The 57,671-nt window shown below is 74.0% G+C and carries 40 protein-coding genes and 1 pseudogene; 19 read left to right on the top strand and 22 right to left on the bottom strand.

Going from position 1 to position 57,671, the window contains the following annotated elements; genetic code table 11:
* Positions 1 to 662: 662 nt before the first annotated feature.
* Genes ACZ5CZ_RS32065 through xylB form a run of 3 tightly spaced genes read right to left on the bottom strand, consistent with a single transcriptional unit; the run spans position 663 to position 3,887 of the window.
* Complete coding sequence (locus ACZ5CZ_RS32065; protein WP_468947842.1) at positions 663 to 1,154, bottom strand: NUDIX hydrolase; 492 nt, start codon at positions 1,152 to 1,154, stop codon at positions 663 to 665.
* A gap of 38 nt (positions 1,155 to 1,192) precedes the next feature.
* Complete coding sequence (locus tag ACZ5CZ_RS32060; RefSeq protein WP_385842290.1) at positions 1,193 to 2,398, bottom strand: ROK family protein; 1,206 nt, start codon at positions 2,396 to 2,398, stop codon at positions 1,193 to 1,195.
* A 7-nt stretch (positions 2,399 to 2,405) separates the two neighbouring features.
* On the bottom strand, positions 2,406 to 3,887 hold the full coding sequence (gene xylB / locus ACZ5CZ_RS32055) for a xylulokinase (protein ID WP_468947840.1): 1,482 nt from the start codon (positions 3,885 to 3,887) through the stop codon (positions 2,406 to 2,408).
* Between the two features lie 124 nt (positions 3,888 to 4,011).
* Between xylB and xylA the strand changes: the two genes are divergently transcribed.
* Entirely contained in the window at positions 4,012 to 5,178 is a 1,167-nt protein-coding gene (gene xylA, locus ACZ5CZ_RS32050; RefSeq protein ID WP_468947839.1) for a xylose isomerase, read from the top strand.
* A 182-nt stretch (positions 5,179 to 5,360) separates the two neighbouring features.
* Here the strand turns inward: xylA and ACZ5CZ_RS32045 are convergent, their stop codons facing one another.
* Both ACZ5CZ_RS32045 and ACZ5CZ_RS32040 read right to left on the bottom strand, forming a co-directional pair.
* Positions 5,361 to 6,644 (bottom strand): SWF or SNF family helicase, encoded by a 1,284-nt coding sequence (locus ACZ5CZ_RS32045; protein ID WP_468947837.1) that lies wholly within the window; start codon positions 6,642 to 6,644, stop codon positions 5,361 to 5,363.
* Complete coding sequence (locus ACZ5CZ_RS32040) at positions 6,641 to 9,505, bottom strand: SNF2-related protein (RefSeq protein WP_468947835.1); 2,865 nt, start codon at positions 9,503 to 9,505, stop codon at positions 6,641 to 6,643. Before ACZ5CZ_RS32040 ends, ACZ5CZ_RS32045 begins: the two co-directional genes overlap by 4 nt.
* 210 nt (positions 9,506 to 9,715) lie before the next feature.
* On the opposite strand from ACZ5CZ_RS32040, the gene ACZ5CZ_RS32035 reads away from it, so the two are divergent.
* A complete protein-coding gene (locus ACZ5CZ_RS32035; RefSeq protein ID WP_385842295.1) occupies positions 9,716 to 9,898 on the top strand; it encodes a hypothetical protein in 183 nt (60 codons plus the stop codon).
* 46 nt (positions 9,899 to 9,944) lie between these two features.
* On the opposite strand, the gene ACZ5CZ_RS32030 is transcribed toward ACZ5CZ_RS32035, so the two are convergent.
* Positions 9,945 to 10,790, bottom strand: a complete 846-nt coding sequence (locus ACZ5CZ_RS32030) for a hypothetical protein (RefSeq protein WP_385842296.1) — start codon at positions 10,788 to 10,790, stop codon at positions 9,945 to 9,947.
* A 275-nt stretch (positions 10,791 to 11,065) separates the two neighbouring features.
* Positions 11,066 to 11,599: a PadR family transcriptional regulator gene (locus ACZ5CZ_RS32025; RefSeq protein ID WP_467541131.1), complete on the bottom strand. Its 534-nt coding sequence runs from the start codon at positions 11,597 to 11,599 to the stop codon at positions 11,066 to 11,068.
* A gap of 112 nt (positions 11,600 to 11,711) precedes the next feature.
* Between ACZ5CZ_RS32025 and ACZ5CZ_RS32020 the strand changes: the two genes are divergently transcribed.
* A complete protein-coding gene (locus tag ACZ5CZ_RS32020; protein WP_468947834.1) occupies positions 11,712 to 12,467 on the top strand; it encodes an alpha/beta fold hydrolase in 756 nt (251 codons plus the stop codon).
* 7 nt (positions 12,468 to 12,474) lie between these two features.
* Here the strand turns inward: ACZ5CZ_RS32020 and ACZ5CZ_RS32015 are convergent, their stop codons facing one another.
* Positions 12,475 to 13,074: a class I SAM-dependent methyltransferase gene (locus ACZ5CZ_RS32015; protein ID WP_468947832.1), complete on the bottom strand. Its 600-nt coding sequence runs from the start codon at positions 13,072 to 13,074 to the stop codon at positions 12,475 to 12,477.
* Between the two features lie 151 nt (positions 13,075 to 13,225).
* Here ACZ5CZ_RS32015 and ACZ5CZ_RS32010 point away from each other — a divergent pair, with 151 nt between their 5' ends.
* The 7 genes from ACZ5CZ_RS32010 to ACZ5CZ_RS31980 all read left to right on the top strand — a co-directional run bounded on the left by ACZ5CZ_RS32010 (position 13,226) and on the right by ACZ5CZ_RS31980 (position 19,977).
* Positions 13,226 to 13,999: an MHYT domain-containing protein gene (locus ACZ5CZ_RS32010; RefSeq protein WP_385842299.1), complete on the top strand. Its 774-nt coding sequence runs from the start codon at positions 13,226 to 13,228 to the stop codon at positions 13,997 to 13,999.
* A gap of 42 nt (positions 14,000 to 14,041) precedes the next feature.
* Entirely contained in the window at positions 14,042 to 16,621 is a 2,580-nt protein-coding gene (locus ACZ5CZ_RS32005; protein ID WP_468947831.1) for a sensor histidine kinase, read from the top strand.
* Positions 16,618 to 17,055 (top strand): roadblock/LC7 domain-containing protein, encoded by a 438-nt coding sequence (locus ACZ5CZ_RS32000; protein WP_450786796.1) that lies wholly within the window; start codon positions 16,618 to 16,620, stop codon positions 17,053 to 17,055. Before ACZ5CZ_RS32005 ends, ACZ5CZ_RS32000 begins: the two co-directional genes overlap by 4 nt.
* 18 nt (positions 17,056 to 17,073) lie before the next feature.
* A complete protein-coding gene (locus tag ACZ5CZ_RS31995; protein WP_385842302.1) occupies positions 17,074 to 17,487 on the top strand; it encodes a DUF742 domain-containing protein in 414 nt (137 codons plus the stop codon).
* A gap of 45 nt (positions 17,488 to 17,532) precedes the next feature.
* Positions 17,533 to 18,135 carry a GTP-binding protein gene (locus ACZ5CZ_RS31990; protein WP_385842303.1) on the top strand — a complete coding sequence of 201 codons (603 nt, stop codon included), beginning with the start codon at positions 17,533 to 17,535 and terminating at the stop codon, positions 18,133 to 18,135.
* A 335-nt stretch (positions 18,136 to 18,470) separates the two neighbouring features.
* Positions 18,471 to 18,884 (top strand): roadblock/LC7 domain-containing protein, encoded by a 414-nt coding sequence (locus ACZ5CZ_RS31985; protein WP_468947828.1) that lies wholly within the window; start codon positions 18,471 to 18,473, stop codon positions 18,882 to 18,884.
* A 127-nt stretch (positions 18,885 to 19,011) separates the two neighbouring features.
* A complete protein-coding gene (locus tag ACZ5CZ_RS31980; protein WP_468947826.1) occupies positions 19,012 to 19,977 on the top strand; it encodes a DUF6397 family protein in 966 nt (321 codons plus the stop codon).
* A gap of 64 nt (positions 19,978 to 20,041) precedes the next feature.
* On the opposite strand, the gene ACZ5CZ_RS31975 is transcribed toward ACZ5CZ_RS31980, so the two are convergent.
* Entirely contained in the window at positions 20,042 to 20,908 is an 867-nt protein-coding gene (locus tag ACZ5CZ_RS31975; RefSeq protein ID WP_385842306.1) for an acyl-CoA thioesterase, read from the bottom strand.
* Between the two features lie 19 nt (positions 20,909 to 20,927).
* Positions 20,928 to 23,441 carry a DEAD/DEAH box helicase gene (locus ACZ5CZ_RS31970; protein ID WP_468947825.1) on the bottom strand — a complete coding sequence of 838 codons (2,514 nt, stop codon included), beginning with the start codon at positions 23,439 to 23,441 and terminating at the stop codon, positions 20,928 to 20,930.
* A 145-nt stretch (positions 23,442 to 23,586) separates the two neighbouring features.
* Between ACZ5CZ_RS31970 and ACZ5CZ_RS31965 the strand changes: the two genes are divergently transcribed.
* On the top strand, positions 23,587 to 24,381 hold the full coding sequence (locus ACZ5CZ_RS31965; RefSeq protein ID WP_385842308.1) for a metal-dependent hydrolase: 795 nt from the start codon (positions 23,587 to 23,589) through the stop codon (positions 24,379 to 24,381).
* Between the two features lie 113 nt (positions 24,382 to 24,494).
* Here the strand turns inward: ACZ5CZ_RS31965 and ACZ5CZ_RS31960 are convergent, their stop codons facing one another.
* The 3 genes from ACZ5CZ_RS31960 to ACZ5CZ_RS31950 all read right to left on the bottom strand — a co-directional run bounded on the left by ACZ5CZ_RS31960 (position 24,495) and on the right by ACZ5CZ_RS31950 (position 28,930).
* Positions 24,495 to 24,962, bottom strand: coding sequence for a DUF5709 domain-containing protein (locus tag ACZ5CZ_RS31960; RefSeq protein ID WP_385842309.1), 468 nt, complete (start codon positions 24,960 to 24,962; stop codon positions 24,495 to 24,497).
* Between the two features lie 384 nt (positions 24,963 to 25,346).
* Positions 25,347 to 27,128: an ABC transporter ATP-binding protein gene (locus ACZ5CZ_RS31955; protein ID WP_385842310.1), complete on the bottom strand. Its 1,782-nt coding sequence runs from the start codon at positions 27,126 to 27,128 to the stop codon at positions 25,347 to 25,349.
* Positions 27,125 to 28,930, bottom strand: a complete 1,806-nt coding sequence (locus tag ACZ5CZ_RS31950; RefSeq protein WP_385842311.1) for an ABC transporter transmembrane domain-containing protein — start codon at positions 28,928 to 28,930, stop codon at positions 27,125 to 27,127. Before ACZ5CZ_RS31950 ends, ACZ5CZ_RS31955 begins: the two co-directional genes overlap by 4 nt.
* 288 nt (positions 28,931 to 29,218) lie before the next feature.
* Between ACZ5CZ_RS31950 and ACZ5CZ_RS31945 the strand changes: the two genes are divergently transcribed.
* Both ACZ5CZ_RS31945 and ACZ5CZ_RS31940 read left to right on the top strand, forming a co-directional pair.
* A complete protein-coding gene (locus ACZ5CZ_RS31945; RefSeq protein ID WP_385842474.1) occupies positions 29,219 to 29,953 on the top strand; it encodes a L,D-transpeptidase family protein in 735 nt (244 codons plus the stop codon).
* Positions 29,954 to 30,046: 93 nt separating this feature from the next.
* Positions 30,047 to 31,657, top strand: coding sequence for a peptide-N4-asparagine amidase (locus ACZ5CZ_RS31940; protein WP_468947823.1), 1,611 nt, complete (start codon positions 30,047 to 30,049; stop codon positions 31,655 to 31,657).
* Positions 31,658 to 31,727: 70 nt separating this feature from the next.
* Here ACZ5CZ_RS31940 and ACZ5CZ_RS31935 read toward each other — a convergent pair whose 3' ends face one another.
* Positions 31,728 to 32,177, bottom strand: a complete 450-nt coding sequence (locus tag ACZ5CZ_RS31935; RefSeq protein WP_385842313.1) for a MarR family winged helix-turn-helix transcriptional regulator — start codon at positions 32,175 to 32,177, stop codon at positions 31,728 to 31,730.
* Positions 32,178 to 32,292: 115 nt separating this feature from the next.
* On the opposite strand from ACZ5CZ_RS31935, the gene ACZ5CZ_RS31930 reads away from it, so the two are divergent.
* Positions 32,293 to 34,101 carry an ABC transporter ATP-binding protein gene (locus ACZ5CZ_RS31930; RefSeq protein ID WP_468947821.1) on the top strand — a complete coding sequence of 603 codons (1,809 nt, stop codon included), beginning with the start codon at positions 32,293 to 32,295 and terminating at the stop codon, positions 34,099 to 34,101.
* A gap of 96 nt (positions 34,102 to 34,197) precedes the next feature.
* Complete coding sequence (gene mltG / locus ACZ5CZ_RS31925) at positions 34,198 to 35,094, top strand: endolytic transglycosylase MltG (protein WP_385842315.1); 897 nt, start codon at positions 34,198 to 34,200, stop codon at positions 35,092 to 35,094.
* 12 nt (positions 35,095 to 35,106) lie between these two features.
* Here mltG and ACZ5CZ_RS31920 read toward each other — a convergent pair whose 3' ends face one another.
* Positions 35,107 to 36,186, bottom strand: coding sequence for an FAD-dependent oxidoreductase (locus ACZ5CZ_RS31920; protein WP_468947819.1), 1,080 nt, complete (start codon positions 36,184 to 36,186; stop codon positions 35,107 to 35,109).
* 75 nt (positions 36,187 to 36,261) lie between these two features.
* On the opposite strand from ACZ5CZ_RS31920, the pseudogene ACZ5CZ_RS31915 reads away from it, so the two are divergent.
* From ACZ5CZ_RS31915 to ACZ5CZ_RS31900, 4 genes and pseudogenes are all read left to right on the top strand, one after another.
* Positions 36,262 to 36,456, top strand: a pseudogene (locus ACZ5CZ_RS31915) (hypothetical protein); the annotation flags it as partial.
* Positions 36,453 to 36,860, top strand: a complete 408-nt coding sequence (locus ACZ5CZ_RS31910; protein ID WP_468947817.1) for a (2Fe-2S) ferredoxin domain-containing protein — start codon at positions 36,453 to 36,455, stop codon at positions 36,858 to 36,860. The pseudogene ACZ5CZ_RS31915 and the gene ACZ5CZ_RS31910, both read left to right, overlap by 4 nt.
* A gap of 211 nt (positions 36,861 to 37,071) precedes the next feature.
* Entirely contained in the window at positions 37,072 to 37,806 is a 735-nt protein-coding gene (locus tag ACZ5CZ_RS31905; RefSeq protein WP_468947853.1) for a dienelactone hydrolase family protein, read from the top strand.
* 287 nt (positions 37,807 to 38,093) lie between these two features.
* Positions 38,094 to 38,516, top strand: a complete 423-nt coding sequence (locus tag ACZ5CZ_RS31900; protein ID WP_385842318.1) for a secondary thiamine-phosphate synthase enzyme YjbQ — start codon at positions 38,094 to 38,096, stop codon at positions 38,514 to 38,516.
* Between the two features lie 34 nt (positions 38,517 to 38,550).
* Here ACZ5CZ_RS31900 and ACZ5CZ_RS31895 read toward each other — a convergent pair whose 3' ends face one another.
* From ACZ5CZ_RS31895 to ACZ5CZ_RS31865, 7 genes are all read right to left on the bottom strand, one after another.
* A complete protein-coding gene (locus tag ACZ5CZ_RS31895; RefSeq protein ID WP_468947815.1) occupies positions 38,551 to 43,947 on the bottom strand; it encodes a sacsin N-terminal ATP-binding-like domain-containing protein in 5,397 nt (1,798 codons plus the stop codon).
* A 163-nt stretch (positions 43,948 to 44,110) separates the two neighbouring features.
* Positions 44,111 to 45,883: a hypothetical protein gene (locus ACZ5CZ_RS31890; protein ID WP_468947813.1), complete on the bottom strand. Its 1,773-nt coding sequence runs from the start codon at positions 45,881 to 45,883 to the stop codon at positions 44,111 to 44,113.
* Positions 45,880 to 49,659: a DUF5682 family protein gene (locus ACZ5CZ_RS31885; protein WP_468947811.1), complete on the bottom strand. Its 3,780-nt coding sequence runs from the start codon at positions 49,657 to 49,659 to the stop codon at positions 45,880 to 45,882. Before ACZ5CZ_RS31885 ends, ACZ5CZ_RS31890 begins: the two co-directional genes overlap by 4 nt.
* A gap of 135 nt (positions 49,660 to 49,794) precedes the next feature.
* The gene (locus ACZ5CZ_RS31880; RefSeq protein ID WP_385842322.1) at positions 49,795 to 50,985 is read right to left on the bottom strand and encodes an ATP-binding protein; all 1,191 of its coding nucleotides are present in this window, start codon (positions 50,983 to 50,985) and stop codon (positions 49,795 to 49,797) included.
* A gap of 184 nt (positions 50,986 to 51,169) precedes the next feature.
* Positions 51,170 to 56,158, bottom strand: coding sequence for a hypothetical protein (locus ACZ5CZ_RS31875; RefSeq protein ID WP_468947810.1), 4,989 nt, complete (start codon positions 56,156 to 56,158; stop codon positions 51,170 to 51,172).
* Complete coding sequence (locus ACZ5CZ_RS31870; protein ID WP_385842324.1) at positions 56,155 to 57,009, bottom strand: DUF4132 domain-containing protein; 855 nt, start codon at positions 57,007 to 57,009, stop codon at positions 56,155 to 56,157. Before ACZ5CZ_RS31870 ends, ACZ5CZ_RS31875 begins: the two co-directional genes overlap by 4 nt.
* A 150-nt stretch (positions 57,010 to 57,159) precedes the next feature.
* Positions 57,160 to 57,555: a DUF5997 family protein gene (locus ACZ5CZ_RS31865; RefSeq protein WP_385842325.1), complete on the bottom strand. Its 396-nt coding sequence runs from the start codon at positions 57,553 to 57,555 to the stop codon at positions 57,160 to 57,162.
* Positions 57,556 to 57,671 lie beyond the last annotated feature (116 nt).

Raw genomic sequence — 57,671 nt, 5'->3', positions numbered from 1 at the left:
ACCCGGTGCGTTCCGGCGCGCTCGCTCGGGCACACCGGGGTACGCGTCCGGCGCGGTCGGCCGCTCCTCGCCGAGCGTGGCCAGGCACGTGTCGTTCCCGTCGCACGCGCTGGCCAACGGTGACGGGCCCGCCGGGGTTGCGCATCGGTACGCGTCCGGCTCACAGATCCCGCGCTGGTGCACCGGCCACCGCACGGGGTCCGGCAGCGGTATTCGCCATGCGCCCGTGCGATTCTGGGATCGCAATGAGGCCGTGCGGTTCCGGGCTCGGAACAGGGCCCTGGTCGTCTCCCCGTGCATGTGTCCCCCGATGCCTGTGAGGCCGCTGCCGTCCGGCGCGTGCGCGTTCCCTGATCCGAGAGGCGGCCGACGGATCTGACGGCCCGGCAGTTCCGCCTCGTGCCCTCACGGTACGGCGCGGGCGGAGCGGGCAGAAGGGTCCGCCGCGGTTCCGTGGACAGGCCCCTCCTTGTGGACAACTCGGCCACCCGTTCGGGTGAGTTCAGTGGTCCACGCCGGGAGGAGGGGCATCCGTCCAGCGGCCTGTCAGGCCCGCGTCATCGCCCGCCGAGGCCCCGGCCAGGCGGACTGTCCCGCCTCCCGCCGAGGCCCCGGCCGGCCGGGCCGCCCGGCCGCCCTCCCGGGCCGCCGCGCCGGCACGGTCACACCGGCACACCCTCGCTCAGGTACACCACGCCCCCGCTCAGCGCGGCCGCATACAGGGCCAGCAGCGTGGACCGCCGTGTCACAAGCGGCAGTTCCTCCAGCTCGGACGGTGCGAACAGTCCGTGCCGGTCGTGTTCCGTGCTCAGCCGGATGCGGGTGCCCTCGGCCAGCGTGCCGCCGTGGAAGAAGGAGTCGAGGACCGGACCGGTGCCGAGCACGTCCACCCGGTGGTCGATCCCGAGCAGCTGCGGCGCCGGCCCCAGCTCGACACCGGTCTCCTCGCGCATCTCGCGGCGCGCCGCGGTCCAGGGATCCTCGCCGTGGTCCAGCATGCCGCCGGGCAGCCACCACCGGCCCGCGTTCGGGTGGCCCGGACCGTAGCGCAGCAGCAGGACGCGAGACTGCCCGTCCAGCATCAGCACGCACGAGGCGAGCAGAGCCTGTGGCTGGGTTTTGACCCATTCCGCCCGCGGCACCCAGCCCGTCATCAGGCCCCCCTCTCCGACGAGCCCCAGCGTGCCAGGCGTCAGGACCGTTCCGCCACCGTCGCCGGATCGTCCAGCACGGCCCGGACGACCGAGTGCGCCGCGCCGAGCAGCGGCCCCTGCGGACCCAGCCGGGACACCGACACCGGGCAGGCCGGGCCCGCCGTACGGCCCGTCAGCTCCGCCTCCAGCGAGGGCAGCAACCAGGGCGAGAGTCCGGCCAGGGCGCCGCCCAGCACCACGGTCTCGGGGTCCAGCAGGTTCACCGCTCCGGTCAGGGCGATGCCGAGCGCCGTACCGGCATCCCGCAGCGCCGCCCGTACCCCCTCGTCGCCCTGCTCCGCCCGTTCGGCGAGCAGGCCCACCAGGTCCTCCCGCGGTTCGAGTCCGGCCGCGCGCAGCACCGCTTCCTCGCCCGCGTACTGCTCCAGACAGCCCCGGCCGCCGCACGGGCACGGGGGACCGTCCGGCCGGACGGGCACATGGCCCAGCTCGCCTGCGAATCCCCGGGTGCCACGCAGCAGTCCGCCGTCCACTACGACCGCGGCGCCGATGCCGATCTCGGCCGACACATGCAGGAAGTCGCCCGGGGTGGCCTCCCCGAGCCACAGCTCGGCCAGCGCACCGAAGTTGGCCTCGTTGTCCACGGTCAGCGGCAGGCCTGCGGGCAGCAGAGCGCCGAGGTCCGTGTCGCACCAGTCCAGGTTGGGGGCGCGTACGACCGTCCGCCCGTCCCGCGCCACCAGGCCGGGCACGGCCACCGCGAGACCGGCGGGCCAGAGTTCCGCCTCCTCCGCCTCGGTGACGACCCGGCGGATCAGCCCGGTCAGCTCCTCGATCACCGGCCCGGGCGCCCGTCCCCGGTTGGCGCCGTGCCGTACCGCTTGCGCGCGGACCGTGCCCCGCAGATCCACCGCGCACACCGCGAGGTGATCGACGCCGATCTCGGCGCCGATCCCGGCGGGCCCGCGGCCGCTCACCGCGAGCGCCGACCCCGGGCGGCCCACCCGGCCGGGCCGCTCCGGGCCCAGTTCCTCCAGCAGTCCCCAGCGGATCAGCTCGTCCACCAGGGTCGACACCGCCGCCCGCGTCAGCCCGATGTGCGAGGCGACCGCGGCCCGCGACAGCGGCCCCTCGGCGCTCACGGCGTGCATCACCCGGGCCAGATTGCGCCGGCGCATGCCCTGCTGGGTGTCCGGCAGGGCACGGCCGGCACCCGGGCGGGCCTCGTGCAGCGGTGCGGTCATGCCTCCGTCAATCCTTGTCCTGTGCCGCCGGGCTCTGCGCGGGCGGCTGGGTGTGGGTCCCCCGCTCCAGCAGCGGGGCCGCGTCGGAGAGTACCCCGCTGATCCTGGCCAGCGTCTCCCGGTCCGGTTCCACGGCCTCCAGCACCGGGCCCGCGGCCGTGTTCCAGCGGCGGGCCACCGCCGCGGGGTCCTCGCCGGTCAGCAGCCCGGCCGCCTGCGCCGCGGCGCCCAGGGCGACCAGTTCTTGTGCCTGGGGCACCTGGACGGGCCGTCCCGACAGGCGCCGTACCGTCTGCTGCCAGGCGGTGCCCCGGGCGCCGCCGCCGATCAGCAGCAGCGGGGTACTGCGGTCCGCGTCCTCGTCGAGGACCAGGTCGAGCGCGCCGAGCAGCGCGTGCACCGCGCCGTCGTACGCGGCTTGCAGCAACTGGCCCGGGGTCGTGTCGTGACGCAGTCCGTGCAGCAGGCCGGAGGCGCTCGGCAGGTTCGGGGTGCGCTCGCCGTCCAGATACGGCAGCAGGGTCACCGTGCCCCCGGGCTCGACGGCCTCGCGGTCCAGGCCGAGCAGCGTGGCGACCCGGTCCACGGCCAGCGTGCAGTTCAGGGTGCAGGCCAGCGGCAGCCAGTCGCCGCGCGCGTCCGCGAACCCCGCCACCGTGCCGGTCGGGTCGGCCGGGCGGTGCCGGGAGACGGCGTACACCGTGCCGGACGTGCCGAGGCTCAGCACCGGGGTGCCGGGCCGCAGGCCGAGCCCCAGCGCCGCCGCCGCGTTGTCGCCGGTGCCGGGGGCCACCAGCGTGCCCTTGGAGAACGGCAGGTCATGGCTGTCGCGCACGGTACCGGCCACCTCGCCCGGCCCCAGCACCCGGGGCAGCAGTGCCGGGTCGAGACCGATATGAGCGAGGACCTCCTCGTCGTAGCCCTCCGTCCCCGACGCCCACCAGCCGGTCCCCGAGGCATCGCCGCGGTCGGTGGTGCCCTGCCCGGTCAGGCGCTCGGTGAGGTAGTCGTGGGGCAGCCGCACCGCTCTGGTCGCCCGCACGGCCTCCGGCTCGTGCTCGGCCAGCCAGGCCCACTTCGTGGCCGTGAACGACGCCCCGGGCACGCTCCCGGTGCGCTCCGCCCAGGCCTTGGGCCCGCCCAGCTCCTCCACCAGCCGGCGGGCCTGGGGCGCTGAGCGGACGTCGTTCCACAGCAGCGCCGGACGCACCGGCTCGCCCCGCTCGTCCAGGGTCACCAGGCCGTGCTGCTGGCCGCCGATCGACACCGCGGCCGCCTCGTGCGCCGCGTCGCCGCACTGACGCAGCGCCGCGCACAGGGCGTCCCACCACTGGCGAGGATCACTCTCCCGGCCCACTCCGGAGGACACGGTGTGCGGCGCCTGGCCGCTCGCCACCACCTGCCCGGTGGCCGCGTCGACGACGAGCGCCTTCGTGGACTGCGTGGATGTGTCCACGCCGACGACGAGCGGACCCTCGGCTGCTGACATCGGGCTCTCCCTCTTCCGCGGCTCAGCGGGATGCGTACTGGCTGTTCTCTTCCCACAGGTGCGTCCGCATACTAATTTGTAAACGGCCATGACGAAATAGTCGTACGCAGCAAGGAGCCGCGGCATGAACTACCAGCCCACCCCCGAGGACAGGTTCACCTTCGGCCTGTGGACCGTCGGCTGGCAGGGAAGGGACCCGTTCGGCGACGCCACCCGCCGTGCCCTCGACCCGGTCGAGACGGTGCAGCGCCTGGCCGAGCTGGGCGCCTACGGAGTGACCTTCCACGACGACGACCTGATCCCCTTCGGCTCCTCGGACACCGAACGCGAGTCGCACATCAAGCGCTTCCGCCAGGCGCTGGACGCCACCGGCCTGACCGTGCCGATGGCCACCACCAACCTCTTCACGCACCCCGTCTTCAAGGACGGAGCGTTCACCGCCAACGACCGTGACGTGCGCCGTTACGCGCTGCGCAAGACGATCCGCAACATCGACCTGGCGGTCGAGCTGGGCGCGAAGACGTATGTCGCCTGGGGCGGCCGGGAGGGCGCCGAGTCCGGCGCCGCCAAGGACGTGCGCGTTGCTCTGGACCGCATGAAGGAGGCCTTCGACCTGCTCGGCGAGTACGTCACCGCCCAGGGCTACGACCTGCGCTTCGCCATCGAGCCCAAGCCGAACGAGCCGCGCGGCGACATCCTGCTGCCCACGGTCGGCCACGCGCTGGCCTTCATCGAGCGCCTGGAGCGCCCCGAGCTGTACGGCGTGAACCCTGAGGTCGGGCACGAGCAGATGGCCGGTCTGAACTTCCCGCACGGCATCGCCCAGGCCCTGTGGGCGGGCAAGCTCTTCCACATCGACCTCAACGGCCAGTCCGGCATCAAGTACGACCAGGACCTGCGCTTCGGCGCCGGCGACCTGCGCGCCGCCTTCTGGCTGGTCGACCTGCTGGAGAGCGCCGGCTACACCGGCCCCCGGCACTTCGACTTCAAGCCGCCGCGCACCGAGGACCTCGACGGCGTGTGGGCCTCGGCGGCCGGCTGCATGCGCAACTACCTCGTCCTGAAGGAGCGTGCCGCCGCCTTCCGCGCCGACCCGGAGGTGCAGGAGGCACTGCGCGCCGCGCGCCTGGACCAGCTCGCCCAGCCGACCGCGGCCGACGGCCTCCAGGCGCTGCTCGCCGACCGCACGGCCTTCGAGGACTTCGACGTGGAGAGCGCGGCCGCGCGCGGCATGGCCTTCGAACGGCTCGACCAGCTGGCCATGGACCACCTGCTGGCGGCCCGCGGCTGAGCACCCACGCGCGTAGGCCGTCGCCCACGCGCGCGGGCAGACGCGAAGAGCCGGGGAGGCGGCATGGGCACGTGCCCCTCCCCGGCCCGCCGGGAGGCCCGCGTCACAGCCCCTCGGGCAGCCGCACGTACACCGCGGTCGTCCTGACGCCGCTGTCGACCGTTCGTCGCTTTGACGGAGCGTCAGTCCGCCCATTCCGCGGCGCATCGCGCCGCGGCCAGTGCCGTGGCCGGATCGCGGTCCGCGCCGTCCGCAGGGACCCAGTGGCCGTCCTCGTCGTGGTACGGCCACCAGCGGCCGTCCCGTCCGAGCCGCAGCTGGACCGTGCCGTCCGGGAGGGTCCACCGGTTGCCGCTGTGCCGGAACACCGGCCGCTCGTCCTCCCCCCAGGCCGACTCCAGCGCTGCACGCGCGCGTGCCAGCGCCGCGCCCGCCACCTGCCACTCCTCCTCGAACACGGCCAGGGCCGCCGGACCTCCCACGCGCCAGGCCCGGACCGCCGCGGCCAGTTCCGCGCCGCCCCGCCCCGCCCCCTCGGCGAGCCGCCGGGCCACCGCGCCGGGCACCGGTCCGCAGGCCAGCCGTACCGCGTCCTGCGCCGTCGTGAGCCCCTCCGCGGGTGCATCCCCGGACCGGAACCGCGCCAGCATCCGGTACGCCTCCACGGCGGTACGGCCCGCCAGATGCTCCAGTGCGACGGTATCGACCCCGGGTGCCGGCGCCGTTCCGGCGTCCAGGGACGGCGATGTGCCGGGCTCGTCGGGGAGTCCGGGCAGAGCGGGCAGCGGGGGCAGGGCGTCCGCCGCCGCCCAGGCATGCGCCGCATCCAGGCCCGCGCCCACGTCCGCGGGCCCGGCGTCGGCAGGCTCCGCCCGGGGCGTGGTGCTCCGTACGTGCAGCTCGGACAGGAAGGTCCCCCTCCGCCGCCCGCGCAGCAGCAGGAGCAGAAACGGATCCTCGTCCAGCAGCCTCGCCACCTGGTGACACAGCGCGGCGGTGTGCCCGCAGTGGTCCCAAGCGCCGCAGTCGCACTCGGGGTCCAGCTCGCCCAGGCCCGGCAGCAGATCGACCCCGCGCGAGGCCGCGTCCTCGACCAGGTGCGGCGGCAACTCCCGGTCCAGCAACGCGGCCAGATGCCCGGCCTGTTCCACGGCCAGGTCCAGCAGCCGGCCCCACGCCGTGTCGGACAGCTCCGGCACCAGGACGTCGGCCCGATGGGCCGCCCCGCCCGGATCGCGTACGACGGCCGTGACCCGGCCCGGCCGTACGGTCACCGCGCCCACCGCACCCGCGCGCGCGAGCCGGCGCCCCGCCTTGACCGCCGTGGCGTCCAGAGCGGCGTCCTCCAGCGCCCGCAGCCAGGCCCGCCCCCACCAGCTCCGGGCGAACCCACGGCCCCGCACCGGCGGCAGCGCCGCCAACGTGCGCCCAGCGTCACGGTCCCGCTCGTCGTCGTCACGGCTCATCGCGCCTCCCCGCGCAGTTCCACCAGTGCGGCCAGGTCCGCGTCCGTCAGCTCCGTCAGCGCGGCCTCGCCGGAGCCGAGCACCGCGTCGGCCAGCTCCCGCTTGCGGCCCAGCAGCTCCGCGATGCGGTCCTCCAGAGTCCCCTCGGCGATCAGCCGGTGCACCTGCACCGGCTGATCCTGCCCGATCCGGTACGCGCGGTCGGTGGCCTGCGCCTCGACCGCCGGATTCCACCACCGGTCGTAGTGCACGACATGCTCCGCGCGGGTGAGGTTCAGACCGGTGCCGGCCGCCTTCAGCGACAGCAGGAACACCGGTGCCTCACCGTCCTGGAAACGCCGGACCAGCTCCTCGCGGGCCGCCACGGGAGTGCCCCCGTGCAGCAGCAGCGACGCCACCCCGCGCGCCGCCAGATGCCGTTCGAGCAGACGCGCCATGCGGACGTACTGCGTGAACACCAGCACCCCCGAGCCCCCGGCGAGGACGGTGTCGAGGAGTTCGTCCAGCAGCTCCAGCTTCCCCGAGCGCCCGGCAAGCCGTGGCTCGTCCTCCTTGAGGAACTGCGCGGGGTGATTGCAGATCTGCTTCAGACCGGTCAGCAGCTGCACGATCAGACCCCGGCGCGCCATGCCGTCGGCGGCCGCGATCCGTTGCATCGTCTCGCGGACCAACGCCTCGTACAGTCCTGCCTGTTCCGGGGTGAGCGTGACGGGACGGTCGGTCTCCGTCTTCGGCGGCAGCTCGGGTGCGATGCCGGGGTCCGACTTGCGGCGCCGCAGCAGGAACGGCCGCACAAGCCGCGCCAGCCGCTCGGCGGCAGGGTCCCGGCCGGTCTCGACCGGCTGCGCGTACCGCGCGCGGAAGGTGCCGAGGCTGCCGAGCAGGCCCGGTGTCGTCCAGTCGAGGATCGCCCAGAGTTCGGTGAGGTTGTTCTCCACCGGGGTGCCGGTGAGCGCCACGCGTGCGCGTGCGTCGATGGACCGCAGCGCCCGCGCGGTCGCCGAGTACGGGTTCTTCACATGCTGGGCCTCGTCGGCCACGACCAGCCCCCACGGCACAGCGGCCAGCCCGGCGGCGTCCAGGCGCATCGTCCCGTAGGTGGTCAGCACGAACTCCCCGCGCGCGACGGCACCGAGATCACGCCCGGCGCCATGGAACCTGCGCACCGGCACCCCGGGAGCGAACCGCTCGATCTCGCGCTGCCAGTTGCCGAGCAGCGACGCCGGACAGACCACCAGCGTCGGACCGGTGGTCGAGGCCTCCCGCTGCCGGTGCAGATGCAGCGCGATCAGCGTGACGGTCTTGCCGAGGCCCATGTCGTCGGCCAGGCAGCAGCCCAGGCCGAGAGCCGTGGTGCGGGCCAGCCAGTCGAGGCCGCGCAGCTGGTAGTCCCGCAGGGTGGCGGCCAGACCGGGCGGCGGTCCGGTGGCTGGCGCGGGCTCAGCCCCGGCGAGCCGTTCCCGGAGCCGGGCGAGCCATCCCGTGGGCCGTACGTCGACCAGCCGGCCGTCGACCTGTGCCGAGCCCGTCAGCGCGGCGGCCAGGGCCTCCACGGGCGAGAGGGCCCGCTCCTTGCGGCTTCGGGCGCGCTGCGCCTCGCGCGGGTCGACCAGAACCCAGCCGTCGTGCAGCCGGACCAGCGGGCGCTTGGCCTCCGCGAGCCGGTCCAGCTCCTCCCCGCACAGCTCCCGCCCGCCCAGCGCGAACCGCCAGCGGAACGCGACCGCGCCGGCTCCTGGGAGGAACGCGGACGGGCCCGCCGGTGCACCGCTCGTCTCCGTTCCGTCGTCCGGCGGGCCGACGGCCGCGTGCGCGGTGAGGCCGCGCACGGCCTCCTTCGGCCAGTGCACCTCGACTCCGGCCGCGGCCAGCGCTCGGCCGTCCTCGCCCAGGAGTTCGGTGATCTCTTCGTCGGCGAGGTCCACGGTGTCGGGCACGGCGGCCGAGAGCAGGGGCGTCAGCGGCGGCCAGACGCGGGCCGCGCGGCGCAGCGTCAGCAACGCGTCCGCACGCGCGCGTGGGCCGAACGCACCCCGCACGTCCGCCGCCCCGGTCCACAGGCCCGCGGCATCCATGACGTCCGCCGCGCCGCTCGGCCCATGCACCTGGAGCACGGCGCGGAAGCGGACGGCAGCCTCCTCCTGCGGCGCCTCGCCGAGTCCGGGCATCTCCACCCGCAGCGACAGCCGTACGCCCGCGTCATGGGCGGTGGCGATGTCGTCGGCCCACGCCCGCAGGGCGGGCAGCCGCTGCGGCTCGGCCACGGCGTACGGAGGGCCGCCGGTCACCAGGGGCGCGGCGGGGGAGCGGGGCAGGGTGTCGGCGACCGCGTCCAGGAAGGCGCGCAGCAGCCGCTCCGGAGCGGGCAGCTGGGGTGGCCCCGACGGCGCGAGCGGCACGGCGTGCGCCTCCGGGGGCATGGCGGCGGCGCATTCACGGATCAGCTCCGTGTCCCGCGCGGACAGCGGTCCGATCCGCCAGGCGTCGTGCTCGCCCGGTGAGAGCCCCGGCAGCAGCAGCCCACGGGCCAGGAAGTGCAGGGCCAGGGCGTATGCCGACCCCCAGAAGGCACCGGCCCGGTGCACTTCGGGGAGTCCACGCACGCGCGTGAGCAGCGGCAGAGCCGCGCCCGTCGACAGCGCGAGGACCGGGCGCCGGACCCGCTCGACGCCGCCGTCCGCCGCCGGCGCGACGACGTCCAGCTCATCGGGGTATCCGTCGACGCCGCCGGGCGGAGGCGCGCCGTCCGGACGCCAGAAGGCGAACCGGCCGGCCCGGGCGGGATCGGACGGCAGGAACACGACGCCGCAGCGGGCCAGTTCGGACAGTTCGGAGGGTGGTGCGCATTGTTTGCCCTGCACGCTCTGCCGCACTCCTCAAATTTGACTACTCGGGTTGGGGTCGCCGAGGGTACAGCACGCGGAGGGTGAACGGGACATGCCGACGCCGTCGCGACGGGCGACCCTTAGGGGGCGGCCTCCGGGATGTCTCCGGGACAGGGCCGGAACAGCGGGAAGCGGGCGGCCGTTCTCAGTGCAGAAGCGGCAGCGGCCGTGAAGGAGGCGACGCTCATGTCCAAGAAGCTGATGATCGCCGTGGGAGGTGTGGCGATCGGGCTGATCCTGTTGGCCTGGCTGCCCTGGTGGGTGGTGTTCCTCGTCGTGGTCGGAGTTCCGGTCGCCGCCTATCTGGCGCTGGACCCCTCCCAGCGGCGCAGGCTCCGCCGTGTCACCCGCAAGGAACTCGGCCGCTGAGCGGCCGGGGACCCGACGGCGCGGTGGGCCGGAGGGCGAGCGCGGCTCACAGGGGTCGTACGGCCAGCTTGTCGAGCGCCTCCAGCAGGCCCGGCAGCTCGGGACCCCGGCCCACCGGCAACACCTCGCCGGGTTCCTCGTCCAGCAGCACGAACGCGATGTCGTCGGTCCGCGCCACTATCGACCAGCCGGGGCCGTCGGCGCGCAGCGTACGGGCGTCCCCGGTGGCGAAGGAGGAACGCACCCGGCCGAGCGGCGGCGGCGTGTCGAGATAGGCGCGCGCCTCCGCGAGCACTCGCCTGACGCCCTGATGGCCGCCCTGCGGCACGCTCGCTCCGCCCTCCGCGCGGGGCTCGGCAGACGCCCCCTGCGGCTCGCCGGCAGGGAGGAACTTGTCGTCGCTGATCTGCTCCCGCCACATCGCCCACTGGAGGGCGATCTCATCGGCGCCGAGGCGCCGCTGCGCAGGGCCCCACGAGCTGGTGTCCGGCGGACTCAGCGGCGCCTGGTCGCCCGCCTCCACCGCAGGGTCGTGCGGCGCGGGTACGCCCGGGGCGGCGACGGCCACCGCCAGCGGCCAGCCCGGCAGCGCGGTGACGACGGCGCGCTCGTCCGGGGACAGCTCGTACTCCATGCCGCAGTCCCAGGACGCGATCGCCACAGCGACCAGCGAGACGTCGTCGATGACGACCGTCCACCGCGCACCGTCGCCGTCCTGGCCCAGCACCAGGCCGTATCCGTCGGCCCGGGGTGGCAGGCCCAGAGCCGCACAGGCCTCCGGGTAGTCGTCGCCCAGCACGCTCGGGAACTGCGCCGGCGTCAGCAGTACCGCTGTGAGTACATACAGCGCGTCGTCTGCGGCGGCGACGGCCTTCTCGTCCGTCCCGGCCATCTCTGCCTCCCCAGTGGTTCTTCCATCGGCGCGCACCCTAATGCGGGCGGAAGGCGGTTGTCACGACTCCGCACACCACCCGGACCTGCCGGTTTCCACCTGGACGGGGCGAAACGGCCACGGTCTCCACAGGACTTCCCCAGACCGCCACTCGTCCCGGAGGGGCCACGGCTCCGGTCCGTGGGGCTGTCATTCTCGGCCGCTCCTCCGCCGCTCGGCGACGTATGCGGCACCCGTCCCGTCCCCGGCCTGCACGGCCGGCCCACCTGGACACCTCAGCGGCCGGCACCCTCGAGTGACGCGAGTGTGTCGCGCAGCCAGCCGAGTTCGGCCCGGCTCGTGGCCCGCGCGATGGTGAGAACGCCGCGCCGGAACGGATCGTCCAGCTCCTCGGCGCGCAGCGGCCGGTCGCCGTCGTAGAAGAAGCTCGCCGGCTCCTCCAGGAAGGCCAGCCGGCGGCGCAGCACGGCGGCCTGGGCGGCGGGGTCCTCCAGGTGCCGCAGGAACGCGAGCAGCGTGAACCAGTGGTTCTCGTCCGTGATCTCACGCTGCGCGGGCTCGGCGAGCCGCCGCCGCAGCTCACGTCCGCCCTCCTCGGTCAGCCGCAGCACATGGCGGGGCGCGGCCACCGCGCCGGGCTCGGTCGCCCGCGCCAGCAGACCGGCCTTCTCCAGCCGTTTGATCGCCGGGTACAGGGTGCTCTCGGCGACGGGCCGCACATGGCCGGTGAGCGCCGCGATATGCCGGCGCAGGACGTATCCGTGCAGCGGGGCGTCGTAGAGGAATCCGAGGATGGCGAGTTCCAGCATGACGGCATTCTGCGGCATGACGGTGTACATCGCCCCCTCCATACCACCTTGACGCAATACATCGGCACCGATGTATTGTCGCGGGACAGCACAGTCGGCGGGGAGAGGTGCCATGCGGCAGGCCGTATTCGACAGCGAGGGAAGCTGCGTCCGCTGGACGGAGGCGCCCGGTGCGGAACCCGCCCGGGTGTACCTCCACGGGCTCGGATCGATGTCCTCCGTCTATCACGCGCACATCGCGGCCCGGCCCGAACTGGCGGGCCGGCGCAGCCTCTTCGTCGACCTGCCCGGGCACGGAGTGAGCGACCGGCCCCAGCACTTCGGGTACACCCTGGCGGAGCACGCCGACGCGGTCGCGGCGGCCCTGGACACTGCCCAGGTCGCCGGCGCCGAGCTGATCGCGCACAGCATGGGCGGCGCCGTCGCCATCGTGCTCGCGCACCGGCGCCCCGACCTGGTGTCCCGGCTGGTGCTCACGGAGGCCAACCTGGACCCCTTCCCGCCGCCGACCGCCGGCAGCAGCGGAATCGCCGCCTATACGGAGGACGAGTTCGCCGAGCGGGAGTACGCGCGCGTGCTGGACCGCGTCGGGCCGCTGTGGGCGGCCACCATGCGGCTCGCCGATCCGCGCGCCCTGCACCGCAGCGCCGTCGGCCTGCGCCAGGGCTCCGATCCGGTGATGCGGACGATCCTGGAGGGGCTGCCCGTGGACCGCGTCTACCTGCAGGGCGAGCACAGCGGCGACCTCGCGGGCAGCGCGGACCTGGAGGCCGCCGGGGTGCGGGTGGTGACCGTGCCGGGCGCCGGCCACAACGTCATGTTCGACAACCCCGACGCCTTCGCGGCGGTCGTCGGCGGGGCGGGCTGACCCCGGGTCAGCCCTCGCGGACGGCGACCGCGAGGAAGCGGGTGTCCTCGTCGGCGTACGAGGTCATACGCCAGCCCGAACGAGCCAGGCGCGGCCGGAGGTTGGGTTCTGCCCGAAGGTCGTCGGGGGTGATCCGGCGGCCGTGGCGCGCCGCCAGCGCGGCCCGGCCGATGGGGTGGAACAGCGCGAGCGTGCCGCCCGGCCGTACCACCCTCGCCAGTTCCCGCAGGTTGTCCTCCGGCTGCGGCAGATGCGCGATCAGCCCCGCCGCGAACACGGCGTCCAGGCACCCGGAGCCCAGCGGGAGTGCGGCGACGTCGGCGAGCAGCAGCCGGCCGTCCCGGTCCCGGCCCGACCGTACGGCGGCCTCGAGCATCGCCGGCGTCAGATCGGCGCCGAGCACCACCCCGGAAGGCCCCACGGCGGCGCGCAGCGGAGGCAGTGCGCGCCCTGTGCCGCAGCCCGCGTCCAGGACCCGGTCACCCCGACGCAGCCCGAGATCCGCGACGGCGGCCGCGTAGGCGGGGCCGTCGTCGGGGAACCTGCTGTCCCAGTCGGCCGCCCGCGCGGTGAAGAACTCCCGGACATGTATGTGGTCGTCGCTCATGCTCCGCATGATCCCTCACCAACACGAGGGATGCCCCTGTGCGCATGTTCGAGCTGGACGCGATCGTTCCAGCGCATCTCAGTGTCATATTCCAACACCTTTCGAAATGCGCCCCCTTTGTGCACCCGTGCACCCCTAGCGTCCCTGGGCCATGGGACACCTGGACCACGCCGCCTTCGGCTGGCTGACCCCCGTGCTGTCATACGTGATGGCCTGCACCGGCGCCGCTCTCGGACTGCGCTGCACCGTCCGCGCGCTCGCCACCACCGGCCGCGCGCGCCGCAACTGGCAAGTCACCGCCGCCTCCGCGATCGGTACGGGCATCTGGACCATGCACTTCGTGGCCATGCTCGGCTTCCGCGTCAGTGGGACCGACATCCGTTACGACGTGCCGCTGACCATGCTCAGCCTTCTCGTCGCCATGGTCGTCGTCTGCGCCGGCGTCTTCGCCGTCGGCCGCAGTCGCGACCGCACCCGGTCACTCCTCCTCGGCGGTCTCACCACGGGTCTGGGCGTCGCCAGCATGCACTACCTGGGCATGGCCGCGGTCCGGCTGCACGGCGACGTCAGGTACGACCCCGTGCTCGTCGGGCTGTCGGTGCTGATCGCCATCGTGGCGGCGACCGCGGCCCTGTGGGCGGGGCTCAACATCAAGTCCCCCCGCGCGGTCACCGTCGCCTCCCTCGTCATGGGAGCGGCCGTCAGCAGCATGCACTACACGGGGATGTTCGCGGTGAGTGTGCGGGTGCACCCCTCCGGCGCGGCACTGCCCGGGGCAACGGCGATGCAGTTCATCTTCCCCCTCGCCGTCGGCCTCGGTTCCTACCTGTTCATCACCTCGGCCTTCGTCGCCCTCTCGCCGAGCGCCGACGAGCGCGAGGCCTCCGCCTCCGCCCAACGGCCCGTCGAGTCCCTCACCCCCTGAGGCAGTCCCGAGCGCTCCGCCCACACCCCGAGCGAGGAGGCCATGCGCCCACCCCGTACCACCCCGAACGACGGCACCCCGGAGCCGTCCCCGCACCCGCCCCGCGGCCGCCGCGCGCACGCCGGCCCGCCCGCCGACGGCTCCCTGGGCAGGGGACCGCGCCCGGCACGCGCCCGCGGAGCGCGCCGCCCCCTGCGGCCGCGGACCGTGCGCGCCAAGGTGGTCAGCCTCCTGATGGTGCCCGTCGTCTCCCTGCTCGCTCTGTGGGCGTACGCCACCGTCAGCACCGCCCAGGACGTCGCCCGGCTCCGCGAGTCCCAGCGTGTCGACGCCGAACTGCGCACCCCGGTGGCCACCGCCGTCATCGCCCTCCAGGCCGAACGCACCGCCGCCGTGCGCTACGCCACCGCCCCGCCCGGCACCGAGGGCAGCGACCTCGAAGGGCTGGCCGCCCGCACCGACCGGGCCGTGGCCGCGCTGCGGCTCGGTGACGGCAGCACCGTCGCCGACAGCCAGGAACTGCCCTCCGACATCTCCGACCGCCTCGCCGCCTTCATCCAGGGCGCCGAGCGTCTCCGTACGCTGCGCAGGGGCGTTCTCGACCACCGGACCGCCTGGAACACGACGTACGAGCAGTACACGAACAGCATCGCGGCGGCCCTCGCCGTGGACGGCACCCTCACCGCCGTCCAGCGCTCCGACACCGGCTCCGACGCGCGTGTCCTGCTCGAGTTCTCCCGCGCCGCCGAGGCACTGGCCCAGGAGGACGCCCTGCTCGGCACCGCGCGGACCGCGGGCGCGCTCCGGGGCGAGCGGCTCCGGCTGTTCAGCGCCGCCGTCGCCGCGCGCCGCACCCTCACCGACACCGCCGTCCCGGACCTCCCCACTGCCCAGCGCGCCGCTTGGCGCGCCCTCGCCGGCAGCCGTTCCTACACCGACCTCGGCCGCGCCGAGGACAAGATCGTCAACGGTGGCCCGGTCGCCGAGCCCGACGCGGCCGGTCAGGGCCTCTGGAGCGCCGCCCACGCGCGCATGCAGGACGGCATGCGGACCATCGCGCGGGACACCGGTCGTGCCGTCGCCGGACGCGCCGACCCGTTCACCCGCGGACTGCTGAGCCCGGCGGGCGCCGCCGTCCTCCTCGGCCTCGCCGCCGTCGCCGCCTCGCTCGTCATCTCCGTGCGGATCGGCCGGGCACTCGTGGTCGAACTCGTCAGCCTGCGCAACGACGCCCTGGAGATCGCCCGCCGCAAACTGCCCCAGGCCATCCGGAAACTGCGCGCGGGAGAGGAGATCGACATCCACGCGGAGGCACCCGCCGGACCACCCGCCGAGGACGAGACCGGCCAGGTCGCGGAAGCCCTCACCACCGTGCACCGCGCCGCGCTGCACGCCGCCGTGGAGCGTGCCGAACTCGCCAGCGGCATCTCCGGGGTCTTCGTCAACCTGGCCCGCCGCAGCCAGGTGCTCGTGCACCGCCAGCTCAGCCTGCTGGACCGCATGGAACGGCGCTCCGACGACCCCGACGAGCTGAGCGACCTGTTCCGTCTGGACCACCTCACCACCCGGATGCGGCGGCACGCCGAGAGCCTGATCATCCTCTCGGGGGCGGCACCCGGCCGGGCCTGGCGGCTGCCCGTCCCGTTGACGAACGTCGTACGCGCCGCCGTATCGGAAATCGAGGACTACGCGCGCGTGGAGGTACGGCAGTTCCCCGAGGCGCATATCATCGGAGCGGCGGTCGCCGACCTCACCCATCTGCTCGCCGAACTCGTCGAGAACGCGGCCCAGTTCTCGCCGCCCCACACGCGCGTACGCGTCACCGGGGAGCCCGTCGGCAACGGCTACGCCCTCGAGATCGAGGACCGCGGACTCGGCATGGGCGGCGACACCCTCTCCGAAGCCAACCGGCGCATCGAACAGTCCGATGCCCTCGACCTGTTCGACAGCGACCGGCTCGGGCTCTTCGTGGTCAGCCGGCTCGCCTCCCGGCACAGCATCAAGGTGCACCTGCGGACGTCGCCCTACGGCGGCACCACCGCCGTCGTCCTGCTGCCGACCGCCCTGCTGCACACCGGCCCGGCCGACCGCCCGCCCCGCCAGGACGAACAGACCGTCACCGAGCGGGATCGCGGGTACGCGCGCGTGTCCGGCGCCGCCCCGCCGCCGGAACCCGTCACCGTGGGCTTCGGCCGGCCCGCCCTGGCCGTCACCACCCCCGAGCCGCGCAACAGCGCCCACCCACCCCGCCCGCACCGCGCCGCCGCCCCCGAGCCGGATGCGTACGGCACCGCCCCCGGCCCAGGCGCGTACGAGCCCCCGCCACCTGGAGTGACCCCCCTGAAGCTGCACCGCCCTCCGGACGAGTCCGAGCCCTCCGACGACCTCCCGCGCCGGGTGCGCCAGGCCAGCCTCGCCCCCCAGCTGCGCCAGCAGCACACGGCAGAGGCGGACCCGTCCCCCACCCGCCACGGCGACGACCGGCGCACCCCCGAACTCGTGCGGGACCGCATGGCGGCCTACCGCGCCGGCTGGGTGCGCGGCGGGGGCCGGCAGCCGGGCCGCGGTGCCGCCCCGGAACCCGAAACGCGCAGTGACAGCAGCGAAGGAGACCCGGCATGATCCAGGACCCGAACCCGAGGACAGGGCGGCGATCCGGCGAACTGGACTGGCTGCTGGACGACCTGGTGATGCGGGTGCGCGAGGTGCGGCACGCCGTGGTGCTGTCGAACGACGGACTGGCCGTCGGCGCCTCCAGCGGACTCGCGCGCGAGGACGCCGAGCACCTCGCCGCCGTGGCGTCCGGCTTCAACAGCCTCGCCAAGGGCGCGGGACGGCACTTCGGAGCCGGCGGGGTACGCCAGACGATGGTCGAGATGGACGACGCCTTCCTCTTCGTGGCAGCCGCCGGAGACGGCTCCTGCCTCGCGCTGCTCACCGCCGTCACCGCCGACATCGGCCTCGTCGCCTACGAGATGGCGCGACTGGTCAAGCGCGTCGGCGAACACCTCTACACCCCGCCGCGCGTCACCGCGCAGCCGCCCGCCGCCGGATGAGCCGGAGAGGCACAACCGATGACCCAGACCCCCACCGGTGGTCCCCGCGAGCCGGGCAGCCAGTGGTACGACGGCGAGGCCGGGCCCCTGGTCCGCCCCTACGCCATGACCGGCGGACGCACCAAACCGGGCCCCACCGGCGTGCGGTTCGACCTGATCGCGCTGGTCACCCTCCACCCCGCCGCACCGGCGGCCGACGACGACACCGCGCTCGGACCGGAACACCGCACGCTGATCCGGCTGTGCCGCACCGAGACCCAGTCCGTCGCCGAACTCGCCGCCGACGCGGACCTGCCCGTGGGGGTGGTGCGGGTGCTCCTCGGGGACCTGTTGGAACTGGGCCGGGTGACCATCAGCCGTCCCGTGCCGCCCGCGCAACTGCCCGACGAGCGGATCCTGCGCGAGGTCATCGCGGGACTGCGGGCGCTGTAGATGAACGTACGTCGGCCCCGGTCGGCCCTTCCGAGAGAAGTGAACATGGTCTCCGAGCACTCCGGCACCGTCGACGACACCTCCGCCCTGGCGCTGAAGATACTGGTCGCGGGCGGATTCGGCGTCGGCAAGACGACCCTCGTCGGGGCCGTCAGCGAGATTCGGCCGCTGCGCACCGAGGAACTGCTCAGCGAAGCCGGCCAACTCGTGGACGACACCGACGGCGTGGACCGGAAGGTCACCACCACCGTCGCGATGGACTTCGGGCGCATCACCATCCGCTCCGGCCTCTCCCTGTACCTCTTCGGTACCCCGGGCCAGGACCGCTTCTGGTTCCTGTGGGACGAGTTGTCCCAGGGCGCGCTCGGCGCGGTGGTCCTCGCGGACACCCGGCGCCTGGAGGACTGCTTCCCCGCGGTCGACTACTTCGAGCACCGGCGCATCCCGTTCGTGGTGGCCGTCAACTGCTTCGCCGGGGCCCGGGCCCACGACGCCCACGACGTCGCCCGGGCCCTCGACCTCGACCCCGGCACCCCGGTGGTGCTGTGCGACGCCCGCGACCGGAACTCCGGCAAGGAAGTGCTGATCAGCCTCGTCGAGTACGCCGGACGCAGGCACACCGCCCGGCTGCTGGACTCGGTGGGCTAGCGCAAGGGCATTTCCGTATGAGGCAAGGAACGTCCCGCACCGGGCGATCCATCCGGCACAGGCGAGATTGCGCCCTTTCACCACGGCGTCGCCGGTCTCGAAGACCGGTTCGCCCCGGCGAGCGCGGGGGAACGGAACCGTACGAAGGGTCTCTCATCGGCGCGAACGGCCGGACCCGGCCTCGCCCGGGCTGCCTCGGAGGCGGGCGTCGGTCAGTGTGCGTCGGTCATCTTCCGGGTCAGGGGCTTGTCCTCCTTGCCCCTGCCCCGGTCGGTGGGGAAGGCTGGCCGGGAGGCTCCTCCAGCCAGGCGGAGACAGCACACGGGGAGAAGGACATGGCGCACAACCAGGGACTCGGCTGGCTCCTGGATGATCTGACCGAGCGGGTGGAGCATGTGCGGCACGTACTGGTCCTGTCCAACGACGGACTGGTCACCGGAGCGAGCACGGGCCTGCGCCGCGAGGACGCCGAGCATCTGGCCGCCGTGGCATCGGGGCTGCACAGCCTGGCCAAGGGCTCGGGACGCCACTTCGGCGCGGGCCGGGTGCGCCAGACCATGATCGAGTACGACGACGCCGTGCTGTTCGTCACCGCTGCCGGCACCGGCAGCTCGCTGTGCGTGCTCAGCGCGGCCGAGGCCGACATCGGGCAGATCGCCTACGAGATGACCCTCCTCGTCAACCGCGTCGGCGAACACCTCGCCGTCGACGCAAGGCAGCCCGAGCGCACGCCTAACCAAGAGTCCTGACCTGCGGTTTTTCGAACCACCGGGGAGTTATCCACAGGCCCGACACGGACTGCTCCGAAACGGCTACGGTGTGTGCACGGCGAACGCACCGGGCGTGAGCCACCCGAGTCCCCGGGGGAGTACGACCATGTCGGCGACCACCTTCACCGCGCACCCCACCAGCAGCTGCACGCCGAGCCGAGCCGCGAGGGAGCTGGGCCTCAAGCGCAGCGAGTTCGACCTCGCCGTGCACCTCGGCCGGATCAGGACCGTGCCCGACGAAGGGGGAGGGGGACCCGGGCGGGTGGAGCGCGCGGAACTGGACCGCCTCCGCGCCCAGGACGGCTTCCCCGAAGCCCTGCGCGAGAGCGTGCGCGTCGTCGGGACAACCGAGGGGGCCGCGCTCATGGGGATCCCGGCCGGCCGGTTCACCCGGCTCGCCCGCCTGGGCCTGTTCGTGCCCGTGCGCTTCTACCTGAACCGCTATCGCGCCGTGGTCTGGCTCTATCTGGCGGCGGACCTGCGCACCTTCGCGGCGGCCCCGGAGAACGCACACCTGCTCAAGGGGCGCACGCCCGAAGTGCTGCGCAGCCGGCTGGCGGACGGAGTGGATCTGCGCGCCCGCAACTGGCGCGGGCGTCACTTCGGCTTCCTGCTGCGTCAGGCCGCGGACCCATGGGCCCGGGCCGGGGCCGTGGCCGCCTTCCTCGCTTCCGTCGAGATCGCCGACGTGGTCAGGGACCCGTACGAACGGGCCCGGCTGAACCGCTACCGGCTTGTGGTGCCGGGAGCGGGCCAGCCCGGATCGCCCTCCGCCCATCTGGCCGAGACCATCATGACCGCACAGGACGCGGACGAGATCGAGTGGCTGCGCAGCGAACTGGCCCGGGCCGTCGAGGAGGCCCGCAGCCTCTCGCCGGCCCGGCGTCCGGCCGCGCGCCGGCCGGTGCCGAGGATGCGCACGGAGGCCCGCCCGGCCCTGCCGGCTCGGCAGCCCGCACCGGCCAGGTCGTGCCCGCCCCGGAACCAAGCGCCCCGAGCGGGTACACACCGACCGGCACGCGGGCTGCGCGGCTGGCTCCGCCGCAGAAACCCACGGCCCGCACAGGTCTGACCAAGGCGGCCGACGCCCCCGGCCCGATGTTCCCGGCCCACCGCACGCCCGGCTCCGGCCCCCGCTACAGGGACCGGAACAGACCCTCCTGGACGACCGACACGATCAGCTGCCCGGAGAGGTTGTAGATGCGGCCCCGGGCAAGGCCCCGGCCGCCCACCGCGATCGGGGACTCCTGGTCGTACAGGAACCACTCGTCCGCGCGGAACGGCCGATGGAACCACATGGCGTGGTCCAGCGAGGCCATGTCGAAGTTCCGCGGACCCCACAGCGGTTCGATCGGAATGCGGACCGCGTCCAGAAGAGTCATGTCACTGGCGTACGTGAGCGCGCACGTGTGGACCAGCGGATCGTCGCCGAGCGGTCCGACCGCGCGCATCCACACGGCGCTGCGTGGATCGGCGCCCTGGATCTCCTCGGGGTTCCAGCGCAGCCGGTCGACATACCGGATGTCGAAGGGCTGGCGGCGCGCCATCCGCTCCAGTTGCTCGGGCAGCGCGCCCAGATGCTTGCGGATCTCCTCGGTCACCGTCGGCAGCGACTCCGGGTCCGGCACCTCGCGGGCCGGCGGCAGCTGGTGCTCGAACGGTCCTTCCTCAGGCTCGTGAAAGGAGGCGGTCAGATTGAAGATCGTGCGGCCCTGCTGCACGGCCGTGACCCGCCGGGTGGTGAACGACCGCCCGTCGCGGACCCGCTCCACCTGGTACACGATGGGCACACCCGGCCGGCCCGGACGCAGGAAATACGCGTGCAGCGAGTGCACGGGGCGGTCGCCGTCCGTGGTGCGGCCGGCGGCGACCAGCGCCTGGCCCGCCACCTGGCCGCCGAAGACCCGCTGCAAGGACTCCTGCGGGCTGCGGCCACGGAAGATGTTGACCTCGATCTGCTCCAGGTCGAGCAGGTCGACCAGTCTCTCGGCCGGGTTCGTCATCGGTGGGTCTCTCCTGTGGTCAGAGCTGTCCGACAGCGGTGACGCGGACGACCGCACGTCCCTCGGCGTCCGAGGCCGTGAGGTCGATCTCCGCGCTGATCCCCCAGTCGTGGTCGCCGTTCGGGTCGTCGAAGATCTGGCGGACGCGCCACAGGGCGTTCTCCGGCTCCTCCTTGATGACCAGCAGCTTGGGACCGCGGGCGTCGGGGCCGGTGCCGAGGTCGTCGTACTCGTCCCAGTACGCGTCCATCGCCTCGCCCCACGCCTCGGCGTCCCAGCCGGACTCGGCGTCCAGCTGGCCGAGTTCCTCGACCTGGTCGAGCGCGGCCAGCTCCACGCGGCGGAACATCGCGTTGCGCACCAGGACGCGGAAGGCACGGGCGTTGGCGGTGACCGGCTTGACCTCGTCGGCCTTCTCCTGCGCCTCCTCGGCCGTCATCTCCTCCGGGTTCGCGAGCTGCTCCCACTCGTCCAGCAGGCTGGAGTCGACCTGGCGGACCATCTCGCCCAGCCACTCGATCAGATCCTGGAGGTCCTCGGACTTCAGGTCGTCCGGGATGGTGTGGTCCAGGGTCTTGTAGGCGCTGGCGAGGTAGCGCAGCACGATGCCCTCGGTGCGGGCCAGCTCGTAGAAGGAGACCAACTCCGTGAAGGACATGGCCCGTTCGTACATGTCCCGGATGACCGACTTCGGCGACAGCGGGTGGTCGCCGACCCACGGGTGGCTCTTGCGGTAGGTGTTGTACGCGTGGAAGAGCAGCTCCTCCAGCGGCTTCGGGTAGGTGATGTCCTGGAGGCGCTCCATGCGCTCCTCGTACTCGACCCCGTCCGCCTTCATCGCCGCCACGGCCTCACCGCGCGCCTTGTTCTGCTGCGCGACGAGGATCTGCCGGGGGTCGTCCAGGGTCGACTCGACCACGGACACCATGTCCAGGGCGTAGGACGGCGAGTCGGGGTCGAGGAGTTCGAACGTGGCGAGCGCGAACGTGGACAGCGGCTGGTTGAGCGCGAAGTCCTGCTGAAGGTCGACCGTGAGCCGGACGATCCGGCCCTCGGCGTCCGGCTTGTCGAGCTTCTCCACGATGCCGCCGTCGAGCAGCGAGCGGTAGATCGCGATAGCGCGGCGGATATGCCGCAACTGCTGCCTGCGTGGCTCGTGGTTGTCCTCCAGCAGGCGGCGCATCGCCTCGAAGGCGTTGCCCGGCCGGGCGATCACCGAGAGCAGCATCGTGTGCGTCACCCGGAACCGCGAGGTCAGCGGCTCCGGATCGGACTCGATCAGCTTCTGGAAAGTGTTCTCCGTCCAGCCGACGAAGCCCTCAGGCGCCTTCTTGCGCACCACCTTGCGCCGCTTCTTCGGGTCGTCGCCCGCCTTCGCCAGCGCCTTCTCGTTCTCGATGACGTGCTCAGGCGCCTGCGCGACCACAAGCCCGGCGGTGTCGAAACCGGCCCGGCCGGCCCGGCCCGCGATCTGGTGGAACTCACGGGCCCGCAGCGTGCGCACCCGGTTGCCGTCGTACTTGGTCAGAGCGGTGAAGAGCACGGTGCGGATGGGCACGTTGACGCCCACGCCGAGGGTGTCGGTGCCGCAGATGACCTTCAGCAGACCGGCCTGGGCGAGCTTCTCCACCAGACGCCGGTACTTCGGCAGCATGCCGGCGTGGTGCACGCCGATGCCGTGCCGGACGTACCGGGAGAGGTTGCGGCCGAACTTGGTGGTGAAACGGAAGTTGCCGATCAGCTCGGCGATTTGTTCCTTCTCCTCCCGCGAGCACATGTTGATGCTCATCAGCGCCTGTGCCCGCTCCACGGCCTGCGCCTGGGTGAAGTGGACGATGTAGACGGGTGCCTGCTTGGTCTCCAGCAGGTCGGTGAGCGTCTCGGTGAGCGGGGTGTACTGGTACTCGTAGGAGAGGGGCACCGGGCGGGTCGCCGAGCGGACCACCGAGGTCGGGCGGCCGGTGCGGCGGGTGAGGTCCTTCTCGAAGAAGGACACGTCACCCAGGGTCGCCGACATCAGGATGAACTGCGCCTGCGGCAGCTCCAGCAGCGGGATCTGCCAGGCCCAACCACGGTCGCCCTCGGCGTAGAAGTGGAACTCGTCCATCACGACCTGGCCGACGTCGGCGTCCTTGCCGTCGCGCAGCGCGATCGACGCCAGCACCTCGGCCGTGCAGCAGATCACGGGCGCGTCGGCGTTCACGGAGGCGTCGCCGGTGAGCATGCCCACGTTCTCGGTGCCGAAGATCTTGCACAGCTCGAAGAACTTCTCCGACACCAGCGCCTTGATCGGCGCCGTGTAGAAGGTGACCTCGTCCCGGGCCAGTGCCGCGAAGTGCGCACCCGCGGCGATCATGCTCTTGCCGGAGCCGGTCGGGGTGGAAACGATCACGTTCGCCCCGGAGACCACCTCGATCAGCGCCTCCTCCTGGTGGGGATAGAGGGTGAGGCCGCGCTCCTGGGCCCACGACTCGAAGGCTTCGTACAGGGCGTCGGGGTCGGCGGTCGGCGGCAGCTGATCGATGAGGGTCACGACCCCATCTTGCCTGTCCTTGTCCCCGAGAGGGGAATCGGCTGCGGGACCGACGATCATGGCCGCTACGCTGTGTCGCCGACGCAGCGTCAACGCACCAGGTCAACTGGTCAGCGGTACACGAGGAATGGGGCGGGAAGCGGCCATGATGGGACCAGCACACTCACTGTCGGGGGCCGCGGCCTGGCTCGGCGTCGGAGCGGCCGCCGCGGCGGCCGGGCACCCGATGCCCTGGCCGGTGCTGCTCGCCGGTGCCCTGATCTGCGCCGGCGCCGCGCTCGCCCCGGACCTCGACCACAAGGCGGCGACCATCTCGCGGGCCTTCGGCCCGATCTCCCGCTGGCTGTGCGAGATCGTGGACAAGCTGTCGTACGCCACCTACAAGACGACCAGGAAGCAGGGCGACCCGCGCCGCTCCGGTGGGCATCGCACCCTGACACACACCTGGGTGTGGGCGGTGCTGATCGGCGCGGGCTGCTCCGCGGCGGCGGTCACCGGCGGCCGCTGGGGTGTGCTGGCGATCCTCTTCGTGCACATGGTGCTGGCGATCGAGGGCCTGCTGTGGCGGGCGGCGCGCGGCTCCAGCAGCGATGTGCTGGTCTGGCTGCTGGCGGCCACCACCTCGTGGATCCTCGCCGGGGTGCTGGACAAGCCGGGCAACGGCTCGCACTGGCTGTTCACCGAGCCCGGGCAGCAGTACCTCTGGCTCGGCCTGCCGATCGTGCTGGGCGCGCTGGTGCACGACATCGGGGACGCGCTGACCGTGTCCGGCTGCCCGATCCTGTGGCCGATCCCCGTGGGCCGCAAGCGCTGGTACCCGGTGGGGCCGCCGAAGGCGATGCGGTTCCGGGCGGGCAGCTGGGTCGAGCTGAGGGTGCTGATGCCCGTGTTCATGCTGCTCGGCGGAGTGGGCTGCGCGGCGGCTCTCAACGTGATCTGATCCGTGGTCCCGGCCGCGGCTCCCGGCCGGCTCGCGTCGGCGCCGCCGTACGGGCGCGCGAGACGGGCGATGCCGGCGATGCGGCCCTCGGTGCCGGCCGTCCACGGGGGTGGTCAGCCGGGCAGGGAGTCCTCGTCGACGATGTGCATCGCGGCTTCCTCCGCGGAGGCGGCGGCGCCGTCGATGCCGACGTCGGTCGCGAGGAGGGCGGGCTCGTCGTCCTCGTGCGCCCCCTCGTCGGGGGCCACCAACCGGCCGGAACGCCGGTTGCCGACCTCGTTGTCGAGGGGTTCCCCGTCGGTGTCGTGGTCACCGATGCCGTCGCCGTCGGGCGCGGCGAGGTCGGGCAGCTCCTCGGCCAGGCGTTGGTCGAGGGTCTCGCCCGCCTGGCGTTCGGCCGCCGTCACTCCGTCGTGTTCCACGGCCCATGGCCGCTCGGGCGGGGACCAGCCGCGGTCGAGCGGATCGTCGACGCCGTCGAAGTCCAGTGTGTCCTCGACGTCGAGCACCCCCGAGTCCTCCCGGATCTCCGAGGGATCGGGCTGGTAGACGTCGTCCCCCCAGCCGCCGGCGCTGTCCACGGGTACCTCCATCTGGTGAGGACGGCCGCGTACCGCCGAGACGGGGCGCGGGCCGTCGGCACAGGTGCCGCACGACGGGGACCAGCTGGTTCCCGGGTGTGCCACGAACCGGTGCCGTTCTCCAGACTTCCACCCCTGCTCGGGACCGCGCAACGTCACGGGCCCCGCCCGGGGCCCGAGCAGCCGCACTCCGGGTCCGCGGTCCCTGACGGGCCCCGGCACAGCCCGCACCCGCACCGCCGCCACGGGCCCGGCGCGCCCCCGGGCCGGCCGCCCAGGCACCGTCGGCACCGGCATCGGTCCCGCCGGTTTCCCGACGTCCCCGGCCGCCCGGCGCCGGCGCCCGCCCGAGCAGCGGGCGCCGACGGAAGCGGTCGAAGGGCCTCAGCCGTGCCAGGAGCGCCACAACGCGGCGTACGCGCCGTCCGCCGCGACCAGCTCGGTGTGGCTGCCCAGCTCGCTGATGCGGCCGTTCTCCACCACGGCGATCATGTCGGCGTCGTGCGCGGTGTGCAGCCGATGGGCGATGGCGACCACCGTCCGGCCGTCGAGGACACGCGCCAGCGAGCGTTCCAGATGGCGGGCCGCGCGCGGGTCGAGCAGGGAGGTCGCCTCGTCCAGGACCAGCGTGTGCGGGTCGGCCAGCACCAGCCGGGCCAGCGCGATCTGCTGGGCCTGCGCCGGTGTCAGCGCGAGCCCGCCGGAGCCGACCTCGGTGTCCAGGCCGTCGTCCAGCGCCCGTGCCCAGCCGTCCGCGTCGACCGCGCCCAGGGCCGCCCACAGCTCGGCGTCCGTGGCGCTGGTGCGGGCCAGCAGGAGGTTGTCGCGCAGGGAGCCGACGAAGACGTGGTGCTCCTGGTTGACGAGGGCGACATGCGCGCGGACGCGTTCCGCGGGCATCCGGGACAGCTCCGCCCCGCCCAGGGTGATCCGGCCGTCCCGCGGCGCGTAGATGCCGGCGAGCAGCCTGCCCAGGGTGGACTTGCCGGCGCCGGAGGGGCCGACCAGGGCCAGCCGGGTGCCCGGCGCCACCTCCAGGGAGACATGGCGCAGCACGTCGACGCCCTCCCGGTAGCCGAAGTGCACCCGGTCGGCGTGCACGTCCCGCCCGTCGGGGGCCAGCGTGTCCTCCCCGGCGTCCGGTTCGATCTCCCGCACCCCGACCAGCCGGGCCAGCGACACCTGGGCCACCTGCACCTCGTCGTACCAGCGCAGGATCAGGTTCACCGGGTCGACCAGCATCTGCGCGACGAGCGCGCCGGTGGTCAGCTGGCCGACGCCGATCCAGCCTTGGAGGACGAACACGCCGCCGACCATCAGGACCGAGCCGAGCACGATGGCATGCACGGCACTGATGACCGGGAAGAGCACCGACCGCAGCCAGAGCGTGTAGCGCTCCCAGGCCGTCCACTCCTTGATCCGCTGCTCCGACAGGGCGATGCGGCGGTCCCCGAGCCGGTGGGACTCGACGGTGCGGCCCGCGTCGACGGTCTCGGCGAGCGCGGCGGCGACAGCGGCGTACCCGGCGGCCTCGGAGCGGTAGCCGGAGGGGGCGCGCTTGAAGTACCAGCGGCACCCGGCCACCAGCACCGGCACGGCCAGCAGCACGGCGGCCGCCAGCGGCGGTGCCGTGACGACGAGCCCGCCGAGCAGCAGCAGGGCCCACACGAAGCCGATCGCCAGCTGGGGCACCGCCTCCCGCATGGCGTTGGCCAGCCGGTCGATGTCGGTGGTGATGCGGGACAGCAGGTCGCCGGTGCCCGCCCGCTCCAGCACCCCCGGCGGCAGCCCGACCGAGCGGACCAGGAAGTCCTCCCGCAGATCGGCCAGCATCCGCTCGCCGAGCATCGCGCCCCGCAGCCGGACCTGCCGGACGAACACCGCCTGCACGGCCAGCGCGAGCAGGAACAGTCCGATGCTCCATCCGAGACGAAGATCCCGCGCGTGGCCGGACACCCGCTCGACCAGCCCGCCCAGCAGGTACGGCCCGACCATGGAGGCGACCACGGCCACCGTGTTGACGGCGATGAGCAGCAGGAAGGACCGGCGGTGCCGGCGGAACAGTGCGACGACGTAGGTCCGTACGGTCGCGGCCGTACCGACGGGCAGGGTGGTGGCGGTCGTCGGGGCCGCCGGGTCGTAGGCCGGCGGCGCAACGCCGATCATGCGCTCTCCTCGATCTCTTCCAGCTCCTGGAGGGCGTCCAGCAGAGCGCCCTCTTCGGCGGCGGCCAGCTCCTCCTCGGTGTCCCGGGTCACCACGGCCCGGTACCGCGGCTCGCCGGCGACCAGCTCCCGGTGCGGGCCGGTCGCGACCACCTCGCCCTGGTGGACCAGCGCGACCCGGTCCGCGCGGTCGAGCAGCAGCGGGGAGGAGGTGAACACCACCGTCGTCCGTCCCGAGCGCAGCCGGCGCAGACCGTCCGCGATACGGGCCTCGGTGTGCGAGTCGACGGCGGAGGTCGGCTCGTCCAGCACCAGCACCTCGGGGTCGGTGAACAGCGACCGGGCCAGCGCCAGCCGCTGCCGCTGGCCACCGGAGAGCGAGCGCCCGCGCTCGGTGATCCGCGCGTCCATCGGGTCGTCGGCGCCCAGCGATCCCTGGACGAGCGCGTCCAGGACGTCCGCGCACTGGGCCGCCGCCAGCGCGTCCGCGGCCTGTACGGCACCGGATGCGGGCACGTCGAGCAGTTCGCGCAGGGTGCCGGAGAGCAGCACCGGGTCCTTGTCCTGCACGAGGACCGCGGTCCGGGCGCTGTCCAGCGGCAGCTCGTCCAGCGGCACGCCGCCGAGGAGCACCGAGCGGCCCGGTTCGGCGGGGTGGCCGCCCAGCCGGTCCGCGAGCCGGCCCGCCGCGTCCGGGTCGCCGCACACCACGGCGGTGAGCCGGCCCGCGGGCGCGAGCAGACCGGTCTCGGGGTCGTACAGATCGCCGCTCGGTTGCTCGGCCGCGCGGACTCCGTCCGTGGCCGTGGGCCGTTGCAGGGACAGCACCCGCGCGGCCCGCTTGGCCGAGGGCCGGGAGAAGGAGTACGCCATGGCGATCTCCTCGAAGTGCCGCAGCGGATAGTTGAGGATCATGACCGCGCTGTACACGGTGACGAGTTCACCGACCGCGATCCGTCCCTGGCGGGCGAGGTGGATGCCGTGCCAGACGACCGCGATCAGCAGCAGCCCGGGCAGCAGCACCTGGATGGCCGAGATGAGCGACCACATGCGGGCGCTGTGCACCGCGGCGTGCCGCACCTCCTGCGAGGCGCGGCGGTAGCGGTCGAGGAACAGTTCCTCGCCGCCGATGCCGCGCAGCACGCGCAGTCCGGCGACCGTGTCCGAGGCCAGCTCGGTGGCGCGGCCGGCCTTCTCGCGCTGGACATCGGCGCGGCGGGTCGCCCGAGGCAGCAGCGGCAGCACCGCGACCGCCACGACGGGCAGGCCGACGGCGACCACCACACCCAGCGCGGGCTGGTACACGAGCAGGCCGACGCAGACCACGACGACCGTCACCGCGGCCGCGGTGAACCGGGAGACGGCCTCCACGAACCAGCCGATCTTCTCGACGTCACCGGTGGAGACGGCCACCACCTCACCGGCGGCGACCCGCCGGGTCAGTGCGGAGCCCAGATGGGCGGCCTTGCGTGCGAGGAGCTGCTGGACGCGGGCGGCGGCGGTGATCCAGTTCGTGACGGCGGTCCGGTGCAGGAAGGTGTCACCGAGGGCGATGCCCGTCCCGCACAGCGCCAGCAGACCACCCGTCAGGGCGAGCCGGGTGCCGGAGCGGTCCACGACCGCCTGTACGGCGAGGCCGACACAGAAAGGGAGGGCGGAGACGGAGACGAAGTGGAGCAGGCCCCAGGCGAGCGACTTCAGCTGCCCGCCCAGCTGGTTGCGCCAGAGCCACCACAGGAATCGAGGACCCGAGCGCGCGTCGGGAACGCCCGGATCGGAGTACGGAAGGTCTTGAATCTGCATGAGGTCTGACGTCCCAGTGGCTCGTGTCAGCGGAGGGGGAGAGGAATGGGGGCGAGGGGGGAGTGCAAGGCGAAGGGCGGCACCAAACCGTGCAAGGTTCGCTTCGGGGCGCTGCGGATTTCAACCGGTTTTCTCGGCCGCTCCGCACAGTTCGCCGACTTTCCGCCACGGGCCCGCGGGGCCCCGTTCCGGCCGTCCCGCACCCCGTCACCCGAATGTCCAGAAGATCACACAAGCAACGGGTATGTGATGCACGATGATTGAGTGCAGAGCGACAGCGTGCGGCGAATGACGGTCGCGGTGGCGACCCTTGGAACACTCTTGGCATCCGTGTCCGCGTGCGACACGGACAACCCGGGGCCGCCCCGGACCGGCGGAGCGCCGGGTCCGAGCGGCGGGCTCCCGAAGAGTCCGGCCGTGTCGGAGCCCCCGGCGACGGATCCGGCCCGTATCCCGGGGGTGGGCGACCGCCTCTTCCGGCAGATCCCCGCGGACTCCCGCCAGGTGGTGGCCGTCTACGGGGAGGGTGCGGACTCGGCCGACTCCACGGTCGTGCTGTACACCCGGCAGGGCGCGGAATGGCGGCCGGTGGGCAGCTGGCCCGCGCACAACGGCCGCAACGGCTGGACGGCGGACCATCATATGGGCGACGAGCGCAGCCCCGTCGGTGTGTTCACGCTCTCCGACGCGGGCGGGGTGCTCTCCGACCCGGGCACGAAGCTGCCGTACGACCAGGACGAGGACGCCTACTCCCCGCCGTTCGAGGGCGAGGAGCATCAGCATGACTTCGACTACGTCATCGCCATCGACTACAACCGCGCCCGGGGTACCGCCCCCGACGACCCCACCCGCCCGGAGGGGGACGACAAGGGCGGCAGCATCTGGCTGCACGTGGACCATGACAGCGGCACCTCGGCGTGCATCAGCGTCTCCGCGGAGGCCATGCGGTTCCTGCTGCGCAGGCTCGACCCGGCCGGGCATCCGGTGATGGTGATGGGGGACAGGGACGACCTGCGCGCCTGACCGGCCCGGCTTCCGTCCGCCACCGCCCGTGCGCGGCCGAACCGTGGCGGGTGGCATTGCGGACGGGGTGGCGGCCCCGTTAGAACACCGGGCATGAAGAGACGGATAGTCATGTCCATGCTCACAGGGGCAACCCTCCTGCTGAGCACGTTCCTCGGCGCGGGGGCGGGAACCGCCCAAGCCGCCGACGTGCCCGCCGAGTTCGGCACCGACTGGCACGACCCGGTGACGGCGGAACCCCCCGTCGAGCGGCCCCACACCACGTCGTGCCAGGTCACCCTCGCCGACGCCCAGTTCCGTGACTTCACCCCCTACCGGAGCGCCTACACCCCGCCGCAGGGCTGCGGCGACCACTGGAGCAAGGTCGTCCTGCGCCTGGACGGCAAGGTGAAGGGACGACAGTACGACCGGCTCGGCTATCTGCACGTCGGCGGGGTCGAGATCCTGCGCACCTCCACCCCGGAGCCCTCGCCCGACGGCATCGAGTGGCATGTCGAGAAGGACGTCACCCGCTACAGCGACACCTTCCGCAGCCCGCAGGACGTCGAGACGCTGATCGGCAACGTCGTGAACGACACCTACACCGGTGTCATCGACGTGCACGTCACTTTGACCTTCTACGCGGGCCGTCCCGCCGAGCGGACCCCCGACCGCGTCCTGACCCTCGCCGGCGCTCCCGGCGGCACCACCCTCACCGCCCCGCGCAACAGCGAGCGGATCGTCGCCGAGGTGTACGCCACCGGATCGGGCGGCGGCTGTGAGGAGTTCTGGTATCTGACCGTGGCCGACCCGGCGTCGTACTCCTGCAAGGCCGACCACGGGCCCTACCGCGAGGTGCAGATCACGGTCGACGGCCGGCTCGCCGGGATCGCCGCGCCCTACCCCAACGTCTGGACCGGCGGCTGGTCCAATCCCTTCCTCTGGTACGTCGTCCCGGCCCCGCACGCCTTCGACGTCCGGCCGATCCAGTACGACCTGACGCCGTTCGCCGCGCTGCTCGACGACGGCCGGCCGCACCGCGTCGAGGTCTCCGTGGCCGGTGTCCCGGCCGGGCAGTCCGGCTGGAGCACCCCGGTGAACGTCCTGGTCTGGCAGGACGCGCACCGCGACCGGCTCACCGGCGCCGTCACCGAGGACACGGCGACCGATCTCGCCAACTCCTCCGTCTACACGCCGGGTGCGGAGAACCGCGTGGACACCCGGGCGGGGCACCGGCTCACCGTCTCCGGCTACCTGGACACCTCGCACGGCCGCGTGACCACCACCGTCACCCGGACGCTCGGCAACACCTCCGCGCACCGCTGGACCGACGGCGAGAACACGGACGGACTCGACGCGACCTGGACCGACGACGAGACGGTCACCGTCGCGGGGCACGGTCCCGTGCGGACGACGCACACGCAGCGGACGTACGCCATGAACGGCGCCACGACCCTCGGCTCCGACAACCGGCTGCGCACCGTGCTGACCCTCGGCGACCGCGCCTCGGTCACCGAGGAGCGCGACGGGCGCCGCACGGTGTGGTCCCGGCTCGACGACACCTATCGCGGCGACGCCGCGTACACGCTCGACGTCCCGCGCGACCAGCGGCACGCGGTCGGCACATCGACCGAGCGCTATCGGCTGTACGGCTCGGACGGCTGCTACGACCGCTCGCTGACGTCGGTCCAGGGGGTGCTGACGGAGGATCGCGACCGCTGCTGAGGCGGCAGGGGTGCGCGGCGGCCGGGGCCGGAGCAGGCCACAGCCGTCCCCTGGCCGCACGCCCCGGCTGTCAGCAGCGCTTGGCCGTCTCCCCGTCGACCAGCGTGTCCAGCAGCACGCCCAGCACCTCACGCTCCTTCTCGGTCAGCGGGGCGAGTATCTCCTCGGCCGCCGAGTGGCGGGCGCCGCGCAGCTCGCGCAGGGTCGCGCGGCCGTCGTCCGTCAACTCGATCCGGGTCACGCGGCGGTTGGACGGGTCCGCCACCCGGCGCACCTTGCCGCTCGCCTCCAGCCCGTCGACCAGCGTCGTCACCGCGCGCGGCACCACTTCCAGGCGCTCGGCGAGATCGGCCATGCGCGGGGGTGAGCCGTAGTGCGCGAGGGTGCGCAGCAGCCGGGACTGGGCCGGGGTGACACCCAGCGCGCGCTGCTCCAGATGGCGCTTCTGGATGCGGTGCACCCGGCGGGTGAGCCGCAGCAACTGCTCCGCGAGCAGGCCCTCGGGATCGGGGGAGGTCATGCGGGAACAATATCAGGATGCCGTTCATTGTGAGTATAGGTAACAATGAGCTACGATCCGTTCCGTCATCGTCGGCCGATCCCTGACCGGCGCCTGCCGACCTCCGTAGGAGCCCATGCATCCCGACCGTGAACCCTCCTGGACCCCGCCTGCCGACGCCAAGGAACAGCCGCGGCAGGTGCGTCGCATCCTGAAGCTCTTCCGTCCCTACCGTGGACGGCTCGCGATCGTCGGCCTGCTGGTCGGCGCCTCCTCGCTGGTCTCGGTGGCCACACCGTTCCTGCTGCGGGAGACCCTCGACGTCGCGATCCCGCAGGGCCGCACCGGTCTGCTGAGCCTGCTCGCGCTGGGTATGATCCTCAGCGCGGTCCTGTCCAGCGTCTTCGGTGTGCTCCAGACGCTGATCTCGACCACCGTCGGCCAGCGCGTCATGCACGACCTGCGCACCGCCGTCTACGGCCGGTTGCAGCGCATGTCGCTCGCCTTCTTCACCCGCACCCGCACCGGTGAGGTGCAGTCCCGCATCGCCAACGACATCGGCGGCATGCAGGCGACGGTCACCTCCACCGCCACCTCCCTGGTCTCCAACGTCACCAGCGTCGTCGCCACGATCGTCGCGATGGTGGCCCTCGACTGGCGGCTGACCGTCGTCTCGCTGCTTCTGCTGCCGGTGTTCGTCTGGATCAGCCGGCGGGTCGGCAACGAACGCAAGAAGATCACCACCCAGCGGCAGAAGCAGATGGCCGTGATGGCCGCCACCGTCACCGAGTCGCTGTCGGTCAGCGGCATCCTCCTCGGCCGCACCATGGGCCGCTCCGACTCGCTGACCACGTCCTTCGCCGAGGAGTCCGAGCGCCTGGTCGACCTCGAGGTGAGAGCGAACATGGCCGGCCGCTGGCGCATGGCCGTGATCACGATCGTCATGGCCGCGATGCCCGCCGTCATCTACTGGACCGCGGGCCTCGCCCTCCAGCTCGGCGGCCCGGAGGTCTCCCTCGGCACCATCGTCGCCTTCGTCTCGCTCCAGCAGGGTCTGTTCCGCCCGGCCGTGAGCCTCCTCGCGACCGGCGTCCAGATCCAGACCTCGCTCGCGCTCTTCCAGCGCATCTTCGAGTATCTGGACCTGCCGATCGACATCACCGAGCGCGAGCGGCCCGTCCGCCTGGACCGGATCAAGGGCGAAGTCCGCTTCGAGGACGTGGAGTTCCGCTACGACAGCGACGACAGGACGCGCCCGGTCCTGGCCGGCATCGACGTCACGGTCCCGGCCGGCGACAGTCTCGCCGTCGTCGGACCGACCGGCGCCGGCAAGTCCACCCTCGGCTATCTGGTGCCGCGGCTCTACGACGTCACCGGCGGCCGGGTCACCCTGGACGGCGTCGACGTCCGCGACCTCGACTTCGACACCCTCGCGCGCGCGGTCGGCGTGGTCTCCCAGGAGACGTACCTCTTCCACGCCTCGGTCGCCGAGAACCTGCGCTTCGCCAAGCCGGACGCCACCGACGAGGAGCTGCACGCGGCGGCGAAGGCGGCCCAGATACACGACCACATAGCCGCGCTGCCGGACGGCTACGACACGGTCGTCGGCGAACGCGGCCACCGCTTCTCCGGCGGCGAGAAGCAGCGCCTCGCCATAGCCCGCACCATCCTGCGCGACCCGCCGGTCCTCATCCTCGACGAGGCGACCAGCGCGCTCGACACCCGGACCGAGGCCGCCGTCCAGGAGGCCATCGACGCCCTGTCGGCGAACCGGACGACGATCACCATCGCCCACCGTCTGTCCACCGTCCGCGGCGCCGACCAGATCGTGGTCCTGGACTCCGGGCGGGTCGCCGAACGCGGCACCCACGAGGAGCTGCTGGAGCGCGACGGGCGGTACGCGGCCCTGGTGCGCCGGGACGCTCAGCTGGAGCCGACGAGCTGATGCGGGAGGCGGCGATCTCGCGCGACAAGGAGACGCTACCGCCGACAAACTGACTATATGCCGGGTTTGTAGTGATATGCGTATTACCGTGCCTGCATGCAGCTGAAATCTCCGCCACGGAACACGATCCGACTGACCCGCCGGGGCAGGCTCGTCCTCGTCGTGGCCGGCGCCGTCGTGGCCGGCACCGCCGTGGCGGTGCCGCTGCTGACCCTGGGGGCCGCACCCGAGGAGCCCAAGCCCACCATGCTGGTCATCCCGGAGGGCTGGCGCGCGGGCCAGGTGTACGAGGCCGTCGACCGCGCCCTTGAGCTGCCCCCCGGCAGCACCCGCAAGGCCGTCGGCAGGGCCGGCCTGAAGCTGCCGAACGACGCCGGGGGCAACCCCGAGGGCTATCTCTTCCCGGCGACCTATCCCATCCGGAAGGGAGAGACCCCCGAGTCCGTGCTGCGGTTCATGGTCGACACCGCCAACCGGAAGTTCAACGGCCCGACGCTGACGGCCGGTTCGCAGCGCCACACCATGAGTCTCTACCAGGCCGTCACCATCGCCAGCATCGTCCAGGCCGAGGCCGCGACCAAGGCCGACATGGGCAAGGTCGCCCGGGTGGTCTTCAACCGGCTGGAGCGCGGAATGCCGCTCCAGATGGACTCCACCGTCAACTACGCGCTGAACCGCAGCACCGTCCGCACCAGCCAGGACGACACCAGGATCGAGAGCCCGTACAACTCCTACCAGCGCATGGGGCTGCCGCCGACGCCGATCGACAACCCCGGCGAGGAGGCGATGCGCGCCGCGGTCAACCCGACGCCGGGCGACTGGCTGTACTTCGTCACCGTCAAACCCGGGGACACCCGCTTCACCGCCGACTACCCGGCGCACATGCGCAACGTGGCCGAGTTCAACGCCCTCCACCAGGGGACGGGCCAGACGCAGACACCGAGCGGCGGTCCGCAGCGGCCCCCGGTCGCCGCGCAGGACGCGGGCCGCTGAACCGGCGGGACGTCACGCGGCGACGGCCTCCTCCCCGGCCAGCAGCCGCCGGATGTCCCGTACGGCCGCCCGCCCGGCCCTGTTCGCGCCGATGGTGCTGGCCGAGGGGCCGTACCCGACCAGATGGATCCGCGGATCGGCCGCCACCCGGGTCCCCGCCAGCCGGATACCGCCGCCCGGCCCGCGCAGCCGCAACGGCGTGAGATGGTCGAGCGCGGCCCGGAACCCGGTCGCCCAGAGGATCACATCGGCGTCCACCCGCCGGCCGTCGTCCCAGGCCACCCCGTCCGGGGTGATCCGGTCGAACATCGGCTGCCGGTCCAGCACCCCGTCCGCGAGCCCCTGCCGGACGGCGTCGTTCAGCGGCAGCCCGGTGACCGAGACGACGCTGAGCGGTGGCAGCCCCTGGCGCACCCGTTCCTCCACCAGCGCGACCGCGGCGCGGCCCGCCTCCTGGTCGAAGGGCCCGGCGCGGAACACCGGAGGCCGCCGGGTCACCCAGGTCGTGGCGGCGGCGAACGGGGCCAGCTCCAGCAGGTGCTGGGTGCCCGAGGCACCACCGCCCACCACCACGACCCGCAGCCCCGCGAACTCCTCGGGCCCCGCGTACTGCGCGGTGTGCAACTGCCGTCCGCGGAAGGTCTCCTGCCCCGGATAGCGCGGCCAGAACGGACGGTCCCAGGTGCCGGTGGCGTTGATCAGCGCCCGCGTCGACCACACGCCGTCCGAGGTCTCCACACGCAGCCGTCCCGCGTCGCCCTCGCGCACCGCCCGCACATCGACGGGGCGCCGTACCCGCAGGTCGAAGACGCGCTCGTACCGGTCGAAGTACTCGCCGATCACCTCCGCCGACGGCCGCGCCGGATCGGCGTCCGTCAGCTCCATGCCGGGCAGCGCGTGCATCCCGTGCACCTTGCCGTACGTCAGTGAGGGCCACCGGAACTGCCAGGCGCCGCCCGGTCGGGGGGAGTGGTCGAGCACCACGACGTCGCGGCCGGGCTCGAAACCGGTGCGCCGCAGATGGTAGGCGGCCGCCAGCCCCGCCTGACCGGCGCCGATGACCACAACCTCGACCTCGCGTGATTCGTTCACGCTTCCACTAACAGGGTGCCGGACCCAGATCTTCCCGCTGCCGCGCCGCTCGCTGCCTGACCATCCGGACCCGGTGGCACCCGCCCCTTGCCCCTCGGCGCCGCAGGTCACGAAGGCTCCACTGTTATCGTCGGACGCAACGGCCCGCGTCTGTCGGCCGATGGCATGTCTCAAGGGGGATCAGTGACGACCGCAGCACAGCGGTCCGCCGTTTCCGGCGTCATACGTCCGACCGGCGCCGCCGAGGCCCGGGCCGGTGCCGCCCGGTGAGCCGCCGAGCACGCAAGGCCGCCCCCGCCACCGACGGACCGGCCCGCTGTACCGTCACCGTCTGCCGCGGCTGCTGCTGCGGCACCGCGAAGATCCCCGGCATCGACCACGCCGCTCAGCTGGCCGGGCTGCGCCACGCGCTCGACGGCCTTGCGCAGGTGCGGGTGACCGACTGCCTGGACGCCTGTGAGCAGGCGAACGTCATCGTCGTCCAGCCCTCCGCCGCCGGCCGGGTGGCCGGCGGCCGCCCGGTATGGCTGGGCCTGGTCAACGACCCCGACGCCGCCGACGACATCGCCACCTGGATCGAAGCCGGCGGCCCCGGTCTCGCCGAGCCGCCCGGCGTGCTCGACCTGTACGCGTTCACCCCCTCCCGCCGCATCAGCCGAGGCGTCGACGGCTGACGTCACAGGCCGAAGGGCCCGCGTGACCGGTGCTCAGCGAAAACCCGTTGGCGAAGTCATGGCGGCCACTGCTACGTTTCGGAAGGCCGTGCAAGAGAGCGAGGAGGTGGTACCCGTGAACGTATCGACATGGGTGCTCCCCTCCGGGGTCACGGTCGGGCGATAGGTCGTCCGGGAGCGCCGTTCCATGGCACTCCCGAAAGGCACGACCATGCACGTCACTTCTGCCCGGCGTCTCGACGACGCTGTCCTCGAACGCGAATTCACCCTCGGCGAGATCCCCGGCATCCTGTGGACGCCCTCATCCGCATCCGCACCGACGCCGCTGATCCTGCTCAGCCCCCCTCCTCTCGGGCTGCGCACGGCGTACCCCCGGCTGGCGGCCCGGGCCCGGAACTCCGCGGCGGACGGCTTCGCCACGGCCACCATCGAGCTCCCCGGAAGCGGCGAGCGGCCCCGTCTGCCCGGCGCCGAGCAGGCTCGCGCCGATCTGCGCCGGGCTATTGAGGCCGGTGAGCCGGTCAGCGACGAGATCATCGACGCCCTCATCCTCCCGCTGGTCGACCAGGCGGTCCCGGAATGGCAGGCCGCCCTGGACGCCCTCCTGTCGCTGCCCGAGATCGGCGGTCCGGTCGGATACTCGGGGGGAGTGATCTCCATCGGAACCCGGCTGGCGGCGGTCGAGCCGCGCATCTCGGCCGCTGTTCTGTTCGCCGGGAGCCTCGTCCCTCGCGCCATGTTCGAGGAGGCCCGCCAGGTCACCATCCCGCTGCACGTCCTGTTGCAGTGGGACGACGAGGGGAACGACCGGCAGGCGGCCCTGGACCTGTTCGACGCCTTCGGCTCCAAGGAGAAGACGCTGCACGCAAATATGGGCGGCCATACCGGTGTTCCGCAGTTCGCGGCGGATGCCGCGGCCCAGTTCTTCACCCGACACCTGAAGTGAGGCCCAGCCGTCCGGCCACCGGCGAACACTAGCCGTGCCGGCCCATGGGTCGACGCCGAGCCGGGCCGCGCCACCGGAGAGGGGGCGCGGCCAGGCGCCCGTCCGGTGGCCGAGCCCGGCCTCGGCCAACACCCGCTCGGCGCCGCAGCGTTCGGGCATGTACCCCCTTCCGGGGCGTCGGCCGGGGCGCCGGAAAGGCCACGCCGCATCTCGCTCCGTGGACCGCCGGTATCAGAACCGGCCGTGCCGGGGAGTGTGGATCCCGGCTCATGGGTCAGGATGACCTCATGCCAGATGCCTTCACCACCCGGACGCTGAACGTCTCCACCGGTACGCGGGAGCGCGTCGTCGACCTCACCCAGGACTGCGAGGACTTCCTGCGGGAGGCGGCGGCCGGCCGCGACGGCCTGCTGAACATCTTCGTCCCGCACGCCACCGCCGGGGTCGCGGTCATCGAGACCGGTGCCGGCAGCGACGACGACCTCCTCGCCGCCCTGCACAGCCTGCTCCCCGCCGACGACCGCTGGCAGCACCGGCACGGCAGCCCCGGGCACGGCCGCGACCACGTCCTGCCGGCCATCGTCCCGCCGCACGCGACCCTTCCCGTCATCGCCGGCCGGCTGGAACTCGGCACCTGGCAGTCCGTCTGCCTGGTGGACACCAACAAGGACAACCCGGACCGCACGGTGCGGCTGAGCTTCCTCGGCTGACCGAGCCGATCGTGGCGGAGGGAGCGGCCGCGCCTCACAGCCGATAGGCGAAGCGGAGCGCGCCGCCCTCCTCGCGGTAGAGCCCGCGGCCGCGCTCGCTGAACGGGTTCGGCAGCATGCGCACCTGTCGGTGTTCCGCGTCCAGCACCGAGGTGACCACCAGGATCCGCCAGCGGTCACTGCCGGCGTACTTCTGCGCCGCCCGCACCTCGGTTTCGCCGAGCTCGATCCGCCCGCCCGGCCCCTGGGTGGCCTTGACCTCGTACAGCCGCGGACTCCTGCCGGAGCCGACCGTGAAGTCGTAGCCGAGGCTGTCGTCGCCAGGGCCGGGGAAGACGTGAGCCCGGTTTCCGGAGACCCAGCTCGTCTCGTCGGTCGCCCGGTCCTGTTCGCGCAGCCATTGGTACGCGTACCACTCGCCGACGAAGCCGATCGCCGAGCGCTGGGCCGACGACAGCCCGCGTTCTGCTTCGACGCGCCCGCCTGGCCGTTCACCCGAGGGGCCGGCCGTCCTCCGGGGCGGGATCGGCTTCAGCGCGGCCCAGCGCCATCGGGGGCTGCCGTGGAGCGGGTCGGTTTCCAGAGTGCGGCGCAGCTCCGCGGCCAGCTCGGAGAAGTCGCCGGACTCGATGTCGAAGTCCCGTTCGCCGAGGGAGATGATCCGCTTGCGCTTGGCCCGTTCGGTGCGGGCCCGCTCCGCGGCGTTCCGTGCTCGGTCCAGCTCGGCCGGGGTGAGCCCGTGCACCCGGGGATCCGAGGAGGCGTCCATCCCCGCCGGCCACTGTCCGAGGGCCGCGAGCCAGCCGACGACATCGTCCGCCGAGAGCTCACGGAAGTCGAGCGCGCCCGCCTCGTCCAGCAGGGCGGTGATCTCCTCCGCGGCGGCCGCCTTCGCCAGCGCCGCGGGCAGCGGCTGTTTCGCGGCGTTGACCAGGGCGACCAGGTCGGGTGCCGCCTTGGCTATGACCGCGTGGTTGTGGCTGCGCACCCTGTCCATGGCGGCAAGCCGTTCGCCCTTGGCCGGGGCGGGCGCCCCCAGCCGGGCGGTGAGTGCCTCTTCGACGTGGGCCCGCAGCAGGCCGTCGTCGGCGGTGTCGACGGTGAGCGCCCACTCCTGCGGAGCCGTGATCCATTTCAGGGAGCGGAGGGCGGGCCAGTCGGCGATGGGCCTGCGATGGTCGAACTCTTCCCGACGGGCCCAGCGCAGCCGGTCGATGAGGACGCCGCGACCGAAGTCCACGTACCGGCGTACGGCCTCGTCGTGGGCCTCGGCGTGGCTGATCGGGCGGTACCGGGGCGCGAGCCCCGCCAGGGTGCGGTTCAGGTCCGCGAAGTCGACCTCGGCCACGTTCCGGAGGCCGTCGATGTCCCGCGCGTCGCGCGCGGCCTCGATGAGCTGCGCGGCGGGCAGTGGAAGGGCGCCCTCGTACGGTGCGAGGCGGGCGAGGAACTCCCGGGCGTCGGCCGGAGCAGGCTCCGTCAGCTCCCTGGCCCTGCCGGCGCCGAGCGCGTGGACGAGGAAGGGGTGGCAGCGCTCCAGCACTCCCGCCAGGGAGCCGTCGAGGCGGTGGGCGGTCTCCCCGACCTGGTCGACGGAGAAGTCGAGCGCTGCTGCGAGCTGCCGCTCGGTCGGCTTGTCGAGGGACGCGTGCCACCGCTCCAGTTCGCGGGCGGCGAGCTTGAGCGGGACGGCGTACGTCGGACGGTCCAGGACCTGGCTGACCGCGTAGCCGGTCCGGGCCACGAAGTCCCAGGAGAGGGGCAGGTCCGGGGTGAGGACCAGCGGGTGCGAGGGGTCGGGCAGGGGCAGCATGCCGTCCTGCCGTTCCGGGAGTTCCACGTCCGCCCCGTCGAGGGTGATCTTCAGCGAGAGGTAGCGGTGGACGCGGACGCGGCGGACGGCGGCGACGAGTTCGGTGAGCTCGGCATCGGTCGGACGGCCGCCCCGGGGCGGATGGTCGGCCAGCACGCCCACCGCGAGCGGAAGCCACGGCAGCTCGTCGACGAGTGGCGTGCCGAGCCCTTCGGTCGTGCCGGAGGCTCCGACGACGGTGGTGCCGGAGGTGCTGACGATTTCGACCGACAGGTCGGCGTCGTCGGCGTGCCGTATCGCGTCCGGGCAGCGCCGGCGCAGGATGCGGGCGACGTCAGCCGCCGCTTCCGGCACCACGAGCAGCGGAAGCGTGAGCTCTCCGGCCAGGCGTGCCTTCAGGCTGTCCCGGTCCCCGGTGACGTACAGCCGGACCGAGCCGTCGAGGAGCGTGGCGAAGTCGACCGCGATGAGCTGCTTGCCCCGCTCCGCGAGCAGGGCCGAGCCGATGAGCGGCTCGATGGAGGACGCCTGGGCGGCCAGGCTCTGCCAGGCGCGCTCGTTCGCCCGCTGAAGGGCGGCCCGGTCCCCGTCGTCCACGGCGTCCGTCTTCACCAGCTCGCCCAGGGTGGCGATGAGCCGGGCGCTGTCCCGGGGGTCGCCCCAGGTCGGCAGCCCGGCGTCGCGCAGCCGTCGCAGGACCTGATCGTCGTCCAGCAGGGGACGGAGCTGCCGCAGCACGGTCGGGGCGAAGACCGGCTCCTGCTCCAGGGCCGCGGGGGCATGCCACGCCTCGTCCGGCCGTACGAAGCGGACGCTGCCGCCACGGCCACGCACCGGGAGCCAGCGCTGACCGCGGACGAAGGCGGACAGGGGAGTCGGGACCTGCTGGTAATCCTTGTTGCCCGTCCGGTCCCGGTGCCAGACGCTGGTGAGGTGCTTGTGCTGCCACCGGGCCAGGCCGTCCAGGACCAGTCGTGCATAGGCGATCCGGCCCGGTTCGCTCAGCCGCCCGGCGACGTCCTGGCCCGGCAGCCGGAACGCGGCGGTTCCGACGTACGGGGTGTACCGATGAGCGACCCGGCTCCGCGCGCGGTCGATGAACGGCCGCCACTGATCGGCGACCACGTCGGACACCTTCGCCATGCTGATCAGGTTGCTCGTGGTGAGCATCCCCCCCTCGGCCTGCGTCTCCGCGCCGGCGGACACCACGGGCAGCAGCCCGTCGGTGACGCCGAGATCGCCGAGGAACTCCCGCCACGCCTCCAGGGTTTCGCCCCGCCGCAGGAAGCCCTCGGGCGGCGCCAGGAGCCGCTCCGCCATGAAGCGGAGGCCGGCCGAGGACTCCCGCCCCTCAGCGACGACGGAGGCCAGCGCGTCGCCCTGGGTCCCGGTCCATCCGGCCCCGAACACGGCATCGGCCGCTTTGATGGTGGGGCCTTCGGCGGAGGGAACGTACAGTCCCAGCTGGCGCAGTTGCAGCGACTGTGACTGCCTCGACTGGTGGAGGCGGAACACGAAGCGGAGGGCCTGTTCGCGCAGCCGCGCCGAGGTGCTCTCGGTGAGGGCGCGGCGGACGTGGTCGAGCAGGCCGGCGGCGTCGAAACGGCGGACGAGCCGGAAGCGTTCCAGGAAGAGCCGGGCTTCCTGACGTCGTACGTGACCTTCCTCCTCCACCCAGTTCAGCCCCGGGTGCAGATAGAACATGCGCTTCTTCAAGGCGTCGGGCACGGCCAGGGCCTGGTCACCCGCTGTCTCGCCGCGAGCCGGCTGGAAGAACGCCTCCCGCCTGGCCGCTCTGCGCCGCGAGCCGTCCTTCGTGCCCGTGGACTGGTCGCCGTTGGCCCGCCGGAGCTCCCCGTCGTCCGCCAGCAACAGCTTCCTGCCCCGCAGTACTCCGCCCTCCTCCTTGAACAGCAGGGCGAGATCGGCGTACACGCCGTTCCAGTGGTCGGCGGGAGCATCGGGAGCGGGCCGCGGCAGCGTTTCCACGATCCGCTCGGCATGGTCGGCCCGCTGCTGCGCCGAGGGCTCCAAGGGGCACTTGAGCGCCTCGCACAACCTCGCGAGACGCTTCAGGGGCTTGGCCCCGACGTCCGGGTCGGCCACGGCGATGCCCACCGCCCCGGCCGCCTCGGCCGTGAGCACCGACAGCCTGAGATCGGGCCAGAGCACGGAATCGCGGGGCGTGCCCCAGGAACCGTGCGCAGCCCCGCGGTCCATCAGTGGTACGACGGGGACGTCCGCGAACTCGGCGCCATGCACCCGCTGCGCCGCTTCGCGCAACAGGTGGTGGGAGCGCGGCTCGTGCTCCCATGTCACAAGATCGACCGCCAGCCTGCGGTCCGAGGGCCGGGCCCCCTCCCGCAGCATGGCGGCCGCCGCCAGGGAGGTCTCGGCCGCCGCCGCGAACAGCATGCTGTTCAGCGGGTGCTCCCGGTCGAGGGCCGTACGGTCCACCTTCGTGAAGAACGGGGCGTTGAGGTGTCCCCGCAGGGGCGCGCCGGCGTCCTCGCCCAGGGGGAGGAAGGTGTAGATCCGGCCACCCCGCAGCGACTCGGCGCCGTCGAGGGGCAACGCCATCTCGACGACGGCCGGTTCCTTCCAGTCGCCCCACGAGTCGTCCAGCTGCCCCCGCTCGGTCGCCGCCTCGAGCGTGGCACGCAGGCGCGCCACGGGCACCTCGCCCCTGGCCACCAGGTACGCGCCCAGGGAGCCGAGATCGACACGGGCGAGGGAGACGACCGGAACGCTCTGCGCCGCACCGGCGAGCACACCGTGCCCCTCGGGCTGGTCCCCGCCGAGCGCCAAGGGGGCTTCCCGCCGGGTGAGTTCCGTACGGCGGGGGGCTTCGCCTCCGCGCCGTTCGATGACCAGTCGGTCGAGCCGGTCCAGGAACAGCATCACGGGAGCCTTCGCGGCGCCCAGCTCGTCGAGGCGGCGCACGGCCGCACGCCGGGAGGCCTCGTTGCGCAGCGGGATCCTGATGACCGTCACATGACCGTCGGCGGCCAGCTCCTTGCACGTCGGGGGCACGTCCGAGAGGGGGAAGGGGACCTGGAAGGGCGGGAGTTCCTCCTCCGCCCTGCGGACCAGGTCCTCGTCGCGGAGCAGCACCCGAAGGTCGTCCCCCACCGCGAACCGGAAGCAGTACCCGTCCAGCACGGCCGGACCCTCTCCGGCCGCGCCGGCGCTGTAGACCTCCGGGGCGTCCGTGATTTCCAGGATGCTGCGGAAGCCGACCCCCTTGTTCCCGATGCCCTCGCCGACGGTCTTCTCACTCCGGGCGAGCTTGCACACGGCCTGGATGCGGGCCCAGGTGAAGGGAGTGCCGCCGTTGGCGACATAGAGCGTGCCGTGCGCCCCTTCACCCTCGTCGAGCAGGACGTGCACGCTCCCGTCGTTCCGGTCTTTGCTGTGAACATCGTGGCCGTTCTGGAGCAGTTCCAGGAGGAAGCGTCCGGCGTAGTCGCGCGCGTTGCCGTGCGAGGCCGCGCGCAACTGCTGGGCGGGTTGCCATACCTGCGTGGACTGCCACTCCCTCAGCACGGCCTGCGCGTAGTCCCACAACTCGCGCGCCCACGTGCCGCTCGGGCCGTCCTCGTCCGTCGTACCGGCCATGCCCCCCCCCCGCTTCCCTGACGATCTCAGGCCGACCGTAGCGCGGGCGTCACCGACGGCGCAGGGCTGCCCGAGAACCGGTCCCCGCTATCGGCCCGCACGCCTCCGCGCCCGCCTCGGTGACGCCCAGCCGCGCGGTGGGATGCCCCGTCATGCCGCCCGCTCACTCCACCTCACCCGACCACGCGGCGACGCACAGCGCCCGGTCCAGCTCCTCGGTGTAGCGGGCCGCCGCCAGCCAGGCCCGGGCGAACCGGTCCGGGTCGGCCGGCAGGAGCCTGCCGAAGACATCGCGGGAGCGCTCGGCCGCCGCCGCGTGCAGCTCCTCGAGCAGCTCGCCCGCCGTCGCGAGCCCGGCCCGCCCGAGGCGCCGTACGTCCGCGGCCGTGTCACCGGGGAAGGAGAGCACCCGCCGGCCGCCCGCCACCGCCTGCTGGACCCGGCGGCGCAGCAGATGGACCGGTGCTTCTTCCGGGGTCGGCACGGTCTGCTGCCGGGTGGCGCCGGTGGCGGGCAGGTCGACGCGCTGGAGGCGGTCCAGGCCCAGGTCGACACGGGCGCCGGGCACGGTCGGATGCTCGGCCGCGAGAAGCAGGGCCCGGGCGTGCGGGGCCGCAGCGAGCCGGGCGACGATCCGCAGCCTGCTGCCCCGGGCGGCGGCCAGCAGCCGCAGATTGTCCCGGTACGCGAGCGCGGGGTCGTCGTGCGCTGCCGTCAGCCGCACCAGGACGCCACCGCACTCGGCGAGCAGACAGGCGCCCGCCGCCTCGGCCGCCGTACCGACGAGCGTGACCTCCAGGAAGAGCAGCCCGGGACCGCCCGCCTGCGCGCCGGCGACCTGCTCGGTCACCGGAACCGCCCACAGCCGGTCCAGCGGCTCCGCGCGCCAGTCGGCACCCGAGGCCCGGACCGCCCGGACCCCGGCGCCCGCGCCGAGCCGCCCGGTGGGCGAGACGGTCGCCCCTGTCACCGCGAGACCCGCGCGGGACAGCTCGCGGTGGGTCAGCGCCGTGTCGCCGATCCGCACCGTGCGGTCGGCGGCGCCCGTCGCGCGCCCGGCCCCGCCCGGAGCCACGTCGGACACCTGGTAGAGGCGGCCCTCGGCGTCGGCGGTCCAGGTGACGGCGCCCGCGTGACCGCTCGCGGTGAGGACCGGCTCGGAGAAGAGGCCGTACAGCCGCAGCGCGCCGTCCGGGCGGTACGGCTGCCGTGCCGTCCCGCGCAGCATGTCCAGCTCGGCACCGGTGGCGTGGCGGAGCCGGTGGGCGACCGACAGCACGTCCCGCAGGGCCGCCACCAGGTCGGCGAGGCGGAACGCCGGGTCGGCCGAACGCCCCGCGCGGAGCGCGGTGACCACGGAGACGGAGGTGGCGGCGGCCCGGTGCAGCCCGGCGAGCCGTGCGGTGTGCGCGGCCCGCAGCAAGGCGGCCTGGAGCACCGCGCCCGCGCCGTCGGTACCGGCCTCGAGCACGGCGGCCGCGGCGTCGTGCACCGCGCGGGCGGCGGCGGTCTGTGGGGGCGTGGCCGCAGTCTTTGAGGCGGCCGCGGTTTCCTGCGCGGCCGGTGGCTCGGGTGCGTCGTCCGCGACGGTCGTGGAGTCCTGCCGTACGGCGACGGTGTCGGTGTCGGCGATCGGGGCCGCCGACGCCACCGCGGCGCGGTGGAGGCAGTCCGGGGCCAGCAGACAGCCGCACCGGATCGCGTCCGCACGCGTCACCGTGGAGCCGGGCGCGTGCAGCACGAGATCCGTGTCGTCGTCGACGGCGAGCCGCACGGTGTCGCCGTCGCGGACCACGGGACGGCCGGCCAGCTTGGCGATGCCCGCGTCCAGGCGCTTGCGCAGCCGGGGCGTGAGCGCGGCGACGAGTTCGGCGGTCACGGACGGGGCGACCGCGGGCAGTCCGGCACCGGTCTGTGGGGTGGCTTCCGGGCTCATGTGATCTTCTCCCCTACCCAGCGGGCGAGTTCGAGCGGGCTGAGCGCGGCGACCGGCATACCCGCGGCGACCAACCGGCCCGCCACCCCGGTGGAGTACCGGGGGCGGCCCGCGTCGTCGAGGCTCGCGCAGCCCAGCACGTGGCAGCCGGCGCCGACCAGCGCCCGCACCTCGGCGAGGAGCCCGCCCAGCGGGTAGCCCTCCTCGAAGTCGCTGACCACCACGACGAGCGTGCGCGAGGGTACGGTGACCAGTTTGCGCGCGTGCCGCAGCCCGGCGGCGATGTGCGTACCGCCGCCCACCCGCACCTCCAGCAGCAGGGACAACGGGTCCGCGACATGGTCGGTCAGATCGATCACCTCGGTGGAGAACGCCAGGAAGTGCGTGGACAGGGTGGGCACCCCGGCCAGCACCGACGCGGTGAGCGCCGCCCAGATCGTGGACGCCTCCATGGAGCCCGACACATCGGTGACCAGGATCAGCCGCCAGTCGGCCGCGCGCCGGGCGCGGCTGCGGAACACGGGACGCTCCGGTACGACCCGGACCGTGCCGTCCGGCAACCGGCGGGCGGTCGCCAGGTTGGCCCGCAGCGTGCGGGGCAGATCGAGGCCGCCGCCCGGGCGCCGGCTCGGGCGGGGCAGCGTGGTGCCGTGCAGGGCCGGGCGGAGCCGGGTCGCCAACTCCCGGCTCAGCGCGTCGACCAGGCGCCCCACCAGCGGTCGCAGTGCGGCCAGCCGCGCCTCGGGCAGGCCACCCGCGTGCCGCAGCACCGAGCGCAGCAGGTCGACGGAGGGCCGTACGGCGTCCGGGTCCAGCTCCGCGAACACGTCCTGGCGTCCGGCCGCCGCGGCCGCCGCCAGCACCTCCTCACGGATGCCGGGCCCGAACAGGGCGGCCAGTTCTTCCGACCACTCCCGCGCCCCGGGATACGACCTCTCGCGTCCGCCGCCGCGGTGGGAGAGGTCCCCGCGGCTGCCCTCGCCCCGGCCGCTGCCGTACAGCTCGTCCAGCGCGGTCGCGAACGGCCGGGCGGATACCGGCAGTTGGTCGCTGCGCCGGCCGAGCACCAGACGCCAGCGGTCGGCCGGGGTCAGCCGCCGCTCGCCGTCCGACGCGGCGGGCGCGGTCCCCGGGGCATCGCCGGCGGCCTGTCCCGGGGCTTCCCCCGCGGCTTTCGCAGTGGGTTCGCCCGGGGCTGCGATCGAGGCTCGCTCCCGGTCGACCGCCGTCCTCCCCTCGCCGGTCGCGTCCGCCGAAGCGCCCTTCGCCGGGGCGGCGGTCGGCAGGAGCCCCAGCGCGTCCAGCGCCGCGCGGGCGGCGAGATCGGCTCGGGTCCACCGGGCCAGGGCCGCGGGCGTGACGGCACCCGTTCCGTCCGGACGTACGCCGTCCAGCCGCTGCTCCACGGCGGTCAGCAGCCGCTCCCGGGCAGCCGGGCTGAGCGTGTCGAAGCCGTCGCGCAGCGCCGGGAGCCGGTCCAGGAAATCCTGGTCGGACAGGTCCGACACCCGGTTCAGCAGCGGCTCCACGGCGGGCGCCGCCGACTCCAGCAGCGGTCCGGCCGCGGTCAGCAGACCGGCCAGCCGCGCGCTCAGCGCCGACCGGCCCGCCGGATCGCAGGCACCGTCCACCCAGGAGGCCACCCGGTCGCCGAACACCCGGGCCTCCTCCTGCCCCAGCAGCACCCGTACGGCCCCGGCGGCGCCGCGCATCAGCGGCGAACCGCCGGCCGCGAGCCGCGCGAGCGCGTCCGTCAGCCGGATGCCACCTTCCCTGTCCGCACGGTGCGCCAGCTCCAGCAGGGCGTGGGCGTCCGCCGGGTCCTCGGAACCGGTGAGCCCGTCGACCTGGCGCACCGCGGCGGCCGTCAGCAGCCCCGCGACGGCCGTCGCCCGCGCCGTACGCGCTCCGTCACCGCCGAGTCCGGCGATGTGCCCGGCGCACAGCCGGTCCAACAGGGCCAGTCCGGCGAGGAGTTCGGGCAGCGTGCCGGAGTCCGGCAGCACCTCGGCGATCTCCTCCAGCCGCTCGTCGGCCAGCGCGGGCAGCCCGCACTCCGCGGCCTGTGCCAGCCCCTGGAGGGACTGCGCGGCGGTGGGTCCGCCCTCGTCCCGCTCCGTGCGCCGCCGCTGCCGCAGCACCCCCTCCGCGGCCTGTGCCGGAGTCACCCCGCGCACCGCTGCCGCGGTCAGCATCGCCGCCGTGGCCGGGGTCCAGCGCACCTCCCAGCGGGAGGTGAGCGCGTCGGCGCCGCCGGTGCCCGTCACCGCCTTGGGCTCCGCGTACGGCACCGAGCACGCTGTCAGGCGGCGCAGCAGCAGCTCGCGGCGGCGGTCCAGCTCCGAGCGGAGCGGGTCCAGGCGCAGGTCCCGCGCGCTGCCCGGGCCGGACTCGGCCGGGCCCGGCAGCCCCAGCGCCGCCAGCTCCGCCTCGACCGCCGGGGCCAGCCCGCTGCGCGGCGCGTCCGGCGCCGGCCGTCCGGTCCGTGTTCCGACGAGCACCTTCTCCATGGCCCGGGCGACGGCCCGCCCCCGGCCGTGCGGTTCGCCCTGGGCGAGGACCGTCTGCACCGCCTCGACCAGCTCGCCGCGGCCCGCCGCGGGCAGCCCCCGCAGCCGCGCCAGATCGCCGGCGACCCGCGCGATCTCGCGCGCGTCGGCGGGGCCCGAGGGGTGTCCCAGGGAGCGCACCTCGGCGCACACCCGCACGGCGGCCCGGGTCAGCGCCTCCGCCAGCGCGCCGGGATCACCGGCCGCGTCCAGCACCAGGTGCTGCCACTCCGGGTCGCGGATCCCGGCCGGGTAACCGGAGCGCTCGTCCAGCAGCGGGTAGCTGTACGGGATGAGCGAGGTCGTCCAGGCAGCGGGGGAGGCCTCCGCCGGGCGGTTCGGTCCGCCCCGGCCGCGTTCCGCTGTCGTCGTGTCCGCCCGGGAGCCCGTCGCCCGAGCCGTCTCTGTGAGTTCCCGCCGCACCTCCCCGGCCGCGGGGACCAGTGCCGGGGCGTGGAAGGCGCCGATCACCAGGGCGGCGCGCTCCCCGTGTGCCGTGGCCGCCGCCAGCCGCGCGCGCATCCACCGTTCCCGCCGCAGATCCAGCTCCGGCACCCCGCCCGCGGCCTCCGCTTCCGCCCGCAGCGCCCAACCGGTCAGCAGTGCGGCGCGCCGCAGCGCCTCCGGCGTGGAACCGGGCGCGGGGGCCTCGACCAGCCGGTCCCACAGATCGTCCCCGGGGCGCCCGGTGAGGCGGGCGCGCAGCGCGGCGCCGAGCCCGGCCACGCCCGGGCCCCCGGCCGTGGACCCGCTCTCCGGTTCCGGCCCGCCGACGGATGCCGGGTCACCTCCCGCCGTATCACCGGGTGTGCCGCGCTCCCCGCCAGGCTCCGTGCCGGAGTTCCCGCCCGGCTCCCCACCGGACTCCGCCGGCCCCGCCCACGCCCGGTCCGCCAGCGGCAGGTCGCAGGCGATCACCGGGACGCCGCGCCGCGCGGCCCAGCGCACGGCCGCGAGTTCCGGAGAGAAGTCGGCGAAGGGATAGAACGCCGGTCCACCGCCCCCGCCCCCGGCCCCGGGCACGGGCGCGGCCGCCAGAGCCACCGGGGCCCGGGTCTCCTCATGGGCGAGCCAGGGCAGCCAGTCCTGCACCTCGGCGGGCAGTTCGACCAGCAGCACATCCGGCCCGGCCGCGTCCAGCAGCGCGGGCACGGCTGCGGCCAGGGACGGAGCATGGTGCCGTACGCCGATGAGGTACGGCCCCGCCGGGTCGGTCAGGGCAGCCACGGCCGCCTCGGGAGGTGCCGGGGCGGCGGTCGTGCCCCCGGCGGGAGGCGTCGGGGCGGCGGTCGTGCCCCCGGCGGGAGGCGTCGGGGCAGCGGTCGTGCCACCGGCGGGAGGGGAGACAGGGGACACGGTGCTTCAGCCCTCCAGGACCGTGCGCAGGTCCCACAGCGTGCGCCAGGTCGCCGCGCCCTGTTCGGCCCGGCGCCGCACCGGACCGTCCCAGTAGCCGCGCAGCCGCGCCGCGTCCGCCGGGTCGTCCTTGTGCACCACCCCGAGCAGATGGCCGGGCAGCAGCGCCAGGACGTCACGGTCCCCCGGGAAGTAGGCCGCGGCCAGGGCCAGCGCGCCCGCCACGGACACCGCCTCCGCCGTGCTCATCACCGTGGACGGCCGCTCCACCTCCCAGCCCTCCGCCGACCGGCCCTCGCGCAGATCGCGGAAGACGGTCACCAGGGCCTCCAGAACCGCGTCGTCGACCTGGAAGGGCGCGCCCGACCGGGCCACCGACGCCCGGGCCTGGCCGCGCACCAGCGCCACCTCGGCGTCGAGGTCGGAAATGGGCCCCACCGTCTCGAAGTTGAAGCGGCGCTTGAGCGCGGCCGACATCTCCGAGACACCCTTGTCCCGCAGGTTGGCGGTCGCGATGAGGTTGAAGCCCGGCGCCGCATGGGCCAACGCCTCCTCGGAGCCCGCCAGTTCGGGCACCGCGATGCGCCGCTCGGACAGCAGGGACACCAGGGAGTCCTGCACCTCGGGCAGGCAGCGGGTGACCTCCTCGACGCGGGCGATCGCCCCCCGGGTCATCGCCGTGAGCACCGGCGACGGCACCAGCGCCTGCCGGCTGGGCCCCTGAGCGAGCAACAGGGCGTAGTTCCAGCCGTACTTGAGCTGGTCCTCGGTCGTGCCGGCCGTACCCTGCACGACCAGCCCGCTGGTGCCGCAGACGGCGGCCGACAGCAGCTCCGACAGCATCGACTTGGCGGTACCGGGCTCGCCGACGAGCAGCAGGCCCCGTTCCCCGGCCAGCGTGACGACGCACCGCTCCACCAGGGCCCGGTCGCCGACGAACTTTCCGGTGATCTCCAGCCGGCGCGGCACTCCCTGAGGCGCCTCCACGTCGTCCGGCAGCTGCAGCGCCCGGCCCTCGCTGCCCACGACGAACGTGACGACGGCACGGGGCGTCAGCCGCCAGGCGGGCGGCCGCGGACCCTGGTCATGGGCGGCGAGGAAGGCCAGCTCGGTGGCGTACCGGTCCTCGGGCGGGACGATCTGCCGGGCCGCCGCTGCGGGCTGCGGCGCGGGGTCGGAGACGACGGCGGTGGTCATGGGCGGGGATCCTTCGAGACGGCGCGGACGGCAGAGCCGACGGCAGGGGCGAGGGCAGGGGTGCGGAAAGGGGCGGCGAGCGGGGTGCGGACGGCACGGAGGGCCGCCGTACCGGCACGCCGGCCTCGGGCAGCGGGACCGCAGGCACGCGAACGGCGGGCGGGCGGCAGCGGAGACGGCCCGCTCATCGGCGCCGCCCCCTTCTGGTCGCCCGGGTGGTCAGCTCCTCGTACGCCGGCGCGTCGCCCGCGCGGACCCGGGCCCAGGCGCGGCCGAACAGCTCGGGCACCGGCAGCAGCGGTATCGCGCGCAGACGGCCGATCGGGTACAGGCCCTCCTTCCAGGTCTCCACCGGCAGCGCGGGCGACTTCAGGTCCCGCCAGCCGCCGGGCAGGAACAGGCTCCGCCCGGCGCGCGGCCGCTTCGCCTCCACGACCAGGTCGGTCGCGGCCAGTTCGGCGCGGGCCTTCCTCAGCCGCGCGGGCTTCCAGCCGGTCCAGCGGGCGCAGTTGCGGTCCGTCGGATCGGGCAGGGCCAGCAACTGGAGGTAGAGCGCGGCCGCGTCAGCGCCCAGGCCATGCGCCGCGGCGACCTCGGCGACCAGCTCCGGTACGCTCGTGGCCGGGTCCTGCGCATACCCCGCGGGGCCCTCGGCGCCGACCGCGACGGCCCGCTCCAGCTCGGCGCCGAGAAGGGTGCGCAGAGCCCGCAGACCGCTTCCGCGCTCCGGTCCGACCAGGCCCTCCAGCAGCCCGAACACCGGGTCGTCGGCCCCGGTGAGCCCGGCCGGCCGGATCTGCACCGTCTCCGTGTCGCGGTACCAGGGGCGCAGCACGATGGCCGCGCCGACCCGGGTCAGTCCGTGTGCGTCGGCGCCGCCGGTCTCGGGCAGCCCGTACGCCTTGCGCACCTCCACCGCCGTGGGGCCGCCCTTCTCCGTCATCTCGACACCCAGCCCGAGCAGCAGTTCGGGGTCGTACATCCGGCGGCGCACGGCGGCGAGTCCCGCAGGCAGCGCGGACCGCAGCGGGTGGCCGTACGGCAGGCCGTAGGCCAGCGCGGCGAGCCCCCGCACGGCGTTCCCCAGGTCGTACCGGCCCGGTACCGCCTCGGGGTCCTCCGGCACCAGGGTGCCGTCCTTGTCCGGCCGCAGCACCGTGGTCCGGCTCAGCCAGGGCGTGAGGGAGGGATTGAGCACGTCGTCGGCGTATCCGACGCCCAGCCCGGCCAGCTCCTCCCGGACGTCCTCCGGCACCCGCACCAGGGAGCCGAACCGCTCGGCCCACACCCGGCCCGCGGCCACGGTGTCCGGTCCCGTCGTCCACAGGTCGGCGGGGTCCGCGGGCAGCAGCGCGCCCATCAGTTCTGTCCGGCCGCCGGCGTCCAGCCCCTGCAACAGCCGCTCGCCGAGTTCCCGCTGCCGGGACTTGAGCCCGAGGGCGGTCAGGCCCTCCGCGTGGGGCTCGCGCGGCTGACCGGCGAGCAGCACGGCCGCCTGGAGCGGGCCGAGCCCGCCGCCGGTCGCCGCCACCAGTGCCGCGGGCGCCTCGGACGGCCAGGGCGCGGCGCCCTTCGCCCGGACCAGACGGGCGACGGCGGCCAGGTCCTCCGCGGAGATCCCCGGCTCGTAGTGCGCCTCCGCGTGCAGCGTGAAGTGGGCGACCCGGCCGAACGCCCCGGACGGATCGTGGTCCACCGCCAGCCAGTTGACCCCGCCCCGCTGCACGTCGATGTTCTGGCAGCCGAGGATCACCACCGTGCGCCCCGCACGGCGCAGCACCTGCCCGGCGCGCTGCTGGTGGTCGTACGGCTCGTTCAGCAGGAGGGTGCGGAGCGTGCCGCCGGCCGTGGCGAGCGGTCCTTCGGCGAGGGCCTCCAACAGCAGCAGCAGCGGCTCCCGCTGGGCGCCGGTCAGGACCGCCGAGGTGGCCCGGTAGGCCAGTGCGCGCAAGCGCCCCAGCAGGCTCGGCCATGACAGCCCGGCGTCCGGGACGGTGTACGGCTCGCCGGTCCAGCCGTCGCCGAGGTTGCCCAGCCGCTTGGCGTCGGGCAGCGGGGTGCCGTCGGCGGGATGGCCGGACAGCACATGGTTGACCGCGCGGATCTGGCGCAGTGCGCTCCACTGCTCGGGCCGCCACCAGCCCTGGACCCCGCCGAAGCCGGAGACGGCCTCCAACAGGCCGCGGTCGTCGCCGTGTTCGGGGCTGTAGTCGGCGAACATGCCCTCCGTCCGGTTGCGCGGCTGCCGTGGCCGCTCCTGCGGGGGGTTGGCGAAGGCGGTGGCCGACTCGGCGACGCGCAGCCCGTACCGGACCAGGGCGGCGACGCCGGCGCGCAGCCGCTCGTCGGCCAGGGCGGGCAGCGCGGCGGCCACCGCGCGCACGGCCACCGTGTCCACGGCCGGTACGGCGGCCTTGGCGGCCTCGTCGTCACCGGCGCGGGCCAGCTCCTCCTGCCGTACGGCCAGTGCCTCGGCCGTGCTCCGCAGCAGCTGCGCGGCCTGTGCGTCGGTCAGGGCGCGCAGCACGGCCGAGGCCTGCGTGTCGCGGGGGCGCAGCGCGTGCCAGTAGGGCAGCGGGGGCACCAGCCGGGTGCCGGCGGCGAAGTCGCCGCCCCCGCTGTTCGGCGACACGCGGCCCAGTTCGCCGGCAGCGGCGTCGTCGCCCGCGAACAGCGCCACATGCCGGGGGGTCTGGGCCACGACGGGCTCGACGCCGCCGGGCAGCCGCAGCGCCCCCAGCGGCACGACCCGCCACCCGTCCACGACCGCGGGCAGTGACACGGTCCGCCCGTCCGCCGTCCCGGCGGTGCGGCGCAGTCCGGCGCCCTTGCCCTCGGTGCGCACCCAGCGCCCGAGCACCGTGCCGTCGGTGCCGAACGGGCTGTTCTCCAGGCCCGGTTGCAGCGGCAGCACCTCGCACCGGCCGGGCAGCAGCTCGGCGTCCTCGCGGATGCCGGCGCGCAGCAGCGCGGGCAGCGACGCACGGCCGTGCGTGCCGGTGGCCGGGTCGTACTCCAGCCAGACCGTCTGCCGGCCCTGGCGGCCCTGACGCCAGTACGTGGTGCCGTCCCCGAGGACCGAGCGGGTCGGCGGCAGCACCGTGTCGCCGGCGTGCAGGGTGCGGCCGCCGCTCGCGCGGCCGCCGCCGGGCAGCGGGATCGAGGGGACGATCGTCTCGTTGCCGGACCACCAGGACGGCAGCTGTTCGCCGCCGAGTTCGAACACCTCGGCGGGCCGGGCCGACCAGTAGCCGTACTGCTTGCCGCCGTGCCGCCACATCACCAGCAGCTCGCCGTCCACGTACCGGTAGCGGGGGCGCTGCCAGCGGTCCAGCTCCTGCGGCAGCCGCAGTGCGTGGTCGAGCAGCACCCGGTCCGGGCCGACCACGACCACCCTGCGCCTGCGGCACAGGATCAGCGCGGGCCAGGCCTCGTGGACGGCCAGCGAGGTGTCCTCGCCCTTAGCGCCCTGCTCCGTGTCGAGCAGGGCGAGCGCCTCCTCCAGGGCGGGCCAGCCCAGCTCGTCCAGGATGCCGGCCCGCAGCGTGCGGCCCAGCAGCGGAGCCGTGTCGTGTCCGGCGATCCGGGCCACGGCCGCCGGGCTGACCTCGGCCGCGACCGTCCGGAACGGCCGGAGCCGGTCGAGTGCCGCACGCGCACCGGGCAGGCCCACCGCGCGCGTGTACGCGACGGCGGTCTCCTCCAGCCACTCGCGCAGCACCTCGGACAGCACCGGGTGGCCGGCGACCGATGCCAGCAGCTCACCGGACCGCTGGTGTCCGCCGGTCTTCTCCACGGCCTGGTGCAGCAGCCGCCGGAAGCGGGGATCGGCCGCGACGGCGGTGAGGTCGCGCCGGCCGTCGCGGGTGTCGCCCAGCCACTCGGCCAGCGGCAGGAACATCCTGTCGTCGCCCTCCGGGACGGTGAGCGGGACGCCCTCGGCCACGCACAGGTCCAGCAGGTCGACATCGGCGCCGGGATGCCAGCCGCCGGCGAACAGGTCCACCGGGCGGCCCGCGGCCCGCAGCAACGGCACCATGCGCCCGGCCAGCGCCAGCGTGGCGGGGGAGCGCCACGACCACGAGCCGCCGTGCTTGCGGAAGGACGCCCACCGGGTCAGCCAGCCGGCCGGATCGACGCCGTGCTCCGCGGCCGCCGCCGGGTCGGTCAGCAGCCGGTCCGCGCCGGTCTCCGCGAGCAGCGTCAGCCAGAACTCGTCGTCCTCGACCTTCCGGCCGAGCCCGGCCGGCATGATCTCCAGCAGCCGCACCCGGATCTCCGGCCGGCGGTCGGCCAGGACCGGCAGCACCGCGCGGTAGGCGGTCCAGAAGGAGGCGGGCGCCCGGACGGCCGCGGGCGAGGCGAGCAGGTCGGCGACGAGCGCGCACTCCTCGGTGACCCGGTCCAGGCCCGCGCCCCTGATCAGCCCGCGCGCGTCCTGCGGCAGCGAGGCGTACGGCGGCGTACCGGCGGCGCACCGCTCCACCGTCAGCTGCCGGAACTGCGCCCAGGCGGCGGCCGGGTCGAGCCGCGCGGTGAGGTCCTTCACATACTGCTTGAGGGCCTTCACGGTCAGCGCCCCGGCGAAGGCGAACTCCAGGAACACCGCGCGCTGCCGCTCCTCGTCCACCGCGAGCGCGTGCACCCGCTCGGCCTCGCGGGCCTTGCCGAAGAACGCGGCGGCGTAGGTGGTGTTCTCCTGCTGGAGGAAGACCCGCGCGGCCTGTTCGTAGAACGTCGGCAGGAAGTGCGGCACCGCCCGCCCGAGCCGCTCGCCCAGCGCCTCGAAGCCGTCCTTGGCCGTGCCCGGGCGGGAGGCGGCCTGCCGGGCGAGCCGCTCCATGTCCTGCACCAGGGCCAGCGCGTGGTGCCCGTTGGCCGGGTCGTGGACCAGCGCCCAGGCCGGGAAGCCCAGGGTCTCCCGGCGCACCTGGCCGACCTCGGGTGTCTCCGGCTCCCGGACCAGTCCCAGGAACTCCAGTGCCAGGTCCTCGGCCTCGCCCAGCGTGCCGGGCACCAGCCGGACCACCCGGCGGCCGTCCAGCGCGGGGTGCGTGTAGGTGCGGACGGTGAGCAGGTCGGCGTCCTCGCGGTCGGTGCTGCCCAGGGGCAGCACCGCCCCCGCGTCCAGCAGCGCGGCGGCCGTGTTCTCGTCGTACTCGCCGTACGTCATGCCGCCTGCTCCTCGTCCTCGACGTCCCGCCCGGCGTACAGCCCGGCCGCCATGCGCATGCCCTCGGACCAGGCCACCGGCCCGACCTGGCCCAGCGTCAGTACGCGGCCTGCCGGGTCGGCCCACAGCAGGGGGCCGGTCTCGGTCTCGTCGTAGCCCTCGTAGTCGCCGACCCACACGCGGGCCTCGACGCTGCGACCGTCCTCCACCACGGGACACACGGCGTAGCCGCCGCGCACCCGATGGCCGAGCCGGGCCGCCCTGCCGGTGAGGAAGCGCAGCTCCTTGAAGGAGCCGCCCGCGTACTCCTCGACCTGCTTCGCCTCGGCGTCGAACACCTCGGGGCGGTGCCAGACCTCGCGGAACAGCTGCTGGACCTTCTGCTCCACACCCAGTTCGACGGCGAACTCGCGCAGCTCCTCCAGCTCCTCCAGGAGGACCGGGTGCGGGATGCGGACCAGCTCGGGGCTGATGCGGACGGTGTCGCCGTCGAGGTCGACGAGGCCGAGACCGCGCTCGGGGTCGGCGTCCCGCAGGAAGCCGGCGACCCGGCCGTCCGCGCCGGTGACGACGAGGTCGCGCAGCGCGGCCTGCCAGGCGGGGTCGGGCCACACGCGCGTGAGGACGGCGAGCGGCACCGGCAGCGAGCGGATCATCCACCGCTCGGCATCCTCCAGACACTGCCGTTCGTGCCGCTCCAGCCACTCGGTCAGCTGCCTGAGCCCCACCACGGCCGGATCGTCGGCGATCTTGGGCGGGACCGACTTCAGCAACCGCCCGGCCGCGTTGCGGCAGACCACCTTTCCGCTGTCGAGGGCGACCTCGTAGTCGCCGGCCGACACCCACCCCATCCGAGCCTCCCGCACCCGCAGTGATCAAGTGCCGGGAACTCTAGGGCAGGCCACTGACAACGCCCCCGGGGCCTGGGGACAAGGGAACGCACGCGGTCAGCACGATGCCCCCAGCGCCGACGGCGGTGGGGGCATCGGGGACGCCGGGTGTCAGGGGCGGGCCTGCTCGGCGCGCTCGGCCTGCTGCTTCTTGATCCGCGCCGTCTCCTTGCGGACCTCGGCCTGCGTCGCGCGCTCCTTCTCCAGCCACTCGGGCTGCTCCTGCTTGAGCGCCTCGATCTGCTCGGTGGTCAGCGCGTCGGTGATCCCGCCGCGCGCGAGCCCGGAGATGGACACGCCCAGCTTCGCGGCGACCACGGGACGCGGGTGGGGGCCGTTGCGCCGCAGCTCGCGCAGCCACTCCGGGGGATCGGCCTGCAACTCGTTCAGCTCGGCGCGGGTGACCACGCCCTCCTGGAACGAGGCGGGGGTGGCGGGGAGGTACACACCCAGCTTCTTCGCCGCGGTCGCGGGCTTCATCGTCTGGGTGCTCTGCTGCGAACTCATGCCTCCAGGGTATCGGCCGGACAGGCCCTGCCCGACCGCGGCGGGCGAGCGCGCCCGGGGGCCGCGGCGGGTGACGGCGGTCGGGGCCGTGGCCGGTGACGGCGGCCAGGGCCGGG

It is taken from the genome of Streptomyces sp. NPDC031418 (genome assembly GCF_055581605.1).
Note: the sequence above shows the minus strand (reverse complement) of the source record. Positions and strands in the feature narration are given on the sequence as shown.

Excerpts from the sequence above, each read along its gene's own strand:
- ACZ5CZ_RS32065 (WP_468947842.1), bottom strand. The coding sequence starts at position 1,154 with ATGACGGGCTGGGTGCCGCGGGCGGAATGGGTCAAAACCCAGCCACAG.
- ACZ5CZ_RS32060 (WP_385842290.1), bottom strand. The coding sequence starts at position 2,398 with ATGACCGCACCGCTGCACGAGGCCCGCCCGGGTGCCGGCCGTGCCCTG.
- xylB (WP_468947840.1), bottom strand. The coding sequence starts at position 3,887 with ATGTCAGCAGCCGAGGGTCCGCTCGTCGTCGGCGTGGACACATCCACG.
- xylA (WP_468947839.1), top strand. The coding sequence starts at position 4,012 with ATGAACTACCAGCCCACCCCCGAGGACAGGTTCACCTTCGGCCTGTGG.
- ACZ5CZ_RS32045 (WP_468947837.1), bottom strand. The coding sequence starts at position 6,644 with ATGAGCCGTGACGACGACGAGCGGGACCGTGACGCTGGGCGCACGTTG.
- ACZ5CZ_RS32035 (WP_385842295.1), top strand. The coding sequence starts at position 9,716 with ATGTCCAAGAAGCTGATGATCGCCGTGGGAGGTGTGGCGATCGGGCTG.
- ACZ5CZ_RS32030 (WP_385842296.1), bottom strand. The coding sequence starts at position 10,790 with ATGGCCGGGACGGACGAGAAGGCCGTCGCCGCCGCAGACGACGCGCTG.
- ACZ5CZ_RS32025 (WP_467541131.1), bottom strand. The coding sequence starts at position 11,599 with ATGCTGGAACTCGCCATCCTCGGATTCCTCTACGACGCCCCGCTGCAC.
- ACZ5CZ_RS32020 (WP_468947834.1), top strand. The coding sequence starts at position 11,712 with ATGCGGCAGGCCGTATTCGACAGCGAGGGAAGCTGCGTCCGCTGGACG.
- ACZ5CZ_RS32015 (WP_468947832.1), bottom strand. The coding sequence starts at position 13,074 with ATGAGCGACGACCACATACATGTCCGGGAGTTCTTCACCGCGCGGGCG.
- ACZ5CZ_RS32010 (WP_385842299.1), top strand. The coding sequence starts at position 13,226 with ATGGGACACCTGGACCACGCCGCCTTCGGCTGGCTGACCCCCGTGCTG.
- ACZ5CZ_RS32005 (WP_468947831.1), top strand. The coding sequence starts at position 14,042 with ATGCGCCCACCCCGTACCACCCCGAACGACGGCACCCCGGAGCCGTCC.
- ACZ5CZ_RS32000 (WP_450786796.1), top strand. The coding sequence starts at position 16,618 with ATGATCCAGGACCCGAACCCGAGGACAGGGCGGCGATCCGGCGAACTG.
- ACZ5CZ_RS31995 (WP_385842302.1), top strand. The coding sequence starts at position 17,074 with ATGACCCAGACCCCCACCGGTGGTCCCCGCGAGCCGGGCAGCCAGTGG.
- ACZ5CZ_RS31990 (WP_385842303.1), top strand. The coding sequence starts at position 17,533 with ATGGTCTCCGAGCACTCCGGCACCGTCGACGACACCTCCGCCCTGGCG.
- ACZ5CZ_RS31985 (WP_468947828.1), top strand. The coding sequence starts at position 18,471 with ATGGCGCACAACCAGGGACTCGGCTGGCTCCTGGATGATCTGACCGAG.
- ACZ5CZ_RS31980 (WP_468947826.1), top strand. The coding sequence starts at position 19,012 with ATGTCGGCGACCACCTTCACCGCGCACCCCACCAGCAGCTGCACGCCG.
- ACZ5CZ_RS31975 (WP_385842306.1), bottom strand. The coding sequence starts at position 20,908 with ATGACGAACCCGGCCGAGAGACTGGTCGACCTGCTCGACCTGGAGCAG.
- ACZ5CZ_RS31965 (WP_385842308.1), top strand. The coding sequence starts at position 23,587 with ATGATGGGACCAGCACACTCACTGTCGGGGGCCGCGGCCTGGCTCGGC.
- ACZ5CZ_RS31955 (WP_385842310.1), bottom strand. The coding sequence starts at position 27,128 with ATGATCGGCGTTGCGCCGCCGGCCTACGACCCGGCGGCCCCGACGACC.
- ACZ5CZ_RS31950 (WP_385842311.1), bottom strand. The coding sequence starts at position 28,930 with ATGCAGATTCAAGACCTTCCGTACTCCGATCCGGGCGTTCCCGACGCG.
- ACZ5CZ_RS31945 (WP_385842474.1), top strand. The coding sequence starts at position 29,219 with ATGACGGTCGCGGTGGCGACCCTTGGAACACTCTTGGCATCCGTGTCC.
- ACZ5CZ_RS31940 (WP_468947823.1), top strand. The coding sequence starts at position 30,047 with ATGAAGAGACGGATAGTCATGTCCATGCTCACAGGGGCAACCCTCCTG.
- ACZ5CZ_RS31935 (WP_385842313.1), bottom strand. The coding sequence starts at position 32,177 with ATGACCTCCCCCGATCCCGAGGGCCTGCTCGCGGAGCAGTTGCTGCGG.
- ACZ5CZ_RS31930 (WP_468947821.1), top strand. The coding sequence starts at position 32,293 with ATGCATCCCGACCGTGAACCCTCCTGGACCCCGCCTGCCGACGCCAAG.
- mltG (WP_385842315.1), top strand. The coding sequence starts at position 34,198 with ATGCAGCTGAAATCTCCGCCACGGAACACGATCCGACTGACCCGCCGG.
- ACZ5CZ_RS31905 (WP_468947853.1), top strand. The coding sequence starts at position 37,072 with ATGCACGTCACTTCTGCCCGGCGTCTCGACGACGCTGTCCTCGAACGC.
- ACZ5CZ_RS31900 (WP_385842318.1), top strand. The coding sequence starts at position 38,094 with ATGCCAGATGCCTTCACCACCCGGACGCTGAACGTCTCCACCGGTACG.
- ACZ5CZ_RS31895 (WP_468947815.1), bottom strand. The coding sequence starts at position 43,947 with ATGGCCGGTACGACGGACGAGGACGGCCCGAGCGGCACGTGGGCGCGC.
- ACZ5CZ_RS31890 (WP_468947813.1), bottom strand. The coding sequence starts at position 45,883 with ATGAGCCCGGAAGCCACCCCACAGACCGGTGCCGGACTGCCCGCGGTC.
- ACZ5CZ_RS31880 (WP_385842322.1), bottom strand. The coding sequence starts at position 50,985 with ATGACCACCGCCGTCGTCTCCGACCCCGCGCCGCAGCCCGCAGCGGCG.
- ACZ5CZ_RS31875 (WP_468947810.1), bottom strand. The coding sequence starts at position 56,158 with ATGACGTACGGCGAGTACGACGAGAACACGGCCGCCGCGCTGCTGGAC.
- ACZ5CZ_RS31870 (WP_385842324.1), bottom strand. The coding sequence starts at position 57,009 with ATGGGGTGGGTGTCGGCCGGCGACTACGAGGTCGCCCTCGACAGCGGA.
- ACZ5CZ_RS31865 (WP_385842325.1), bottom strand. The coding sequence starts at position 57,555 with ATGAGTTCGCAGCAGAGCACCCAGACGATGAAGCCCGCGACCGCGGCG.